Annotated in this window: 54 protein-coding genes (1 of these 54 running past the window's edge); 14 read left to right on the top strand and 40 right to left on the bottom strand. The window is 52.5% G+C overall.

Features of this window, described 5'->3' with window-relative positions; genetic code table 11:
• Positions 1-393: 393 nt before the first annotated feature.
• Genes hemG through E6C74_RS19445 form a run of 3 tightly spaced genes read right to left on the bottom strand, consistent with a single transcriptional unit; the run spans position 394 to position 3,042 of the window.
• Positions 394-918, bottom strand: a complete 525-nt coding sequence (hemG, locus tag E6C74_RS19435) for a menaquinone-dependent protoporphyrinogen IX dehydrogenase (protein WP_136487703.1) — start codon at positions 916-918, stop codon at positions 394-396.
• 10 nt (positions 919-928) lie between these two features.
• Entirely contained in the window at positions 929-2,386 is a 1,458-nt protein-coding gene (locus E6C74_RS19440) for a TrkH family potassium uptake protein (protein WP_136487704.1), read from the bottom strand.
• Positions 2,387-2,418: 32 nt separating this feature from the next.
• Complete coding sequence (locus E6C74_RS19445) at positions 2,419-3,042, bottom strand: YigZ family protein (protein WP_136487705.1); 624 nt, start codon at positions 3,040-3,042, stop codon at positions 2,419-2,421.
• Between the two features lie 227 nt (positions 3,043-3,269).
• Here E6C74_RS19445 and fadB point away from each other — a divergent pair, with 227 nt between their 5' ends.
• Both fadB and fadA read left to right on the top strand, forming a co-directional pair.
• The gene (gene fadB / locus E6C74_RS19450; protein WP_136487706.1) at positions 3,270-5,438 is read left to right on the top strand and encodes a fatty acid oxidation complex subunit alpha FadB; all 2,169 of its coding nucleotides are present in this window, start codon (positions 3,270-3,272) and stop codon (positions 5,436-5,438) included.
• Positions 5,439-5,467: 29 nt separating this feature from the next.
• On the top strand, positions 5,468-6,631 hold the full coding sequence (fadA, locus tag E6C74_RS19455; protein WP_136487707.1) for an acetyl-CoA C-acyltransferase FadA: 1,164 nt from the start codon (positions 5,468-5,470) through the stop codon (positions 6,629-6,631).
• Positions 6,632-6,765: 134 nt separating this feature from the next.
• Here fadA and punR read toward each other — a convergent pair whose 3' ends face one another.
• Positions 6,766-7,671: a DNA-binding transcriptional activator PunR gene (gene punR / locus E6C74_RS19460; RefSeq protein ID WP_136487708.1), complete on the bottom strand. Its 906-nt coding sequence runs from the start codon at positions 7,669-7,671 to the stop codon at positions 6,766-6,768.
• 154 nt (positions 7,672-7,825) lie between these two features.
• On the opposite strand from punR, the gene punC reads away from it, so the two are divergent.
• Positions 7,826-9,028, top strand: coding sequence for a purine nucleoside transporter PunC (gene punC / locus E6C74_RS19465; protein WP_136487709.1), 1,203 nt, complete (start codon positions 7,826-7,828; stop codon positions 9,026-9,028).
• Positions 9,029-9,109: 81 nt separating this feature from the next.
• Here punC and glmU read toward each other — a convergent pair whose 3' ends face one another.
• The 23 genes from glmU to E6C74_RS19580 form a co-directional block, all read right to left on the bottom strand.
• Entirely contained in the window at positions 9,110-10,471 is a 1,362-nt protein-coding gene (gene glmU / locus E6C74_RS19470) for a bifunctional UDP-N-acetylglucosamine diphosphorylase/glucosamine-1-phosphate N-acetyltransferase GlmU (protein WP_136487710.1), read from the bottom strand.
• Positions 10,472-10,619: 148 nt separating this feature from the next.
• Positions 10,620-11,042: a F0F1 ATP synthase subunit epsilon gene (locus E6C74_RS19475; protein WP_136487711.1), complete on the bottom strand. Its 423-nt coding sequence runs from the start codon at positions 11,040-11,042 to the stop codon at positions 10,620-10,622.
• 18 nt (positions 11,043-11,060) lie between these two features.
• Complete coding sequence (gene atpD / locus E6C74_RS19480; RefSeq protein WP_136487712.1) at positions 11,061-12,464, bottom strand: F0F1 ATP synthase subunit beta; 1,404 nt, start codon at positions 12,462-12,464, stop codon at positions 11,061-11,063.
• A gap of 34 nt (positions 12,465-12,498) precedes the next feature.
• A complete protein-coding gene (atpG, locus tag E6C74_RS19485) occupies positions 12,499-13,365 on the bottom strand; it encodes a F0F1 ATP synthase subunit gamma (RefSeq protein WP_136487713.1) in 867 nt (288 codons plus the stop codon).
• Positions 13,366-13,408: 43 nt separating this feature from the next.
• Complete coding sequence (gene atpA, locus E6C74_RS19490) at positions 13,409-14,950, bottom strand: F0F1 ATP synthase subunit alpha (protein ID WP_136487714.1); 1,542 nt, start codon at positions 14,948-14,950, stop codon at positions 13,409-13,411.
• A 13-nt stretch (positions 14,951-14,963) separates the two neighbouring features.
• The gene (atpH, locus tag E6C74_RS19495) at positions 14,964-15,497 is read right to left on the bottom strand and encodes a F0F1 ATP synthase subunit delta (protein WP_136487715.1); all 534 of its coding nucleotides are present in this window, start codon (positions 15,495-15,497) and stop codon (positions 14,964-14,966) included.
• A gap of 15 nt (positions 15,498-15,512) precedes the next feature.
• Positions 15,513-15,983 (bottom strand): F0F1 ATP synthase subunit B, encoded by a 471-nt coding sequence (atpF, locus tag E6C74_RS19500; RefSeq protein WP_136487716.1) that lies wholly within the window; start codon positions 15,981-15,983, stop codon positions 15,513-15,515.
• A gap of 78 nt (positions 15,984-16,061) precedes the next feature.
• Positions 16,062-16,316 carry a F0F1 ATP synthase subunit C gene (gene atpE / locus E6C74_RS19505; RefSeq protein ID WP_002540812.1) on the bottom strand — a complete coding sequence of 85 codons (255 nt, stop codon included), beginning with the start codon at positions 16,314-16,316 and terminating at the stop codon, positions 16,062-16,064.
• A 58-nt stretch (positions 16,317-16,374) separates the two neighbouring features.
• On the bottom strand, positions 16,375-17,187 hold the full coding sequence (gene atpB, locus E6C74_RS19510; RefSeq protein WP_136487717.1) for a F0F1 ATP synthase subunit A: 813 nt from the start codon (positions 17,185-17,187) through the stop codon (positions 16,375-16,377).
• Positions 17,188-17,195: 8 nt separating this feature from the next.
• Complete coding sequence (locus tag E6C74_RS19515) at positions 17,196-17,585, bottom strand: F0F1 ATP synthase subunit I (protein ID WP_136487718.1); 390 nt, start codon at positions 17,583-17,585, stop codon at positions 17,196-17,198.
• A gap of 184 nt (positions 17,586-17,769) precedes the next feature.
• Positions 17,770-18,651 (bottom strand): ParB/RepB/Spo0J family partition protein, encoded by an 882-nt coding sequence (locus E6C74_RS19520; protein WP_136487719.1) that lies wholly within the window; start codon positions 18,649-18,651, stop codon positions 17,770-17,772.
• A 23-nt stretch (positions 18,652-18,674) separates the two neighbouring features.
• Entirely contained in the window at positions 18,675-19,448 is a 774-nt protein-coding gene (locus E6C74_RS19525; protein ID WP_136487720.1) for a ParA family protein, read from the bottom strand.
• Between the two features lie 15 nt (positions 19,449-19,463).
• Entirely contained in the window at positions 19,464-20,096 is a 633-nt protein-coding gene (gene rsmG / locus E6C74_RS19530) for a 16S rRNA (guanine(527)-N(7))-methyltransferase RsmG (protein ID WP_136487721.1), read from the bottom strand.
• Positions 20,096-21,991 (bottom strand): tRNA uridine-5-carboxymethylaminomethyl(34) synthesis enzyme MnmG, encoded by a 1,896-nt coding sequence (mnmG, locus tag E6C74_RS19535; protein WP_136487722.1) that lies wholly within the window; start codon positions 21,989-21,991, stop codon positions 20,096-20,098. Before mnmG ends, rsmG begins: the two co-directional genes overlap by 1 nt.
• A 488-nt stretch (positions 21,992-22,479) precedes the next feature.
• On the bottom strand, positions 22,480-22,914 hold the full coding sequence (gene mioC / locus E6C74_RS19540; protein WP_136487723.1) for an FMN-binding protein MioC: 435 nt from the start codon (positions 22,912-22,914) through the stop codon (positions 22,480-22,482).
• A gap of 237 nt (positions 22,915-23,151) precedes the next feature.
• Complete coding sequence (gene mnmE / locus E6C74_RS19545) at positions 23,152-24,513, bottom strand: tRNA uridine-5-carboxymethylaminomethyl(34) synthesis GTPase MnmE (RefSeq protein ID WP_136487724.1); 1,362 nt, start codon at positions 24,511-24,513, stop codon at positions 23,152-23,154.
• Between the two features lie 92 nt (positions 24,514-24,605).
• A complete protein-coding gene (gene yidC / locus E6C74_RS19550; RefSeq protein ID WP_136487725.1) occupies positions 24,606-26,234 on the bottom strand; it encodes a membrane protein insertase YidC in 1,629 nt (542 codons plus the stop codon).
• Between the two features lie 2 nt (positions 26,235-26,236).
• The gene (gene yidD / locus E6C74_RS19555; protein ID WP_136487726.1) at positions 26,237-26,494 is read right to left on the bottom strand and encodes a membrane protein insertion efficiency factor YidD; all 258 of its coding nucleotides are present in this window, start codon (positions 26,492-26,494) and stop codon (positions 26,237-26,239) included.
• On the bottom strand, positions 26,461-26,784 hold the full coding sequence (gene rnpA, locus E6C74_RS19560) for a ribonuclease P protein component (RefSeq protein ID WP_240798226.1): 324 nt from the start codon (positions 26,782-26,784) through the stop codon (positions 26,461-26,463). The genes yidD and rnpA overlap by 34 nt, the downstream gene beginning before the upstream one ends.
• Positions 26,785-26,830: 46 nt before the next feature.
• Positions 26,831-26,965, bottom strand: a complete 135-nt coding sequence (gene rpmH, locus E6C74_RS19565) for a 50S ribosomal protein L34 (RefSeq protein ID WP_136487728.1) — start codon at positions 26,963-26,965, stop codon at positions 26,831-26,833.
• A 250-nt stretch (positions 26,966-27,215) separates the two neighbouring features.
• Entirely contained in the window at positions 27,216-27,953 is a 738-nt protein-coding gene (locus E6C74_RS19570) for an amino acid ABC transporter ATP-binding protein (RefSeq protein ID WP_136487729.1), read from the bottom strand.
• Complete coding sequence (locus E6C74_RS19575) at positions 27,950-28,621, bottom strand: amino acid ABC transporter permease (RefSeq protein WP_136487730.1); 672 nt, start codon at positions 28,619-28,621, stop codon at positions 27,950-27,952. The genes E6C74_RS19570 and E6C74_RS19575 overlap by 4 nt, the downstream gene beginning before the upstream one ends.
• Positions 28,622-28,694: 73 nt before the next feature.
• Positions 28,695-29,441, bottom strand: a complete 747-nt coding sequence (locus E6C74_RS19580) for an amino acid ABC transporter substrate-binding protein (RefSeq protein WP_136487731.1) — start codon at positions 29,439-29,441, stop codon at positions 28,695-28,697.
• Between the two features lie 310 nt (positions 29,442-29,751).
• Between E6C74_RS19580 and dnaA the strand changes: the two genes are divergently transcribed.
• From dnaA to E6C74_RS19605, 5 genes are all read left to right on the top strand, one after another.
• Positions 29,752-31,158, top strand: a complete 1,407-nt coding sequence (gene dnaA, locus E6C74_RS19585) for a chromosomal replication initiator protein DnaA (RefSeq protein WP_136487732.1) — start codon at positions 29,752-29,754, stop codon at positions 31,156-31,158.
• A gap of 62 nt (positions 31,159-31,220) precedes the next feature.
• Positions 31,221-32,321 (top strand): DNA polymerase III subunit beta, encoded by a 1,101-nt coding sequence (gene dnaN, locus E6C74_RS19590; protein ID WP_136487733.1) that lies wholly within the window; start codon positions 31,221-31,223, stop codon positions 32,319-32,321.
• 19 nt (positions 32,322-32,340) lie between these two features.
• Positions 32,341-33,420 (top strand): DNA replication/repair protein RecF, encoded by a 1,080-nt coding sequence (gene recF, locus E6C74_RS19595; RefSeq protein ID WP_136487734.1) that lies wholly within the window; start codon positions 32,341-32,343, stop codon positions 33,418-33,420.
• A gap of 18 nt (positions 33,421-33,438) precedes the next feature.
• Complete coding sequence (gene gyrB, locus E6C74_RS19600; protein ID WP_136487735.1) at positions 33,439-35,853, top strand: DNA topoisomerase (ATP-hydrolyzing) subunit B; 2,415 nt, start codon at positions 33,439-33,441, stop codon at positions 35,851-35,853.
• Positions 35,854-36,273: 420 nt separating this feature from the next.
• Positions 36,274-36,711, top strand: a complete 438-nt coding sequence (locus E6C74_RS19605) for an Hsp20 family protein (RefSeq protein ID WP_136487736.1) — start codon at positions 36,274-36,276, stop codon at positions 36,709-36,711.
• A 91-nt stretch (positions 36,712-36,802) separates the two neighbouring features.
• Here the strand turns inward: E6C74_RS19605 and E6C74_RS19610 are convergent, their stop codons facing one another.
• The 3 genes from E6C74_RS19610 to glyQ all read right to left on the bottom strand — a co-directional run bounded on the left by E6C74_RS19610 (position 36,803) and on the right by glyQ (position 41,237).
• Positions 36,803-38,053 (bottom strand): valine--pyruvate transaminase, encoded by a 1,251-nt coding sequence (locus tag E6C74_RS19610; protein WP_136487737.1) that lies wholly within the window; start codon positions 38,051-38,053, stop codon positions 36,803-36,805.
• A 185-nt stretch (positions 38,054-38,238) separates the two neighbouring features.
• Positions 38,239-40,305 (bottom strand): glycine--tRNA ligase subunit beta, encoded by a 2,067-nt coding sequence (gene glyS / locus E6C74_RS19615; protein WP_136487738.1) that lies wholly within the window; start codon positions 40,303-40,305, stop codon positions 38,239-38,241.
• A 14-nt stretch (positions 40,306-40,319) separates the two neighbouring features.
• Positions 40,320-41,237 carry a glycine--tRNA ligase subunit alpha gene (gene glyQ / locus E6C74_RS19620; protein ID WP_136487739.1) on the bottom strand — a complete coding sequence of 306 codons (918 nt, stop codon included), beginning with the start codon at positions 41,235-41,237 and terminating at the stop codon, positions 40,320-40,322.
• A 415-nt stretch (positions 41,238-41,652) separates the two neighbouring features.
• On the opposite strand from glyQ, the gene E6C74_RS19625 reads away from it, so the two are divergent.
• Positions 41,653-42,207 carry a TMEM165/GDT1 family protein gene (locus tag E6C74_RS19625; RefSeq protein WP_136487740.1) on the top strand — a complete coding sequence of 185 codons (555 nt, stop codon included), beginning with the start codon at positions 41,653-41,655 and terminating at the stop codon, positions 42,205-42,207.
• A gap of 97 nt (positions 42,208-42,304) precedes the next feature.
• Entirely contained in the window at positions 42,305-42,565 is a 261-nt protein-coding gene (locus E6C74_RS19630) for a hypothetical protein (protein ID WP_136487741.1), read from the top strand.
• A 129-nt stretch (positions 42,566-42,694) separates the two neighbouring features.
• Here the strand turns inward: E6C74_RS19630 and tusA are convergent, their stop codons facing one another.
• Positions 42,695-42,943, bottom strand: coding sequence for a sulfurtransferase TusA (gene tusA, locus E6C74_RS19635; RefSeq protein WP_136487742.1), 249 nt, complete (start codon positions 42,941-42,943; stop codon positions 42,695-42,697).
• A 137-nt stretch (positions 42,944-43,080) separates the two neighbouring features.
• Here tusA and E6C74_RS19640 point away from each other — a divergent pair, with 137 nt between their 5' ends.
• Positions 43,081-43,266, top strand: a complete 186-nt coding sequence (locus E6C74_RS19640) for a hypothetical protein (protein WP_136487743.1) — start codon at positions 43,081-43,083, stop codon at positions 43,264-43,266.
• A 133-nt stretch (positions 43,267-43,399) separates the two neighbouring features.
• Positions 43,400-44,353 carry a LysR family transcriptional regulator gene (locus E6C74_RS19645; RefSeq protein WP_136487744.1) on the top strand — a complete coding sequence of 318 codons (954 nt, stop codon included), beginning with the start codon at positions 43,400-43,402 and terminating at the stop codon, positions 44,351-44,353.
• A 20-nt stretch (positions 44,354-44,373) separates the two neighbouring features.
• On the opposite strand, the gene E6C74_RS19650 is transcribed toward E6C74_RS19645, so the two are convergent.
• The 5 genes from E6C74_RS19650 to ilvG all read right to left on the bottom strand — a co-directional run bounded on the left by E6C74_RS19650 (position 44,374) and on the right by ilvG (position 50,909).
• Positions 44,374-45,354, bottom strand: coding sequence for an MDR family oxidoreductase (locus E6C74_RS19650; RefSeq protein ID WP_136487745.1), 981 nt, complete (start codon positions 45,352-45,354; stop codon positions 44,374-44,376).
• Between the two features lie 221 nt (positions 45,355-45,575).
• On the bottom strand, positions 45,576-47,108 hold the full coding sequence (gene ilvA, locus E6C74_RS19655) for a threonine ammonia-lyase, biosynthetic (protein WP_136487746.1): 1,533 nt from the start codon (positions 47,106-47,108) through the stop codon (positions 45,576-45,578).
• A 3-nt stretch (positions 47,109-47,111) separates the two neighbouring features.
• The gene (ilvD, locus tag E6C74_RS19660) at positions 47,112-48,953 is read right to left on the bottom strand and encodes a dihydroxy-acid dehydratase (protein ID WP_136487747.1); all 1,842 of its coding nucleotides are present in this window, start codon (positions 48,951-48,953) and stop codon (positions 47,112-47,114) included.
• Between the two features lie 12 nt (positions 48,954-48,965).
• The gene (ilvM, locus tag E6C74_RS19665; RefSeq protein WP_136487748.1) at positions 48,966-49,250 is read right to left on the bottom strand and encodes an acetolactate synthase 2 small subunit; all 285 of its coding nucleotides are present in this window, start codon (positions 49,248-49,250) and stop codon (positions 48,966-48,968) included.
• Positions 49,251-49,262: 12 nt separating this feature from the next.
• Entirely contained in the window at positions 49,263-50,909 is a 1,647-nt protein-coding gene (gene ilvG / locus E6C74_RS19670) for an acetolactate synthase 2 catalytic subunit (protein WP_136487749.1), read from the bottom strand.
• A gap of 485 nt (positions 50,910-51,394) precedes the next feature.
• On the opposite strand from ilvG, the gene E6C74_RS19675 reads away from it, so the two are divergent.
• Positions 51,395-52,918, top strand: coding sequence for a YifB family Mg chelatase-like AAA ATPase (locus E6C74_RS19675; RefSeq protein ID WP_136487750.1), 1,524 nt, complete (start codon positions 51,395-51,397; stop codon positions 52,916-52,918).
• A gap of 113 nt (positions 52,919-53,031) precedes the next feature.
• A complete protein-coding gene (locus E6C74_RS19680; protein WP_136487751.1) occupies positions 53,032-53,970 on the top strand; it encodes an acyltransferase in 939 nt (312 codons plus the stop codon).
• 164 nt (positions 53,971-54,134) lie between these two features.
• Here the strand turns inward: E6C74_RS19680 and E6C74_RS19685 are convergent, their stop codons facing one another.
• The 4 genes from E6C74_RS19685 to E6C74_RS19700 all read right to left on the bottom strand — a co-directional run.
• Positions 54,135-54,734, bottom strand: coding sequence for a thiol:disulfide interchange protein DsbA/DsbL (locus tag E6C74_RS19685; protein WP_136487752.1), 600 nt, complete (start codon positions 54,732-54,734; stop codon positions 54,135-54,137).
• Between the two features lie 32 nt (positions 54,735-54,766).
• The gene (locus tag E6C74_RS19690) at positions 54,767-55,753 is read right to left on the bottom strand and encodes a serine/threonine protein kinase (RefSeq protein ID WP_136487753.1); all 987 of its coding nucleotides are present in this window, start codon (positions 55,751-55,753) and stop codon (positions 54,767-54,769) included.
• Between the two features lie 59 nt (positions 55,754-55,812).
• Positions 55,813-57,237: a cytochrome c oxidase accessory protein CcoG gene (gene ccoG / locus E6C74_RS19695; protein WP_136487754.1), complete on the bottom strand. Its 1,425-nt coding sequence runs from the start codon at positions 57,235-57,237 to the stop codon at positions 55,813-55,815.
• 249 nt (positions 57,238-57,486) lie between these two features.
• Positions 57,487-57,671, bottom strand: partial view of a YihD family protein gene (locus tag E6C74_RS19700; protein WP_168797067.1) — the 3' portion only. 82 nt of this gene lie beyond the right edge of the window; 185 of the gene's 267 nt are visible here — the last part of the coding sequence; the start codon falls outside the window, past its right edge — the gene reads right to left on this strand; the stop codon is at positions 57,487-57,489.

Consider the following 57,671-nt stretch of genomic DNA (forward strand, 5'->3'; position numbering starts at 1 on the left):
GATTGCTCATTCAAATTGGTCACTCAGTTCATTGATACCTAAGTTGATTCTTTAGAATCATCTTCGATTATCATCAACGAGTGCCCACACAGATTGATAGGTTTATATTGTTAAAGAGCGTTGCTTATTGAGGTCTTCCTCTCAAAGCGGACGGCCATTTTAGCGAGTTAAGTTTTAGTGTCAACCACTTTTTTTCAAAACTTTTTCATCAATTTTGATGATGCTTGGTAACCGTCTAAACCCGGAAGCGCTTCTTGCGAACTGTTCCCGTGTCAGTGAGGCGGCATTATAGGGAGCAACCAGAATTTGGCAATAGTTTTTTTGCCATTTTTTATTACTTTCTTGCCGTTCGTATAAAAAGACGTCAATAAGCCGCAAATCTACCCGTTTGGTTTACATGTTTTTAAACTTTTTCGCGAATTGAGTCACTTTTTCCCAATTGGTGTACTCGACTTCTTTACTGGTATCCGTTTCGCCACCGGTCATCGTCATTATCAGACGAATCATCATTTTATCGAACCAGCGGTAGCGAGGGTAATAGAGAGCACCGGCAAACACCCCAATCACATCGGGCTGCCAAGGGGACTTCTTAAGGAAGGTCTGAACATAGACACTACCTTGCGGGGTATCTTTACCCTGGTCTTCTTTACGGGCGGTCAGATTAACACAGAAGAAAGCGGCATCAGCGCGTTGTAATGGTGTCAGATTGCGTTCGATGAACTGATACAGTTCCTTATTAAAACGGCCATAACGAATTGAGGCTCCGATCAGCACTTTGTCGTACGCGGCCCAGTCCACTTCCCCGGTTGTGTGCAGGTCTGCAATCTCGCATTCTATTGGTGCAAGCTGAGTAGCAATTCGCTCGATGATTTTTTTCGTCTGCCCTTCACGGCTGGAATAAAGCAACAGTGCTTTCACGATTCTATCCTTAGCTGCGCCAGAAAGTCGGCGTCAGCAGTATCAATAAGGTAAATATTTCTAAGCGGCCGAATAGCATCGACACAATCAGGATCCACTTGGCGGTATCGTTCACATTGGCAAAGTGGACTGAGACTTCTCCCAGCCCAGGCCCTAGGTTATTCAGTGTGGCCGCCACCGCAGCAAAAGCGCTCAGTTCATCCATACCGGTTGCTATCAAAGCCAGCATACACACCACAAACACCAGCGCGTAAGCCGAGAAGAACCCCCACACCGCATCGACAACCCGTTGTGGCAGTGCACTGTCTCCGATTTTAATATGATAGATGGCGCGCGGATGGACCAGACGTTTCATTTCCCGGGCCCCTTGCAGAGTAAGCAGAAAAACCCGGATGACCTTCATCCCCCCACCGGTCGAACCGGCACAACCACCGATAAAAGAGGAAAACAGTAACAGGACTGGTAAGAACAGCGGCCAATCAGCAAAGCCTGTGGTGGTAAATCCGGCGGTCGTTGATATCGACACGGTCTGAAACAGTGCCTGATCAAAAGCGTCGTACAGAGAGTCCGTTGAGTGATGTTTCAACAGCATGAGGAAACAAACCGCAAACAGGATAAACTGAATCACAATAAAGGCGCGGAATTCGGGATCGCGCCAATAATACTTAGGATGCACCCCGCCGGTTGAAAATGCCGCATAGTGCAGAGTGAAGTTACAGGCAGAAATAAGCAGGAACACCACAGTGATCATGTTGATGGCGTAACTGTCGAAGTAACCGATGCTGGCGTCATGGGTAGAGAAGCCACCGATAGCGATGGTAGAGAAGCTATGACAAATGGCGTCAAACAGCGTCATCCCGGCCAGCCAGAATGAACCCGCACAGGCAATGGTTAGGCTGAGATAAATGTACCACAGCGCTTTGGCCGTTTCGGCAATGCGTGGCGTCACCTTATTATCTTTCACCGGGCCGGGAATCTCAGCCCGGTAAAGCTGCATACCACCGATGCCAAGTACCGGCAGAATAGCCACCGCCAAGACAATGATCCCCATTCCGCCGAACCATTGCAGAAACTGGCGATAGAACAGAATGGCTTTGGGCAGACTGTCGAGTCCGACGATCACTGTCGCACCGGTGGTAGTCAAAGCAGAAAACGATTCAAAGAAGGCGTCCGTGACCGAAACATTGGGCGTATCAGCCAGCAGGAAAGGCAGTGAACCGGCACTGCCGATAACGGTCCAGAACAGAACCACGATCAGAAAGCCGTCACGGGATTTTAATTCATGCCGATAGCGCCGGTTAGGCCACCAGAATAGGCCTCCGCACAGCAGCAGCACAAAAAATGTCGAGACAAAAGGCACCCCGGCACCATCACGATAGATCAACGCCACCAGCGCCGGCGCCAGCATGGAGACACTAAACAGAGCGAGCAGCAGCCCGACGATTCGAATTATTGAACGAAATTGCATTAACAGACTTACGAAGCAGCGCTTCTGACTTCCTATTCGTTATCCATACGAGTAACAAGAATTTTAGCCCCACTCTTGTTAATAAGGCTTTGGGTGAACGCATCTACGTTGAGGAATTCCAGCTCCACCACCAATTGAACACTTTCATTATATTGTGACTGCACTTCGACCGCCTCGAACTGACTCATCACTGACTGCGCCAGAGCCACTAATCCGTAGTCTAACGTCAGGCGTAACTTTGTGGTGATTTTTTTCTCAATTGTTTGAAGCAACTTAAGTGCCTGTTGCACTCCACCGCCATAGGCTTTGACCAAGCCACCGGTACCAAGGCGAATACCACCATAATAGCGCGTCACCACCGCCGTCAATTCACCCACGCCGCAACCGGACAACTGGGCCAAAATAGGCTTCCCCGCGGTACCGGATGGTTCACCATCATCACTGAATCCCCACAACATGGAATCTTGTGGTCGTCCGGCCACGAAGGCCCAACAGTTATGACGGGCATCGCTATGCTGAGCTTTAATCTGTTCAACAAAGGTTTTAGCCGCCTCAATCCCCGGCGTATGCGCCAGATAGGTAATAAAGTGGCTTTTCTTGATTTCCTCTTCAGACTGCACCGGAGCGGCGGGAATGAAATAGGGCTGAACGTTCATAACTCTCACTCTGTGATGAAAAGGCCGGCCAGTGTAACACGAGCTCAGTAAAAATGACCTAGGATTGGTATGAGCGCACAATGTTAAACAGTTGTTTAAAAAATGTATTGAAATTAACCAATCCCGGGTTCACACTAAAATTACTGGTCTAACCAGAACAAAATAACAACTGAGTACCCAGAACACTCTCACACACAATCACCGATTGTATGTCACGGAGATAGACAATGATTTACCAAGCCAACACCCTACAGGTAAAGGAATTACAGGACGGTATTGCCGAGCTTACCTTCTGCGCGCCGCAATCCGTTAATAAACTTGACCTTGCTACCCTGCAATCGTTAGATGAAGCGTTAGATGTACTGCATGCCACCGCTGGTCTAAAAGGCCTAATTCTCAACTCGGACAAAGACGCTTTTATTGTCGGGGCCGACATCACCGAATTTCTCGGCCTGTTTGCCAAACCGGAAGCCGAGCTCGACCAGTGGCTGCAATTTGCCAACCGCATTTTCAATAAACTGGAAGATCTGCCCGTACCGACGCTGTCAGCCCTGACCGGCTTCACGCTCGGTGGTGGATGTGAGTGTGTACTTGCTACCGACTTTCGCATTGGTGACAAAACCACCAGCATCGGGCTACCAGAAACCAAACTGGGTATCATGCCCGGTTTTGGCGGCACAGTGCGCCTGCCGCGCTTGATCGGTGCCGACAGCGCGATGGAAATCATTACGCAGGGTAAAGCGTGCCGGGCAGAAGAGGCTCTCAAACTGGGTCTGCTGGATGCGATTGTCGACCGTGATCAGCTCATCAGCTCAGCTCTGGCTACCCTGACTCAGGCCATCCACGAGAAACTGGACTGGCAGGCTCGCCGGGCACAAAAGATGGCGCCACTCAGTTTAAGTAAAACCGAAGCCATGATGAGCTTTACCTGCGCCAAGGGCATGGTCGCTCAGGTTGCCGGCCCGCATTATCCGGCCCCGATGGCCGCCGTCACCAGCATAGAACAGGCAGCAGCTTGTCAGCGTGATGAAGCACTGGCGATTGAACGCCAGCATTTTATCCAGTTAGCCAAATCCCCGCAGGCTGCCGCGCTGGTCGGTATCTTCCTCAACGACCAGTACATTAAAGGCCTGGCTAAACAATCCGCCAAAGCGGCAACCCGACAGACCGAGCGCGCGGCGGTGCTGGGGGCCGGCATCATGGGTGGCGGCATCGCATATCAGTCGGCGACCAAAGGCGTACCGGTCGTGATGAAAGACATTGCCCAGCACTCACTGGATCTGGGTATGACCGAAGCGTCCAAGCTACTCAATAAACAGCTGGAACGCGGTAAGATTGACGGTTTCAAGATGGCCGAGATTCTGGCCTCCATCACCCCCAGCCTGCATTACGCCGGCATAGAACAGGCCGATGTCGTGGTCGAAGCTGTGGTGGAAAATCCTAAGGTCAAAGCCGCGGTTCTGAGCGAAGTGGAGCAGCAGGTCGACAATGCAACCATCATCACCTCCAATACCTCGACCATTCCAATTAACCTGCTGGCCAAATCGCTGCAGCGCCCGGAGAATTTCTGTGGCATGCATTTCTTTAACCCGGTCCATCGCATGCCACTGGTTGAGATCATTCGCGGCAAGCATACCTCAGATGACACCATCAACCGGGTCGTCGCATACGCCGCTAAAATGGGCAAATCCCCCATCGTGGTTAACGACTGCCCAGGGTTCTTCGTCAACCGGGTACTCTTCCCTTATTTTGCTGCTTTCAGCCTGCTGCTGCGTGACGGCGCCGACTTCACCCAAATTGATAAAGTGATGGAGCGCCAGTTTGGCTGGCCAATGGGCCCGGCTTACCTGCTGGACGTTGTGGGTATCGATACCGCTCATCATGCCCAGGCCGTGATGGCGGAAGGCTTCCCGCAACGCATGGGCAAAACCGGTCGTGATGCCATTGATGCGCTGTACGAAGCGGAAAAGTTTGGCCAGAAGAATGGCAGCGGCTTCTATCAATACAGCCTGGATAAAAAAGGCAAACCGAAAAAATCATTCTCGCTCGAGATCATGCCGTTGCTGGAAACCGTGTGCGGCGAACGCAGCGAACCCGCAGCACAGACCATCATTGAACGCATGATGATTCCGATGATCAACGAAGTGGTGCTGTGCCTGCAGGAAGGCATTGTCGCCTCAGCCGCAGAAGCGGATATGGCGCTGGTCTATGGCCTTGGTTTCCCGCCTTTCCGCGGCGGTGTATTCCGTTATCTGGACAGCCTGGGGCTGGACACCTATATCGCTATGGCGGAGCAGTACCAAGAGCTGGGTGCGCTGTATCAGGTGCCGCAATTGTTGCTGGACAAAGCAGCCCGTGCTGAGAGCTTTTATCCGGCTCCCTCTGCCCGTTCGTGATTACGTCGATTTGCACAAGGAATAACAGAATGAAAAATGTAGTGATTGTAGATTGCCTGCGCACACCGATGGGACGCTCCAAAGGCGGCGCCTTCCGCCACCAGCGCGCAGAAGATTTATCCGCCCACCTGATGAAAGGCCTGCTGGCACGTAACCCTTCGGTTAATGCACACGCTATCGAAGACATTTACTGGGGCTGTGTGCAACAGACACTGGAGCAGGGTTTTAATATTGCTCGTAATGCCGCTCTGCTGGCCGGGTTACCGATTGAAGTCGGCGCCGTCACGGTGAACCGTCTGTGTGGTTCTTCGATGCAGGCGCTGCACGATGCCAGCCGTGCGATCATGGTCGGCGATGCTGATATTTGCCTGGTCGGCGGCGTGGAGCACATGGGCCATGTACCGATGACTCATGGCGTTGATTTTCATCCCGGCTTATCGAAACAGGTCGCTAAAGCGGCCGGTATGATGGGCCTGACGGCAGAGATGCTGGGTAAACTGCACGGTATCAGCCGTGAGCAACAGGATGCCTTTGCTGCCCGCTCCCACCAGCGCGCGCACGCAGCCACACTGGAAGGTCGCTTTACCAATGAGATTCTGCCTACCGAAGGGCATGCACCAGATGGCACCCTATTCATGCTCGACAGTGATGAAGTGATTCGTGCGGAAACCACGACCGCCAGTCTGGCGGAGTTACGCCCGGTGTTTGACCCAGCCAATGGCACAGTCACGGCTGGCACTTCTTCGGCGTTATCAGATGGCGCCTCGGCGATGCTGATCATGAGTGAGGACAAAGCGATAGAGCTGGGACTGACTATCCGAGCCCGGGTCAAGTCAATGGCTGTCGCCGGCTGCGATCCATCCATCATGGGCTACGGCCCGGTACCGGCGACCAAAAAAGCGCTGCAGCGGGCCGGACTGACTATCGATGACATTGATTTAGTCGAGCTCAACGAAGCGTTTGCCGCCCAGGCTCTGCCATGCGCCAAAGATCTCGGCTTGCTGGATAAAATGGAGAGCAAGGTCAACCTCAATGGTGGCGCGATCGCTCTCGGCCATCCGCTGGGTTGCTCCGGTACCCGTATTTCAACCACACTGATTAATCTGATGGAAGCCAACCATGCCAAATATGGTCTGGCAACCATGTGTATCGGTCTTGGCCAGGGCATAGCCACCATTTTTGAACGCCCGTAGTCGCTACTGGTACTGAAATTGGAATACGTGCGCGGCCAAACCCGGTCGCGTGCTAGCTGGCATGATGATTCCAGTCCCGCTCGCCAAGAGCGGGACTGGGTTTTCTGGCCTGGCTTAGTGTGTCCTGACCTGGCTTAATACGCCTGAAGCCAGTCGCAGTAAAGCTGCTCACTACTGCCGAGGTAATCGACCATCCAGCCAATCAGTTTATGGTTGTCCTCTTTACGCCACACCAGACAGCACTGGCTGAGTGGCTTGTGATCCGTCAAATCACGCTCCACCAGCTCACCGCTGGCGAGCAGGCCCTGCGCCATATGTCGCGGCATATAGCCGACTCCAAGCCCGTTTTTAAGACATTCGATCGCACTGTGCCAGTTGGGCAGCAGCAAACGGCGCTGCTGCGGATAATGGCTGGTATGCCGTTTCGGCAACACACTGGACGTATCATCGAGGCAAATCGCAGCAAACTGACTGACAAAGGCCTCACTCAGCTCCGGCTCACGGGCACAAGGATGGTCTCTGGCAACGACAAAAGCCCAGTCAAGCACGCCCATATCACGCACTTCAAAGTCGCCCCCGACCGGCACAGCAGAAGTGGCGCCGATCACCACATCCGCCCGGCCCTGAGCGATCGCTTCCCAGGATCCATTAAACACTTCCATGTTGATTTGCAGCTCAGCAAATTCAAAGCGGCGATAAAACTCTTCGATCATAGCTTTAAGTGGATCCAACTTAACCACGTTATCCAGCGTGACCTTCAGTGTGGCCTGCCAGCCACGCGCCGCGCGCCGGGTTTGTGCCTTGACCTCTTCCATCTGACGCAGTAACAGCCGCGCCTCGGCCATAAACAGTTCCCCAGCCGGTGTCAGTTCCACCTTGCGGGGCAGGCGCCGAAACAAGACCACTCCCAGTTCGCTCTCGACCTGACGCACCCCGTAGCTGATCGCCGAGGGGACTTTATGCAGTTGCTCGGCGGCCGCAGTGAAGCTCCCCAGCCTGGCCACCGTATCGAGCATCTCCAGTGAAGACTTTGCAAACATCACGCCCTACCTTTCAAAAAATTTGACTGATAACTAATAAATTTCGCGTTTCATTTTATCTTAAAGCAAAAATAGAATGGCAGCTTCGATAAATCCTGCATAACAACTCAACAGACAGGATAAATTTCAGTTAATTTTTTTGATGGGAATAAGAATGAAAGTATCGTCATGGCAGCTGTTCTATCTGGCTGCACTTTCTATGCTCGGCTTCGTTGCCACTGACATGTATCTGCCCGCCTTTAAGCTGATGGAGCAGGACTTTGCCACCGGACCAGAACAGATTGCGCTGTCACTGACGGTCTTCCTGGTCGGCATGGCATCAGGTCAGCTGCTGTGGGGCCTGGCCAGCGATAAGTTTGGTCATCGTAATACCCTCATCAGCGGCCTGCTGCTGTTTGCTCTGGCGTCTGCCGGTCTGGCCTGGAGCGATCAGGTGTGGCAGCTGCTCAGCCTGCGCTTTATGCAGGCGATTGGTGTCTGTGCACCAGCGGTGATCTGGCAGGCCATGGTGATCCAGCGCTACCCGAGCAAAACCAGCCAACAAATCTTTGCCACCATTATGCCGCTGGTGGCGCTCTCTCCGGCGCTGGCCCCGCAGCTGGGTGTGGTGCTGACCGATCACTTTGGCTGGAACAGTATCTTTATTGTCCTGGCCTCGATAGGTCTGGTACTGGCGGTAAGTACGGGCTTACAAACCAACACCGCGCCCGAAGCAAAGACCACCTCAGTCGGGCAAGATATCAAAGCGCTACTGCGCAGCCGGACTTATACCGGTCACGTTTTGATGTTTGCCACCGCGTCCGCAGCGTTTTTTGCCTACCTGACCGGGATGCCGGAAATCATGGCCCAACTTGGCTATGATGCGCGCGATATCGGCCTGAGCTTTATTCCGCAAACCATCGCCTTTATGACCGGTGGCTATCTGGGTAAATGGTGTGTACGCCAATACGGTGATGAGCGGGTTCTGAAACAACTGCTGGCACTGTTTACTGTGGCCACGCTGCTAGTATTTATTGCTTCGCAGTGGCTACTGACCTCTATCTGGCCAATCTTGGCACCGTTCTGCCTGATTGCGGTCGCCAATGGCGCTCTGTACCCGATTGTGGTCAACCGCGCCCTGGCAAGTGCCAAACAGAGCCCGGCAACGGCAGCAGGACTGCAAAACAGCCTGCAGATTTGTGTCTCCAGCCTGGCCAGTGCTCTGGTGGCTGCGCTGGCCAGCCAGGCCCAACTGGTTACTGGCGTAGCTATTCTGGTCTGTATGCTCGGTCTGTGGAGCGGCTACTGGCTGGCTAACCGCGCCAAGCATGATGAGTTCACAGCGGCGGACCATGCCCGTGTCGCCGAAGAGAAGTAATCGTCTTTAACTCTCTGCTGATGGCGACCACAAAAAAGCCTGCATTATCATGCAGGCTTTTTTATATCAATCAGCGATGAATTATTTTTTCTTCACCGGACGCTGCCAGCCAGAAATTTTCTTCTCTTTAGCGCGAGTAATCACTAACTCACCAGCGGCCACATCACGGGTTAATGTGGTGCCCGCGCCAATTGTCGCTCCGTCGGCAATCACGACCGGTGCCACCAGCTGGCTGTCAGAGCCGACAAATACATCATTCCCGATCAGGGTTTTGTGCTTGTTAGCACCGTCGTAGTTACAAGTAATAGTACCGGCACCAATATTGGTGCGCTGGCCAATTTCCGCATCGCCCAGGTAGGTCAGATGGTTGGCTTTTGATCCCTGACCCAGACGGGCATTTTTCATTTCAACGAAATTACCAACATGAGCATCGTTGTGCATTTCCGCGCCCGGACGCAGACGGGCGAACGGGCCAACGGTACAGTCTTCACCGACCGTGGCACCTTCAATCACGCTGTATGGGCGAATCACAGTGTTATCGTCGATTTCACAATCTTTCAGAATCGCACCGGCACCAATCACAACGTTGTTGCCGATCGACACATTACCTTCGATGATCACATTCACGTCGATTTCGACGTCGCGCCCGCACTGGATAGTACCACGCAGATCAAAACGGGCCGGGTCACGCAGCATCACGCCCTGCTCCAGCAATGCCTGAGCCTGAGCGGACTGGAAAGCACGCTCAAGACGCGCCAGTTGAATGCGATCATTAACCCCTTCCACTTCCGTTGCGCTGGCGGCGTGCACCGCCTCAATGATACGGCCATCCGCGTGCGCCGCCGCGATCACGTCAGTCAGGTAGTATTCACCCTGAGCATTATTGTTGTTAAGGCCAGACAGCCAACGTTTGAGATCGCGGCCGGTTGCCACCATCACACCGGTATTAATTTCGCGGATCAGCTTCTGCTCTTCAGAGGCATCTTTCTGCTCCACAATGGCCACCACCTGACCGTCCCGGCGCACAATACGTCCATAACCGGTCGGGTTGTCCAGCTCAACCGTCAGCAGACCAATCCCACCTTCCGGCTGGGCATCGAGCAGACGCTCCAGGGTCTGTGGCGAAATCAGCGGCACGTCACCGTACAACACCAGGATTTTTTCATCATCGGCAAACTGAGCCGATGCCTGATCAACCGCATGACCGGTCCCCAGCTGCTGGGCCTGCAAAACCCAGTTGACCGACTCCTGAGCCAGTGTCTGCTGCATTTTGTCGCCGCCATGGCCGTACACCAGATGAATATTCTGGGTTCCCAGTGAATGACACGTATCAATCACATGTTTCACCATTGGCTTACCGGCCAGAGTATGCAGCACTTTCGGCAGCTCCGAGTGCATGCGTGTTCCCTTACCAGCGGCAAGGATCACTGCGCTAAATTTCATGTTGTACCTGTCTGACGTTTTAATAAAAAGAACTGACCGCATTTTAGCGGCTTACTATAGGCGTGTTAAATGATTGGGTTAAATTTCTGATAAAAAATAAGCAAAAAGGCGACCCTGAGGCCGCCTTTTGTCATCACATCGCTAAAGATTAACGACGTTTTTTCGTCAACTCGATCACTCGAAGCTGAGCAATGGCTTTAGCCAGTTCACTGGCCGCTTGTGCGAAGTTCATATCGCCGTGCTGATTCTGGATATTCTCCTCAGCGCGACGCTTAGCTTCTGCTGCCTTCGCTGCGTCTAGGTCTTCACCACGAATTGCAGTATCAGCCAGCACAGTCGCTGTGCCAGGCTGAACTTCAACAATACCACCAGAAACATAAATAATTTCTTCGTGGCCGTGCTGTTTCACAATACGCACCATACCAGGCTTAATAGCGGTCAGCAGCGGTGTGTGGCCATGGAAAATACCTAGCTCACCTTCGCTACCGGTCACCTGAAATGTTTCCACTAGGCCAGAGAAGATTTTCTTCTCAGCACTGACTACATCCAGATGAAAGGTTATTGCTGCCATATCGCCTCCTAGTTAGCCTTATAGCTTCTTCGCATTCTCTAGAGCTTCGTCGATTGCACCGCAGTACATGAACGCTTGCTCTGGAACGTCGTCGTAGTCACCAGCTAACAGGCCTTTAAAGCCACGCAGAGTTTCTTTCAGTGGTACGTAGGTACCCGGGTCGCCTGTGAAGACTTCCGCTACGTGGTAAGGCTGAGTCAGGAAACGCTCAATCTTACGTGCACGAGATACCACGCGCTTGTCTTCTTCAGACAGCTCGTCCATACCCAGAATCGCAATGATGTCTTTCAGCTCTTTGTAGCGCTGCAGAGTCTGCTGAACGCCACGCGCAATGTCGTAGTGCTCCTGACCAACAACCAGTGGATCCAGCTGACGTGAAGTCGAATCCAGTGGGTCGATCGCAGGGTACAGACCCATAGATGCGATGTTACGGTTAAGTACAACGGTTGCATCCAAGTGCGCGAAAGTCGTCGCTGGTGACGGGTCGGTCAAGTCATCCGCAGGTACGTATACCGCCTGTACAGACGTGATAGAACCTTGCTTGGTTGACGTGATACGCTCCTGCAGAACACCCATCTCTTCAGCAAGTGTTGGCTGGTAACCTACCGCTGATGGCATACGACCCAGCAGAGCCGATACTTCAGTACCCGCAAGGGTATAACGGTAAATGTTATCGATGAACAGCAGTACGTCACGACCTTCGTCACGGAAGCGCTCAGCCATAGTCAGACCAGTCAGAGCAACACGCAGACGGTTACCCGGTGGCTCGTTCATCTGGCCGTAAACCATTGCTACTTTTGATTCTTCCGGCTTCTCGATGTTTACAACACCCGCTTCCTGCATCTCGAAGTAGAAGTCGTTACCCTCACGAGTACGCTCACCTACACCGGCAAATACAGACAGACCTGAGTGTTGCAGTGCGATGTTGTTGATAAGTTCCATCATGTTAACGGTCTTACCTACACCAGCACCACCAAACAGACCGATCTTACCACCTTTAGCAAATGGACAGATCAGGTCGATAACTTTAACCCCTGTTTCCAGGAGTGCAGTCTCGTTTGATTGCTCTTCGTAGCTTGGTGCTGCACGGTGGATTGAGTAAGACTCTTCCGCACCGATCTCACCACGCTCATCAATCGCATCACCCAGAACGTTCATGATACGACCTAGGGTTTTAGTACCTACTGGTACTGAAATTGGAGCACCGGTATTTACTACTTCTACTCCACGACGTAAACCATCAGAGCTACCCATTACGATACAACGAACTACGCCACCGCCTAGCTGTTGCTGAACTTCAAGAACCAGACGTTCTTTGGAGTCCGTTACGTTTAGAGCGTCGTATACCTGAGGTACATCGCTCTGCGGGAACTCTACGTCGACTACCGCACCGATGATCTGTACGATCTTACCTGTAGCCATCGTTAATCCTCTAAACTGTTTGTTTTACCTAAGCTTAAACCGCTGCCGCACCACTTACGATTTCCGACAGTTCCTGTGTAATCGCCGCCTGACGGGCTTTGTTGTACACCAGTTCCAGTTCGTCAATCAGGTTGCTCGCGTTGTCCGTCGCAGCTTTCATCGCAATCATTCGAGCCGCTTGCTCACAAGCAAGGTTCTCAACCACACCCTGATAAACCTGAGACTCTACGTAGCGCAGCAGTAGCGCATCCAGCAGAGGTTTTGGTTCAGGCTCGTAGATGTAGTCCCATGAATGCTCACGCTTGACTTCTTCGCTTTCCGATTTAGGCAAAGGTAGTAATTGATCGATCTTTGGTTGTTGTACCATGGTGTTTACAAATTCGTTGAACACCACGTACAGACGATCCAATTCGCCGTTATCATATTTCTTCAGCATCACACCGACCGAGCCGATCAGATCTTCCAGTACCGGGGTATCCCCCAGACCAGACACCTGAGCCGCTACGCGCGCGCCGCTGTTTTTGAAGAAAGCGGTTGCTTTTGAACCGACAATCGCCAGTTCAACTTCAACACCTTTCTCCTGCCAGGTTTGCATATCTGTGATGGCTTTCTTGAACAAGTTAACGTTCAAACCACCACACAAACCACGGTCTGTAGAAACAATGATGTAACCAACACGTTTCGCTTCACGCTCTTCCAGATACGGATGACGGTATTCCAGATTTGCATGAGCGACATGACCGATCACTTTACGCATAGTTGTTGCGTATGGACGGGAAGCTTCCATCGCTTCTTGCGAGCGACGCATTTTTGAAGCTGCCACCATTTCCATCGCTTTCGTAATTTTCTGAGTGCTTTTTACACTACCGATTTTATTACGTATCTCTTTTGCGCCGGCCATCGTTACTCTCCATTAGTTGGTGGCAAAGAATGCCACCGACCTATTACCAAGTTTGGGTTGCTACGAAATCATCAACCAGCTTCTTCAGCTGAGCTTCGATTTCATCGTTATATGCACCCGTCTGGTCGATTTGCGCTGCAAGTTCAGCGTATTGCGCGCGAGCAAACGATAGTAGGGCTGCCTCGAAATCCAGAACTTTTGACAGTTCTACATCATTCAGGTAACCACGCTCAGCTGCGTAGATAGTCAGAGCCTGATCAAAAACAGACATTGGAGCGTACTGTTTCTGTTTCATCAGTTCAGTTACTTTCTGACCATGGTTCAGCTGACGTTTAGTCGCATCGTCAAGATCCGATGAGAACTGTGCGAATGCCGCCAGCTCACGGTATGCAGCCAGAGCGGTACGGATACCACCAGACAGCTTCTTAACGATTTTCGTTTGCGCCGCACCACCTACACGCGAAACTGAAATACCTGGGTCAACCGCCGGGCGAACACCCGCGTTGAACAGTTCAGTTTGCAGGAAGATCTGACCATCGGTGATAGAGATAACGTTGGTCGGTACGAATGCAGATACGTCACCAGCTTGAGTTTCGATGATAGGCAGAGCAGTCAAAGAACCGGTCTTACCTTTCACTTCACCGTTAGTGAAACGTTCTACGTACTCAGCACTGACACGAGCAGCACGCTCTAGCAGACGTGAGTGGAGGTAGAATACGTCACCAGGGAAAGCTTCACGGCCCGGTGGACGACGTAGCAGTAGAGAGATCTGACGGTAAGCTACCGCTTGTTTAGATAGATCATCATAAACAATCAGTGCGTCTTCGCCGCGATCGCGGAAGTATTCACCCATTGCACAACCCGCGTAAGGCGCCAGGTATTGCAGTGCAGCAGATTCAGAAGCAGACGCGACAACCACGATAGTGTTTTGCAGTGCGCCGTGCTCTTCCAGTTTACGTACCACGTTGGCGATAGTCGATGCTTTCTGACCGATCGCTACGTAGATAGAGTAAATACCTGAATTTTTTTGGTTGATGATCGCATCGATCGCCATCGCTGTTTTACCAGTCTGGCGGTCACCGATAACCAGCTCACGCTGACCACGGCCGATTGGAATCATCGAGTCCACTGATTTGTAACCAGTTTGAACTGGCTGGTCAACAGATTGACGGTCGATTACACCAGGTGCAATCACTTCTACTGGAGAAGTCAGTTTCGCATCAATCGGACCTTTACCGTCGATTGGTTCACCCAGAGTGTTAACCACACGACCCAGCAGTTCAGGACCTACCGGTACTTCAAGAATACGACCAGTACCAGTTACTTTATCGCCTTCCTTCAGGTTGGCGTACGGGCCCATTACTACCGCACCTACCGAGTCACGCTCAAGGTTAAGTGCTAGTGCGAAAAGGCCACCCGGTAATTCAATCATTTCACCCTGCATCACGTCCGCTAGGCCGTGAATTCGGATAATACCATCGCTTACCGAAACGATAGTACCTTCGTTGCGAGCTTCACTAACAACGTTGAAAGATTCAATACGCTGTTTAATTAGATCGCTAATTTCCGTGGAATTAAGTTGCATGCTCCAATCCCCATCAAGACTGCATGGCATCGCCCAGGCGTTTTAAACGACCACGCGCTGAGTTATCGATGACCAGGTCTCCGGCTCGAATTACAACCCCACCAAGTAGGGTCTCATCTACACTGCAATTCAGCTGAACTTTGCGTTCAAGACGCTGCTCAAGTTTGCTGCTAATGTCTGCTTTTTGTTGCTCAGTAAGCTCAGTCGCTGAAATCACTTCAACGTTGATCTCTTTCTCATATTCCTGTTTCAGGATATGGAATTGAGCGCAAACATCCGGAAGGGCCTGTAAACGGCCGTTCTCTGCCATCACCCGTAACAGGTTCTGGCCATGTGCATCAAACTGTTCACCACAAATTGCGACAAAGATTTCTGCCAGTTTATCGGCAGAGGTAGAGCTGGTTAACAGCTCTTTAATCTGGTCGTTATTCGCGACTTCAGCAGCGAAACCCAGCATCTCACCCCATTGGGCCAGTTGCTGTTTGTCCGCCGCAAATTCAAATGCTGCTTTAGCATAGGGGCGTGCAATTGTAGTCATATCAGACATTCGGCGCCCCCAGACTTAAAGTTTTGCAGTAATGTTGTCGAGAATGTCTTTGTGCGCATCTTTATCGATAGAACGCTCAAGGATCTTCTCAGCACCAGCAATCGCCAGAGTTGCAACTTGTTTGCGCAGCTCATCGCGGGCGCGGTTACGTTCAGCTTCGATTTCGGCGTCAGCTTGAGCAAGGATTTTCTGGCGTTCTGCCTGAGCTTCCTCGCGTGCTTCTTCCAAAATCATGGCTTTACGTTTATTCGCTGCCTCAATGACCTCAGTTGCTGTGCGCTTCGCTTCTTTCATTTGATCAGAAGCGTTGGCTTGTGCTAGGTCCAAATCTTTCTTTGCACGCTCAGCAGCTTGCAAACCGTCAGCAATTTTCTTCTGACGCTCTTCAATTGCGTTCATGATTGGCGGCCACACATACTTCATGCAGAACCACACAAACAGTGCGAATGAAATTGCTTGACCTAGCAGAGTTGCGTTCATATTCACAACAGCTACCCCTCTATATGGACTTAGTGTTAATCAATGACAAACCACGTGACGCGGTTTGTCTCTGGCAAAAAGTGATTAACCTAGTTGACCAACAAATGGGTTCGCAAAAGTGAATAGCAGTGCGATTACGATACCGATCATTGGAACCGCATCCAGCAGACCTGCAATGATGAACATTTTAACTTGCAGCATAGGAGCCATTTCTGGTTGACGTGCAGCGCCTTCCAGGAATTTACCGCCCAGAAGTGCGAAACCAATCGCAGTACCAAGAGAAGCAAGACCGACGATGATACCTACGGCGATTGCAGAAAAGCTCAGTAAAGTTTCCATTACTATCTCCAATTATTGTTGTTGGCTTATGAGCCCAAATAAAAGCTAAATATTTTTATTAATGATCACTGTCTTCGTGTGCCATTGACAGATATACGATTGTCAACATCATGAACACGAAAGACTGAATCAGAATTACCAGAATATGGAAAATAGCCCACGGTAGTGAACCCATCCATTGTAGCCACCATGGTAGCATTGCTGCGATAAGAATGAATACAACCTCACCCGCGAACATGTTACCGAATAGACGCATACCTAGTGACAGTGGTTTAGCAAGCAGCGATACCACTTCAATAAGCAGGTTAAACGGAATCATAACTGGGTGATTGAATGGATGTAACGCCAATTCTTTCGCAAACCCTCCCAGGCCTTTTACTTTGATGCTGTAGTAAATCATCAGAGCAAATACGCCCAGGGCCATAGCCATGGTGATGTTCACATCAGCAGAAGGAACCACCTTAAGATAAGGGATACCTAGCCAATGTTCTGCTGGATAAGGTAAGAAATCAATTGGCACTAAGTCCATGATATTCATTAGCAATACCCAACAAAAGATAGTCAGTGCCAGCGGTGCTATTAGCGGATTGCGTCCATGGAAGGTGTCTTTGACGTTGGTATCGACAAATTCAACCACTATTTCAACAAAACACTGTAGCTTGCCTGGTACACCTACTGTTGCTTTCTTCGCCACAGAACGGAACACACACAGGAAGATCAGTCCGGTAAACAAAGAAAAAAACAGGCTATCGATATGTACGTTCCAGAAACTTGTTTCCTCCGCGACCATACCTAGCTTGTATAACGATAGGTTGGAAAGGTGGTGTTCAATGTATCCGGACGATGTTAGCGCTTCACCTGGCGCAGCCATAACTCATCCTATTTTTTGTTGTTAATGAAAAGCACTGGTGCAAAGATATTAATACCCAGAACCAGCAAATAGGTTAGTTTTAGGGGAACAAGTTCCACCTGCATATACATGTAGGCTGCAGAGAACAGTGCGATAGTGATGAGGATTTTGAGTGCTTCACCCGTGTAGAAAGAGGCCGTGATGCGTTTTGCAGCCCGAGCTCCACTAAACATAAAAGCACACAGCGCAAACACTGCATTGGCGATGACAAATATGCCCCCGCCAATTAGCGCTGAAATTCCCCATTCAGCATTTACGGCAATCGCCATCCCTGCTGCCACAACTATAGCCGCGCCAAACTGGATCATTAACAATCGCTTTGCAAGCTCTCGTCCTGGCCTAGCTAACGCAGCTACCATGTATTCGTACCTCTAGTAATATCCAACGCTTTTTTATTAAGGGCCGGAAATTGGCGAAAATTATACGGTGACGGCAACTGATTGCAATTACAACGCTGCAAAAAGTTACAATTTTGTTCACACATCGACATATTTCGCTTAAGAAAACTTATTTTGCACAATTGATTTAAATCAATTATCTCACTTAGCCCTGTAGCTTGGCAATCAATTGCTCGAATTTATGAGGTTCATCAAGATTTATCGTTATCTTCGACTTACCATTCTTCGAGCGGCTAATTGACACTTTCGCGCCGAGTTTTTCACTTAGATTTTGTGACATTTGTTGTATTTCTTCGTCTTCCACGACATTTTTTGCATCAGAAGTCTCAGAAAGGCACTTTTTCACCAGTTGTTCTGTCTGGCGTACGGTGAGTTGCTTTTTAGCGACCCGCTCTGCCACTTCGGCCTGCTGTTCACCTTCCAGCATCAACAGCGCACGGGCATGACCCATTTCCAGCTGCTTGGTTTCAACCAGGCGCTTCACGCTGTCGTCGAGCTGGTTGAGACGCAGCAGGTTACTCACGGTCGCGCGCGACTTACCGATCACATCCGCCACCTGCTGGTGGGTCAGTTTGAATTCGTCCTGCAGTCGCTCCAGCGCCTGGGCTTCTTCGATCACATTCAGATCTTCACGTTGGATGTTTTCGATCAGGGCCATCGCGATCGCGGCACGATCCTCGACCGCTTTGATCAAACACGGCACCTGTTTCAACCCGGCCTGACGTGCGGCGCGCCAGCGACGTTCGCCGGCAATAATTTCATACCCGCCCATGGTCAGCGGACGCACAACAATCGGCTGGATAATACCCTGGGACTGAATCGAAGCCGCCAGTTCTTCCAGCGCTTCTGCTGACATATCTTTACGGGGTTGGTAAATGCCCGGTTTGAGGCTGGTGATCGCGAGATCAGTCAACTGACCGTCGCTGGACAGGGCCTGACTGTGCGTGGCCAGCTGTTGTTTTTCACGCGCTACAGAGCTGGTTGACAAAAGTGCATCCAGCCCTTTTCCTAAACCACGTTTAGACATGTAAACGAATCCTTTAGTTGGAGTTATGCAGGTACTTCTTCACGACGCAGCATCTCGCCAGCTAACGCTAAATACGCTTTGGCTCCGGCAGAATACTTGTCGTAGTACATGGCAGGCTTGCCATGACTAGGCGCCTCGGCGAGGCGTACATTACGAGGGATAACGGTGCGGTACACTTTGTTGCCAAAGTGCTTTTTCAACTGATCAGAGACTTCATTCGCGAGGCGGTTACGAGGATCATACATGGTCCTGAGCAGACCTTCGATCTTAAGATTCTCGTTCACCACTGCCGCCAGCTTACTGATCGTATCCATCAAAGCCGTTAAACCTTCCAGGGCAAAGTACTCACATTGCATCGGTACCAGTACCGAATCGGCCGCAGCCATCGCATTGATTGTAAGAAGGTTTAAAGCCGGTGGACAATCGATAAAGATGAAATCATAGTTATCACGAACTGACGCGATAGCATTCTTGAGACGAACTTCACGGGCAAACACTTCCATCAGTTTGATTTCCGCGGCGGTCACATCACCATTAGCGGCAATCAAATCATAATGTCCCGTGGTTGTGCGGCACACCACTTCTTCAAATGGCGCATCTTCAACCAACAACTCGTACGCGGTTGCATCAACCTGGTATTTGTCGATGCCGCTCGCCATGGTGGCGTTACCCTGCGGGTCAAGATCGATCACCAGCACTTTACGCTTGGTGGCCGCCATTGACGCTGCCAAATTAATACAAGTTGTTGTTTTTCCTACGCCACCTTTCTGGTTGGCGATCGCTACGATTTTACCCACGGTAATGCCTCGCTGTTATCCCTTGCGAGATAAGATTACAAGATGACGCTCACCTTCCAACTCAGGAACTTTCAAAGCTTTGATGTCGGTCACAGAACACCATTCAGGTAACTGAGCGAGTTCGTCTTGGGGCAGCAGGCCTTTCAATGCCAGAAATACGCCGCTGTCTGCACAAGGCAGGTGATGACACCACTCTACCATATCTGTGATAGAAGCAAACGCACGACTTAGCACACCGTCAAATCCGCCTTGTGGATCGAACTCTTCCACCCGGCTCTGCACCGCAGTGACGTTGCAGATTTTCAGCTCGTGAATCACCTGTTTGATAAAGCGAATCCGCTTACCCAGGCTATCGAGCAGGACAAACGATTTGTCCGGATTCATGATCGCCAGCGGAATCCCCGGCAGGCCAGGGCCGGTGCCGACATCGATAAAGCGCTCGCCGCTCAGATGCGGGCTGACCACCATGCTGTCGAGGATATGCTTGACCAGCATCTCCAGCGGCTCACGCACTGAAGTCAGATTGTAGGCTTTATTCCATTTGTTGAGCATTTCGACGTAGCCGACCAGCTGTTGACGCTGTTGCTCAGAAACCTCCAGGGTCGTCTGAGCAATCAGCGCATCCAGTTTGATGCGCAATGGGTTCATCAGGCGGCTTCCCCTTTCTTCAACAGGCCATGTTTTTTCAGATGCACCAGCAGAATCGAGATCGCGGCCGGAGTAACACCGGAAATGCGTGATGCAATACCGATGCTTTCCGGTTTAGCGTTGTTCAGTTTCAACACCACTTCATTCGACAGGCCTTTAACGTCCTGGTAATCCAGATCCACCGGCAGCTTGGTGTGCTCATGGCGCAGCGATTTTTCAATCTCTTCCTGCTGACGCTGGATGTAACCTTCGTATTTAACCTGAATTTCCACCTGTTCCGCCGCTTCGCGATCCTCCAGGGCCGGCGCAAACGCTGGCAGAGAAGTGACCAGTTCGTAGGTCATCTCCGGACGACGCAGCAGATCTTCACCGCTCGCTTCGCGCGACATCGGGGTTTTCAGCAGCGCGTTGAGTGCTTCAACACCGTCCGATTTCGGATTCATCCAGGTCTCTTTCAGTCGCTGGCGCTCGGTTTCCATATTGTCGATTTTATGGTTAAAGCGAGCCCAGCGCTCATCACTGACCAGACCCAGTTCACGGGCTTTTTCGGTCAGGCGCAGGTCGGCATTGTCTTCGCGCAGCAGCAGACGGTACTCAGCACGTGAGGTAAACATACGGTACGGTTCCTGAGTGCCCATGGTGGACAGATCATCAATCAACACGCCCATGTATGCCTGGTCACGACGAGGGCTCCAGCCCTCTTTGTCCTGGCTGTACAAGCTAGCGTTAAGACCGGCCATCAGCCCCTGTGCCGCGGCTTCTTCATAGCCTGTGGTGCCGTTGATTTGACCGGCAAAGAACAGGCCTTGGATAAATTTGGTTTCATAGGTCTGTTTCAGGTCACGCGGATCGAAGAAATCGTATTCAATCGCATAGCCCGGACGCACGATATGGGCGTTTTCAAACCCTTTCATCGAACGAACAATCTGCAGCTGCACATCAAATGGCAGGCTGGTGGAAATACCGTTCGGATACAGTTCTGTTGATGTCAGGCCTTCCGGCTCAATGAAGATCTGATGGCTGTTCTTATCCGCAAAACGCATCACCTTGTCTTCAATCGACGGACAGTAACGCGGGCCAATCCCTTCAATCACACCGGCATACATCGGGCTGCGATCCAGGTTGGCACGGATCACATCATGAGTTTTCTCATTGGTATGAGTGATGTAACACGGAATTTGATGCGGATGTTGTTCACGGTTACCCATGAAAGAAAACACCGGCGTCGGATTATCACCGTGCTGCGTTTCCAGCACAGAAAAATCCACGCTGTTGGCATCGATACGTGGGGGGGTTCCGGTTTTGAGACGATCAACCCGGAACGGCAGTTCACGCAGGCGCTGAGCCAGAGCGATCGATGGAGGATCCCCGGCACGGCCACCAGAAAAGTTTTCCATCCCGATGTGGATCTTACCACCCAGGAAAGTTCCTACAGTCAGCACCACGGCTTTGGCGTGGAATTTAAGACCCATTTGAGTCACCACACCACGCACTTGATCGTTTTCGACGATCAAATCATCGGCGGCTTGCTGGAACAACGTCAGATTGGGCGTATTTTCCAGCGCGTTGCGTACGTACGCTTTGTATAACGCACGGTCAGCCTGAGCGCGGGTGGCACGTACTGCCGGCCCTTTAGACGCATTCAGGGTGCGAAATTGAATACCTGCGTGATCGATAGCTTGTGCCATCAGACCACCCATTGCATCCACTTCTTTAACTAAGTGGCCTTTACCAATACCACCAATGGCCGGGTTACAGGACATCTGGCCCAGGGTATCGATATTGTGCGTGAGAAGTAATGTGCGTTGGCCTGTACGAGCGGCTGCGAGTGCGGCTTCCGTTCCTGCATGACCGCCACCAACCACAATGACGTCAAATGTTTCGTGATAAAGCATGAACGACCTCAGGTATTCAATGAGACTACGGGAAAAATAAAAGGAGGCGTATTCTACCTTCTTTCCACTGGCTAGAAAATCGCTTTTGTGCTTTTTTACGCAAAGGACTTTCAAGTAAATAATATATAAAGATCTATATAGAGATCTTTTATTGGATCTATTATTAGGATCGACGATCTCTGTGGATAACCAGGAAATGATCAACAAGATCATGGATCTTTTCTGGATCGCAACTTGTGATCATCAACTGATCAGTACGAGGATTAGCTGGGATCAAAATGGGTAGTTATACACAGGGCCTCGCAGTGATCAAACTTGTTCTATGGATAACTATAGGTTGATCACCGGATAAGTTCAGACTTATGCACAGGCCAAGTGGTCAATAAACGTTCAATTGTTCGGGGTTTTTATCCCGACGGAACATGGCCGATTGGAAATGAGTAGGGCCAAATACGGTGGCAGCGGCCGTAACAGCCGCTCGCCAGAGGTTAAAAACGCTCAATCACGTCATTCAGCCACTCTTCGGCGGCATCTTCCGGTACCGGATGCTTCTGCACATCAATCAGCAGGCAGTCTGTCAGCGGGGTGGCGCCGATATCTTCCAACAGGTCATACGCGTGTTGTCCTGCCGCGCAGAACGTATCGTAGCTGGAATCACCGATGGCGATCACGGCGAACTGGAGATCCCGGGTATTGGGCGGGGTATTTTGCAGCGCCATGATGAAAGGCTGGATGTTATCCGGATACTCACCGGCACCATGGGTGGACGTAATGATCAGCCAGATACCTTGCGCCGGAATGTCGTTCAGATCGGGTTGATTGTGAATGGTGGTCTCTTTGCCCTGTTGTTCAAGCAGATCGCTGAGGTGATCGCCAACATATTCCGCGCTGCCTAAAGTACTGCCTGTGATGATATGAATCATAAGAACCCCGGTATGTGGTCATAAGATGGAAACATGGTAATTCAGGCTAGCAGAATACTAGGGTAAGTTGTGGATAGTAAAGGGCAAGATCATGTTTTGTCCATGAATAGAAAAGGATCCTTGCGGTGGGCAGAGTTATCCACAATGCATAACGGCCGGGGTGGGGGCGATGTGGGATCCACAAAAAAAACGGGCCTGACGCGTTAACGTCAGGCCCGCTGTGGGTATGTCGCCGCTTTACTTGCCGATACAGAACGACGAAAAGATGCGGCCAAGCAGATCATCGGAGCTGAATTCGCCGGTGATCTCATTGAGATGCTGCTGGGCGATGCGCAGTTCTTCGGCCAGGATTTCTCCTGCCATGTAGCCTTCAAGCTGCTGCTGACCGATGTCGAGGTGCTCAGCGGCGCGTTCCAGCGCATCCAGATGGCGGCGACGGGCCATAAAGCCACCTTCCTGATTGCCGGAGAAGCCCATGCACTCTTTGAGGTGGGTACGCAACGCATCGACGCCCTGACCTGTCTTGGCAGACAAGCGGATCAGGGTCGGCTGACTGACGTGGCAGATCCCCAGCGCTTCACTGGTTTGATCGACCTTGTTACGGATGACGGTCATGCCCATATGATCCGGCAGACGGTCGACAAAATCGGGCCAGATATCTTTCGGGTCGGTGGCATCGGTGGTGGTGCCATCGACCATAAACAGCACCCGGTCAGCCTGTTTAATTTCTTCCCAGGCGCGTTCAATACCGATTTTCTCGACCGCATCGGACGCTTCACGCAGACCGGCGGTATCGATGATGTGCAGCGGCATGCCATCAATATGGATGTGTTCACGCAGCACGTCCCGGGTGGTCCCGGCGATATCGGTCACAATCGCGGATTCTTTACCGGACAGCGCGTTGAGCAGGCTGGATTTACCGGCATTAGGGCGACCGGCAATCACCACCTTCATCCCTTCACGCATGATGGCGCCCTGGTTGGCTTCCTGACGCACTGCGCTGAGGTTGTCGATGATGGCCTGCAGATCGGCGGAGACTTTGCCGTCGGCGAGAAAGTCGATCTCTTCCTCAGGAAAATCAATCGCGGCTTCAACGTAGATACGCAGATGAATCAGAGACTCGACCAGGGTATTAATCCGCTTCGAAAACTGGCCCTGTAGCGATTGCAGCGCGGATTTAGCCGCTTCTTCCGAGCTGGCATCAATCAGGTCAGCAATGGCTTCGGCCTGGGTTAAGTCCAGCTTGTCATTGAGGAAAGCACGTTCGGAAAACTCACCCGGACGAGCCGGGCGGATGCCCGGCAGCGTCAGGATGCGTTTAATCAGCATGTCCATCACTACCGGACCGCCGTGACCCTGCAGCTCAAGCACATCTTCACCGGTAAACGAGTTCGGGTTGGGGAAGAACAGCGCGATGCCCTGATCGAGCTCTAAGCCATTGGCATCTTTAAATGGCAGATACTCCGCATAACGCGGTTTAAGGGGGCGTCCGGTCACCGCCAGTGCGACGTCCGCCGCTTTCGGGCCGGATACCCGGATAATGCCGACGCCGCCACGACCTGGTGCCGTAGCCTGCGCGACGATAGTTTCGGTAGTCATAACCTTACCTGTTACAGAATCGGATGAGTGTTATTGTAATCAGCGAGCAACAAAAAGGCGACCATCCGGTCGCCTTTGCTTATCCTGAGTGCTTACTTGGTTTTGCTGTGTAAGCCTTTTTTCTCCAGACCTTTGTAAATCAGATTCTGTTGAATCAGAGTCACAATGTTCGATACCAGCCAGTACAGAACCAAACCTGAAGGGAAGAACAGGAAGAAGAAGGTAAACATCACCGGCATAAAGGTCATGATCTTCTGCTGCATTGGATCGGTAATCGTGCTCGGGCTCATCTTCTGGATGAAGAACATGCTGACACCCATCAACAGTGGCAGGATGTAGTACGGGTCTTGTGCCGACAGATCGTGAATCCAGCCGAAGAACGGCGAATGACGCAGTTCGACCGATTCCATCAGTGCCCAGTACAGTGCAATGAAGATAGGCATCTGCAGGAAGATAGGCAGACAGCCGCCCAGCGGGTTCACTTTCTCTTTCTTGTACAGTGCCATCATCTCCTGGCTCATGCGCTGACGGTCATCACCGATACGCTCACGCATTTCCTGCAGTTTTGGTTGCAGCATGCGCATCTTCGCCATTGAGGTGTACTGTGCTTTAGTCAGCGGGTACATGGCACCACGCACGATAAAGGTCAGACAGATGATCGCCAGACCCCAGTTGCTGACCAGACCCTGAATGGTCGACAGCAGCCAGTGCAGAGGCTTGGCGATGAACCATAACCAGCCGTAGTCTACAACCAGATCCAGGTTTGGTGCGGTAGCCGCCATCTGGTCTTGCAGCTTAGGACCAACCCACAGCGTAGCTTTGAACTCTTGGTGCTGGCCGTTAGCAATGGTTTGATTCGGGATACGGATACCGATGTCGCCCAGATTGCCGATCACGCGTGAGTACAGGTTCGTCCCCGCTGCGTCACGTGGAATCCACGCGGTCGCAAAGTAGTGCTGGATCATCGCTGCCCAACCCTGGCCGTTTGGCAGGTTGATAGCCAGGTTGCGATCCTGCATGTCATCGAAGCTGTATTTCTGGTAACGGGTATTTTCACTTGAGTAAGCGCCGCCACGGTAAGTTGGCATTGCCAGGCTGCCGCCTGAATCAAGCAGGTTCTGACGCAGGTGTGCGTACATCCCCATGGTTGCGTTGTCGCCAGAGTTGTTGGCGACATCGTAAGTCACGTCGATTGCATAATCACCGCGTTTGAAAATAAAGGTTTTGGTGTACTCGATACCGTTTGACTGGTAAGTCATCGGAATACGCAGTTCATCCTGACCATCGGCCAGAGCAAAGCTGTCGCCGTCAACAGTGTAAGTCGGGCGGCTGTTGCTGCTCAGGTCAATACCTTGCGGGCCAATCAGGCCACTCTGGGCGATGAATTGGTGACCTTGGGTGTTTTTCAGCAGAACAAAAGCCTTGTCAGAGTTCAGCTCTTCAGCGTATTTGTTCAGTTTTGCCAGAACGACATCACCACCAACCGTGTCAATAGACAGAGTCAGTACATCCGTGGTGACTGTAATCACTTTTGCCGCAGCATTGGTTGGTGATGGTACCGGATCGAACTCATCGGCCAAAGAAGGTGCCGGAGCACTGCTGCTGGTTTGCGCCTGTTCAACCGCTTCAGGTGCCGGGTTCTTTGCTACTTGCCACTGTTGGAAAAGTAAAAAAGAAACCAGCGCCAAAGCGATCAGCAGGATATTACGTTGAGAATCCATCGTTATTTATCTCTGTCTTGTTTTTGGACTGGTGGAACGGGGTCAAATCCCCCTTCGTTCAAAGGGTGGCATTTTAATAGACGTTTGCCGGATAACCAACACCCTTTTACAAATCCGTGAGCTCTCAGCGCTTCTAACGCATAATTGGAGCAAGAGGGTGTAAATCGGCAGCGAGGGCCGATGAGTGGACTAATGAACCACTGGTATAGTTTGACTAAACCAATGGCTAACCACGAGAAGGGCGAGATAGGCGCTGCCATAACTTTTCGAACAAAGTAAACATTTCTTCATTGCTCAAATCTTGCGCGCTTTTTTTGGCAATCACAACAAAATCTTTGTTGGGTAACTGATGCTGATTGAGGCGGAAGCTTTCGCGGGCGAGACGTTTAAAGCGATTTCGACCAACGGCCGTTTTGATTTGCTTTTTTGGTACCGCTAACCCTAAACGAGGATGAGAAAGGTTATTATTGCGTGCAATGATAGTGAAATGAGGGGAGCCTGCTCGGTGAGCTTGCTGGAAGACGGTTTGGTAATGCTCGGGAGTTAACAAACGTAACTCCCGATTAAATGCGTACGTACTCAAAATAAGCTTACGATTATTTTGACAGGCGCTTACGGCCTTTTGCACGACGTGCATTGATTACTTTACGACCGTTCGCTGTCGCCATACGTGCACGGAAACCGTGAGTACGTTTGCGCTTTAGAACTGTAGGTTGAAAAGTGCGTTTCATTGTTAGTACCTTACTGATCAGTAGTTTCTAGGTTCATAAAACCCGGCGTGGGCAATATATCTTCTCTTTATATAAAGAAAGGACATTCCGACGCCTCTCAACAAAGAGGCGGAATTGTAATCACAGTCACAAAAGGTGTCAATGATTCGGTTTGCCGAAAGCGTAAAGCAAGTCCGAATTCGGTTTACTCTGCGCTTCATACTTTCCGGTCGGGCGATTATACGGAGTCTCGCTGAAATCTCAAGGATCCTTAGTCGATCCCGACCTGATTGAGGAACTTTTTCAGGCGCGGATCCTGTGGATGATTAAAAATATCCTGTGGAGAACCCTGCTCAACGATATTACCCTCGGCCATGAAGATCACCCGGTCCGCGACTTCTTTGGCAAATTGCATTTCATGGGTCACCACCAGCATGGTCTGGTGCTGGGTGGCGAGCTTTTTCATCAGGTTCAGTACTTCACCGACCCACTCCGGATCCAGCGCTGAGGTCGGTTCATCAAACAGCAGCAGTTCCGGCTGCAGCGCCATGGCGCGGCCGATACCGACCCGCTGCTGCTGGCCGCCGGACAGGGCGGCCGGATAGCTGTCGCCTTTGTCACCCAGACCTATGTCTTCCAGAATTTGCTGGGCACGGCCAAGCGCCTGATCTTTTTTCCAGCCGCGCACCGTGATAAGGCCTTCAGCAATGTTCTGGCGCGCAGTCTGGTGGGCAAACAGGGCGTAGTTCTGAAATACGAAGCCGGTTTTGCGGCGCAGGGCCAGCACTTCCGCCTTGCTGTGGTTCTGGCTGTCGACGCTGACATCATCGATGGTGATGGTGCCGCGATCGGCCTGCTCAAGGAAGTTGACGCAGCGCAGCAGGGTCGATTTACCGGTACCGCTGGAGCCGATAATGACGATGATTTCGCCTTGTTCGATCGAGATATCAATCCCTTTCAGGACTTCACTCTGGCCAAAGCGTTTGTGAATATTGCTCAGTTTGATCATCGTGCATACGCCTTATTGAGTTTGTTTTCGGCCCAGGTCTGAATGCGGGTCAGAATCACGACCACACCCCAGTAGATCAGTGCTACGGCCAGGAAGGCTTCAAAGAAGCGGAAACTGGACGAGGCTTCCATTTGTGCCTTGGCCATGATTTCGGCCACACCAAAGGTAAACGCCAGTGAAGTCGATTTGATCATGTCGATAAAGTAGTTCATCAGCGAAGGCAGGGCGACGCGACTGGCCTGAGGCAGAATGATACGGCGCATCGCCTGACCGGTGGTCATACCGACTGACAGACTGGCTTCCATCTGGGTTCGGTCAATACCTATGATGGCGGCGCGAATGGTTTCAGCCATATAGGCCGCAAAGTGCAGAGTGAGGCCAATCACCGCGGCGCTGAACGCGTCAATGCCGACCAGGATCGGAAAAATCTGTGGCAGACCATAATAAAGCAGGAACATTTGTACCAGCAGTGGTGTTCCGCGGAAGAAACTGATGTACAGCTGACAGAGCGGTTCCAGTACCGGGATCTTGAACACGCGAATATTGGCCAGCAGCACCGACAGAATCAGCGCGAAAATCATGCCCAGTGCGGCCATTTCCATCGTGGTGCTGAGATACTTGAGCAGTATCGGCATCAGCCCCAGCATGTATTGAAAATCAAAGCCCATTTACTTCCCCTCAAAGACAGCAAAAGGCGGAATCCTGCGATTCCACCTTTTTAGATTGGTCGGTTGATGACGATTATTGAGTAATATCGGTACCAAACCATTTTTCTGAAATCTGGCTCAGTGTACCGTCTGCGCGCATCGCAGCAAGTGCCTGGTTCACTTCAGCTTGCAGTTTTTGGCCTTTTTCGTTGTTAACAAACGGCCAGGCGTTCTCGATGGTTTCAAATGGTGAACCGGCCAGTTGCAGTGGCAGCCCTGTTTTATCAATCACTTCCAGTACTGAAAGGCGGTCCATGACAAATGCATCGGCACGGCCCATCGCGACGTCACGCTCAAAACCGGTGTCATAGGTTTTAATGTTGATTTTGCCGTCGGTATCGTATTTGCGCAGCAGTTGTTCAAAGTTAGAGCCCAGATTAACCGCCACGGTTTTGCCGGCCAGATCTTTAATGCCCTGAATGCTGTCGTTACCCTTGCGTACTGCAATTTGAGCACCATCAATCACGTACGGGTCAGAGAACAGGTATTTGGCCTGGCGCTCTTTGGTGATGGTGATCTGGTTTGAGATGGTATCGATACGACCGGTTTCCAGCAGACCAAACAGGCCGGAGAAGTTCGAAGTCACATATTCGACATGATAATCGTTACGTTGACCGATTTCGTTCCAGACATCGACTTCAAAACCTTGCAGTTGATCCTGCTTAACGAAAGTAAACGGGAAGTAACGGCCTGACATGCCGACTTTGATGTCCGTTGCTGCCTGTACGGTGGCGGCAGAAAGCGCCAGTGCGGCCACTGCCAGTTTAATCCAGTTTTTCATCTTGTGACTCCTCATTATTTTAGTGTCTCATTTTACTGTTGAATTTCTCAATAGAAGAAATAACTAGTGGTTATTAGCCATAACTATATTATGCCGCTATTTTGGGGATAACTTGGATGAATTTTCCAGCATGTGGATCATTATGTGGGTAAATATAGGACTAATTGCCAGGATCCGGCAGATTGGCTCGAAAACATTGTGAATAACTTGGATCTTATTCACTGGATCGTGGATCAATCGCTGGCGATCTGAGTTATCAACAGGTAGAATTGCCAGTCTTTACCGATCATTGATTTAGAGTGAGGGAATTGTGTCATCTTCGCTATGGTTGCAGTGTCTGCAACAGCTACAAGAAGAGCTGCCAGCCGCAGAATACAGCATGTGGGTCCGTCCGTTACAAGCGGAGCTCAATGACAATACTCTCACTTTGTTTGCGCCTAACCGCTTCGTACTCGACTGGGTACGCGACAAGTACATCAACAACATCAACCGACTGCTGAAAGAGCATTGCGGTCAGGATGTACCAAGCCTGCGTTTTGAAGTCGGCAGCCGCCGGGTGCAAGCACCCAAACCGGCACCGGTCCGTACTGCGGCCGACGTGGCGGCCGAATCTTCAGCTCCTGCTCAACTGGCGCGTCGTCAGCCGATCAATAAAACCTGGGATGATGATGCTGCGGCAGCGGCCGACATCATGCACCGCTCTAACGTGAACCCGAAACACAAGTTCAATAACTTCGTGGAAGGTAAGTCGAACCAGCTTGGTCTGGCGGCGGCACGTCAGGTGTCGGACAATCCGGGCGCGGCGTATAACCCGCTGTTTCTGTACGGTGGTACCGGCCTGGGTAAAACTCACCTGCTGCATGCGGTCGGCAATGCTATCGTGGATAACAACCCGAACGCTAAAGTGGTGTACATGCACTCTGAGCGTTTCGTGCAGGACATGGTGAAAGCGCTGCAGAATAACGCGATTGAAGAGTTCAAACGCTACTACCGCAGTGTCGATGCACTGCTGATCGATGATATTCAGTTTTTTGCCAACAAAGAGCGTTCGCAGGAAGAGTTCTTCCACACCTTTAACGCGCTGCTGGAAGGCAACCAGCAAATTATCCTCACTTCTGACCGTTATCCGAAAGAGATTAACGGGGTGGAAGATCGCCTCAAATCGCGTTTTGGCTGGGGTCTGACGGTGGCCATTGAGCCGCCGGAGCTGGAAACCCGGGTCGCGATTCTGATGAAAAAGGCGGAAGATCACCAGATTCATCTGCCCGACGAAGTGGCGTTCTTTATCGCTAAGCGTCTGCGCTCCAACGTGCGTGAGCTGGAAGGCGCACTCAACCGGGTGATCGCCAACGCCAACTTTACCGGCCGTCCGATCACGATTGATTTCGTGCGCGAAGCGCTGCGCGATCTGCTCGCACTGCAGGAAAAACTGGTCACCATCGACAATATTCAAAAGACCGTTGCCGAGTACTACAAGATTAAAGTCGCGGATCTGCTGTCAAAACGCCGCTCGCGTTCGGTTGCCCGTCCGCGTCAACTGGCCATGGCGTTATCGAAAGAACTCACCAACCACAGCCTGCCGGAAATCGGCGATGCGTTTGGTGGCCGTGACCACACCACGGTGTTACACGCCTGTCGTAAAATCGAACAGCTGCGTGAAGAGAGCCACGATATTAAGGAAGATTACTCCAACCTGATTCGTACGCTTTCTTCCTGATTCGCGCTATGCTTAGCGCTGATTTTTCGCGTCGTATATCCAATATCGTTTAAGAGCACACTATGAAATTTACGATTGAACGTAGTCACTTCATTAAACCACTGCAACAAGTGTCGGGAACCATTGGCGGCCGGGCCACGTTGCCGATTTTGGGTAACCTGTTGCTAAAAGTGGCAGACAATCAGTTGTCGATGACCGCGACCGATCTGGAAGCGGAGCTGATCAGCCGCGTGACGCTGGAAGGGGACTTTGAAGCGGGCAGTATTACTGTACCGGCGCGTAAGTTTCTCGACATTTGTCGCGGCTTGCCGGATGCGGCGGTGATCACAGTGCTGCTGGAAGGTGACCGGGTTCAGGTTCGCTCCGGCCGCAGCCGCTTCTCGCTGGCAACCTTACCGGCCAATGATTTCCCTAATATCGAAGACTGGCAGAGCGAGGTCGAGCTGACTTTAAGCCAGGGCGATCTGCGCAGCCTGATTGAGAAAACCCAGTTTTCGATGGCTAACCAGGATGTGCGTTACTACCTCAATGGTATGCTGTTTGAAATCGACGGCAGTACCCTGCGCAGCGTAGCGACGGATGGCCACCGTATGGCGGTCTCCCAGACCCCGCTGGCGGGCGATTTTGCCCACAAGCAGATCATCGTACCGCGCAAAGGTGTTCTGGAGCTGGTCAAGCTGCTGGATGCGCCGGAACAGCCTGTGACGATTCAGATTGGTGCGGCTAACCTGCGTGCAGAAGTGAACAATTTTATCTTTACTTCAAAGCTGGTTGACGGCCGTTTCCCTGATTATCGCCGCGTATTGCCGCAAAGTACCAACAAAACGCTGACCGCCGGCTGTGATGAGCTGCGTCAGGCATTTTCCCGTGCGGCGATTCTTTCCAATGAAAAATTCCGTGGCGTACGGGTTAACCTGGCCGACAGCGAAATGCGCATTACCGCCAATAACCCGGAGCAGGAAGAAGCGGAAGAGATGCTGGATGTCGGCTTTGAAGGCGATGCAATTGAAATCGGCTTCAACGTCAGCTATGTACTGGACGTGCTCAATACGCTGCGCTGTGACAATGTGCGGGTGTCGATGTCGGATGCTAACGCCAGTGCGCTGATTGAAAACGTCGATGACGACAGCGCCATGTATGTGGTAATGCCAATTCGCCTCTAGTGCTCGGCTCACATACATCATGCCTCTTACTCGTTTGATTGTTCAGCAGTTTCGCAATATTAAAGCCTGTGATATCGATTTATCATCAGGCTTTAACTTTCTTATTGGCCCCAACGGCAGTGGTAAAACCAGTGTACTGGAAGCGATTTATCTACTCGGTCACGGCCGCTCTTTTAAAAGCTCACTGACTGGCCGGGTTATTCAGAATGACTGCCCGGAACTGTTTGTGCACGGGCGTTTTTTGACCTCGGATCAATTTGAGCTACCCATTGGCATTAATAAGCAGCGTGATGGCTCGACAGAGGTTAAAATAGGCGGTCAGTCTGGGCAGAAGCTCGCCCAGTTGGCGCAGGTTCTGCCGCTGCAACTCATTCATCCGGAGGGGTTTGATTTGCTGACGGACGGGCCGAAAAATCGCCGTGCCTTTATCGACTGGGGCGTCTTCCACAGCGAAAAAGGTTTCTTTGATGCCTGGGGGCGTTTCAAGCGGCTCAATAAACAGCGCAATGCACTGCTGAAAACCGCGACCCGCTACCGTGAACTCAGTTACTGGGATCAGGAGTTGGCCCGGTTGGCACACAATATTGACCAGTGGCGTGCAGCGTACATCGAGCAGATGAAAGGCGTGGCCGAAGAGCTGTGCCGCACCTTTCTGCCCGAATTTGACATCAGCCTCAAGTATTACCGGGGCTGGGACAAAGACACTCCGTATCACCAGATACTGGAGAAGAACTTTGAACGTGACCAGTCTCTGGGCTACACGTTCAGTGGTCCGAACAAAGCCGATTTAAAAATCAAGGTGAACGGGACGCCGGTAGAGGATGTTCTGTCACGCGGTCAGCTGAAACTCATGGTCTGCGCCCTGCGTGTTGCACAAGGGCAGCATCTGACCGAACTGACCGGGAAGCAATGCATCTATTTGATTGATGATTTTGCTTCCGAACTCGATAGCCAACGTCGTAAGCGCCTTGCTGACTGCTTAAAAGCGACGGGGGCACAAGTTTTTGTAAGTTCTATTACTGAAAGCCAGGTTGCCGACATGATCGAGTCAAATAGCAAGATGTTTCATGTGGAACATGGCACAATAGGGCAAGGATAAATAGTGAGAGAGTAACTCATGTCGAATAATTACGATTCATCGAGTATTAAAGTACTGAAGGGTCTCGACGCGGTACGTAAGCGTCCGGGGATGTACATCGGCGACACTGATGATGGCACCGGTCTGCACCACATGGTATTTGAGGTGGTGGATAACTCGATTGATGAAGCGTTAGCGGGTTACTGTAAAGATATCATCGTGACGATTCACGAAGATAACTCAGTATCGGTCAGCGATGATGGTCGTGGTATTCCAACCGAACTTCACGAGGAAGAGAATGTTTCCGCGGCAGAAGTGATCATGACAGTACTGCACGCCGGCGGTAAGTTTGACGATAACTCCTACAAAGTATCCGGTGGTTTGCACGGGGTAGGTGTGTCGGTGGTGAACGCGCTGTCTGAGAAGGTGGAGCTGACCATTCACCGTGGCGGCCATATCCATACCCAAACCTATCACCACGGTGTACCGCAAAATCCACTGACCGTGGTAGGCGACACTGATCTGAGCGGTACCAAAGTCCGTTTCTGGCCAAGTGCGGAAACCTTTACCAACATTGAATTCCACTACGATATTCTGGCTAAGCGTCTACGCGAGCTCTCTTTCCTGAACTCCGGCGTGTCTATCAAGCTGGTGGATGAGCGTGACAGCAAGCAGGACCACTTCATGTATGAAGGCGGTATCCAGGCGTTTGTCAGCCACCTTAACCGCAACAAAACCCCGATTCATGAGAAAGTATTCCACTTTGTGCAGGAGCGTGAAGACGGGATCAGTGTGGAAGTGGCGATGCAGTGGAATGACAGCTTCCAGGAAAGCATTTTCTGTTTCACCAACAACATTCCACAGCGCGATGGTGGTACCCACCTGGCCGGTTTCCGTGCGGCGCTGACCCGTACCCTGAATACCTACATGGATAAAGAGGGTTACAGCAAGAAAGCCAAGACGGCGACCTCGGGGGATGATGCGCGTGAAGGCCTGACGGCTGTGGTTTCGGTTAAAGTTCCGGATCCGAAATTCTCCAGCCAGACCAAAGATAAACTGGTTTCGTCGGAAGTGAAATCGGCGGTGGAATCGGCGATGGGCGAGAAGCTGAACGATTTCCTGGCCGAGCACCCGAATGAAGCGAAAACCGTATGTAGCAAGATCATCGATGCGGCCCGTGCCCGTGAAGCGGCGCGTAAAGCACGTGAGATGACACGCCGTAAAGGTGCGCTGGATCTGGCCGGTCTGCCGGGTAAACTTGCCGATTGCCAGGAGAAAGATCCTGCGCTGTCTGAACTCTACATAGTGGAGGGTGACTCTGCGGGCGGTTCCGCCAAGCAGGGCCGTAACCGTAAGAACCAGGCGATTCTGCCGCTGAAGGGTAAAATCCTTAACGTTGAGAAAGCACGCTTCGACAAAATGCTCTCTTCTCAGGAAGTGGCAACGCTGATCACCGCGCTCGGCTGTGGTATCGGCCGTGATGAGTACAATCCGGATAAACTGCGTTACCACAACATCATCATCATGACCGATGCGGACGTTGATGGTTCACACATCCGTACTCTGCTGCTGACCTTCTTCTACCGTCAGATGCCGGAGCTGATTGAGCGTGGTTACATCTACATTGCTCAGCCACCACTATTTAAAGTGAAAAAAGGCAAACAAGAGCAGTACATCAAAGATGAAGAAGCGATGAACCAGTACCAGATTGCTCTGGCGCTGGATAACGCTGCGCTGCATGTTAACCCTGAAGCACCGGCCATGGCGGGGGCGTCACTGGAAAAACTGGTGCAGGATTACCACGCCGGTATCAAGCTGGTGGAGCGCATGAGCCGCCGTTACCCGTATGCACTGATTCATGAGTTTATCTACACCCCGCGCCTGACCGCGCAGCAGTGTCAGAACCAGGCTGAGGTTCAGACCTGGACTGAGCAACTGGTGACTCAGCTCAATGACAAAGAGTCTGGCGCTAACCAGTACAGCTTTGTGGTCGAGCACAATGAAACCACAGGTGCGTACTCACCAAAAGTGAAAGTGCGTACCCATGGTGTGACTCATGATTATCTGCTGAGTGTTGATCTGCTGAACTCGAAAGAGTACGCCAAACTGGCGGATCTGTCAGAAGCGATGAATGGTCTGATTGAAGAGGGCGCTTACATTCAACGTGGTGAGCGGACTCAACCGGTGAGCAGCTTTGTTGAAGCGCTCGACTGGCTGATTAAAGAGTCACAGCGTGGTCTGAGCCGTCAGCGCTATAAAGGTCTGGGCGAGATGAACCCTGATCAGCTGTGGGAAACCACCATGGATCCGGAAACGCGCCGCATGATGCAGGTGACGATTGAGGATGCCGTCGGTGCTGATGAACTGTTTACCACACTGATGGGTGATCAGGTTGAACCGCGTCGCGCGTTCATTGAAAACAACGCCCTGAAAGTGGCGAACCTGGATGTCTAGTTGCCAGCTTGGTTAACCGATACAGCAAGAGTTAACCACCCAAGCATAAGAAAGCAGCGCCTTGAGCGCTGCTTTTTTTTGCCGTGTTTTCCGCCAATTCGGCGCGCTGATATTCCCCAGGCTGCTACGCAAAAAACATTGCGGCATTTTTGATGAGCGGCAAACGGTTTGCGCAGAGGAAGGCGAGTAGGTGCGGCAGACAATGCAAAAAATTTTAATCTGCGCGCTTGAAAGTGAATTTTGCGTCCTTATATCTGTGTTGTAGGGAGATGCCAGACGGGTCTCCCGCAGCCACCCACCTTTTCGCTCTTGAGAGGAAAAGGCCGGCTGCTCAACCCAACCGGGCATGCTCAGGTCATATGAGTGAGTGATGCCACTTAACACACTGTTAAGACTATTGCTTAAGAAAGAGGATAGGATATGAGAACTGTTGATTTTACTCCGCTGTACCGTAATGCGATTGGTTTTGATCGCCTGCTGAACATGATGGAAGCAGGCGGCGCCAAAAACACCCAGGGCGGTTACCCTCCGTACAACATCGAGCAGCAGCAAGAGAATAAATACCGTATCACCATGGCGGTAGCCGGTTTCGCCGAGCAGGATCTGGATATTACCCAGCACGAAAATACTCTGATTGTGCGTGGTGAGCGGGCACCAGAAGAGAACAAAAACTATATCTACCAGGGCATTGCGGAACGCGACTTTGAGCGTAAGTTCCAACTGGCGGATTATGTCAAAGTGGTGGGTGCGCAGATGGAAAAAGGTCTGCTGCACATTGATCTGGAGCGGGAAATTCCGCAGGCGATGCAGCCACGTAAAATCGCCATCAACGGCCAGCAACTGATTGGCGACGAGTAACCGCGAGCGCTGATACTCAGCGTGTGGTTGTGACAGGCAAATAACACGATGGCCCGCAGATGCGGGCCTTTTGCTGTCTGGCGCAGGGCTATCAGCCTTGCTGGTAGGCTTTCGCCACTTCTTCAGCGATGATGGCAATGCCTTGTTGCATCGCTTCATCACTTTGCACATAGTTCATGCGCAGGCACTGGTGCGCATGATCCCAGTCTTCTTTCTGGCCGATAAAGAAATACTCTCCCGGTACAATCAGCACACCGCGTGCTTTGAGACGGCGGTACAGCTCCATGGTGGTGATCGGCAGTTCATCAAACCACAGCCACAGGAAAATCGCACCTTCCGGTTTATGAATACGGAAGCGCGGATCCGGCATGGCCTGTTGCAACAGTTCAACCGCACGTTGTGATTTCTGGCGGTAGAACGGCTTGATGATGTCCTGACTGACGCGCAGCAGATCGCCTTTTTCGATCATACGGTGCGCCAGAGCCGGGCCGACACTGCCTGGTGCCAGGCTGATGATGCCATTCATGTTGGCCAGGGCTTTAGTCACTTCCTCGCTGGCAATAATGATCCCGCAGCGTACACCCGGCAGGCCGAGTTTCGACAGGCTCATGCACAGAATGGTGTTGTCGTTCCAGAATGGCTGCACATCTTCAAAAATGATATTCGGGAACGGCAGACCGTAAGCATTATCAATAATCAGCGGAATGTTATTGGCGCGAGCCAGCTGATCCAGTTTATGCACTTCTTCATCGGTCAGGACATTGCCGGTCGGGTTAGTCGGGCGCGAGGCACAGATAGCGGCGACCGACTCATCCACCTGCAGCTGTTCGAAGTCAACGTGATATTTGAACAGCCCGTTATCAAGCAGCTCGATTTCCGGATGGTAGGACACGAAGATATCTTCATCGATCCCCGCATCGCCATAACCGATGTATTCCGGTGCCAGCGGCAGCAGAATCTTCTTATGGCTGCCATCTTGCTGTTTCCCGGCCAACAGGTTGAACAGGTAGAAAAAACCGCTCTGACTGCCGTTGGTCAGGCTGATGTTTTGCTCGCTGATATCCCAGCCGTAGGTGTCACGCAGCAGTTTAGCCAGCGCCTTAATAAAGACGTCTTTGCCCTGCGGGCCGTCATAGTTGGTCATCGCGGCAATCAGCGAGCCGTCTTCGAGCATGTCCTGGCTGGCGAGTTTGAAGTAATCGAGCATGGCCGGAATGGCCGCCGGGTTACCGCCACCCAGCATGATCGCGCCTGGCGTGCGCAGACCATCGTTTAAATCGTCCATTAACTGGGTAATACCGGAGTACCGGTTAAATTTTTCGCCAAAAGTTGAAAACTGCATTGCTCGACTACCTGATGAGTTGTGTTTGTATATTTTAGTTTAGCGGGAAGAATATCCGCCATTTCGCTTGATTCTTGAACATACCGCAATGCTTTTGGCAGGCAAAGTACTATTTTGTTTTAGATCAAAAAACAAGGCCAACTCCGGGAAGTTGGCCTTGTTAACAGGGGATAGTAACGCTGAACTTATTTCTGCAGCAGTGAGATGTCCGCCACTTGCAGGAACAGGTTACGCAGGTTATTAAGCAGGGTGAGGCGGTTTTTCTTCAGCGCTTCATCGTCTGCCATCACCATGACGTTATCAAAGAACGCATCGACCGGCTCACGCAGTTCAGCCAGCTGGCTCAGCGCTTGCTGGTAGTTACCGGTCGCAAACGCCGGCTCCAGCGCTTCGGTCATGATTTCAACACTTTCCGCCAGCGTCTTCTCAGCGTCTTCCTGCAGCAGAGCCAGGTCAATCTCTTGCGCCAGTTCACCGTCGAACTTAGCCAGAATATTACCTACCCGTTTGTTGGCTGCCGCCAGTGATTCTGCGGCTTCCAGAGCACGGAAGTGCGAGACGGCTTTCACGCGCTGGTCGAAATCAGCCGGTTTGGTCGGGTTACGCGCCAGCACCGCCTGGATGATGTCGACACTAAAGCCTTCGTCTTGGTACCAGGCACGGAAGCGGCCGAGCATGAATTCAATCACATCCTGCTCAACGTTGGCGTTGGTCAGGCGGTCAGCGAACAGAGATTTCGCTTTTGCTACCAGGTCAACCAGATCCAGGTTGTAGCCGTATTCAACGATGATACGCAGTACACCCAGTGAAGCGCGACGCAAAGCGAACGGGTCGCTGCCTTTTGGTGCCTGACCGATACCGAAGATACCGACAATGGTATCCAGCTTGTCAGCCATGGCCAGCGCAGAGGAGACACCGTTGCCTGGCAGATCATCACCGGCGAAACGCGGCATGTACTGCTCATTCAGCGCTACGGCTACTTCTTCGGCTTCGCCGTCGTGACGTGCGTAGTGCATACCCATGACACCCTGGGTGTCGGTGAACTCGAACACCATCGAGGTCATCAGGTCACATTTCGCCAGCAGGCCGGCACGTTTAGATTTTTCCACATCGGCGCCAATCTGGTCAGCAATGTAGCCAGCCAGTTCGGTGATGCGATCGGTTTTGTCTTTAATGGTCCCGAGCTGCTTCTGGAAAATGGCTTGCTCCAGTTGTGGCAGACGGTCAATCAGCGGACGCTTCCGGTCAGTGTTGAAGAAGAACTCGGCATCGGCCAGACGCGGACGAACCACTTTCTCGTTACCTTCAATCACGAAACGTGGTTGTTTCGATTCGATGTTGGAGACGAAGATGAAGTTCGGCAGCAGCTGGCGATTTTCGTCGTAAACCGGGAAGTACTTCTGGTCACCCTTCATGGTGTATACCAGGGCTTCAGCCGGAACTTTCAGGAATTCCTGCTCGAATTTTGCCGTCAGTACTACCGGCCATTCGACCAGTGATGCCACTTCTTCGACCAGATCATCTTCCAGATCGGCGACACCGCCAACGGCCGCGGCCGCTTTTTGTGCGTCGGCCAGGATGATCGCTTTACGTTCATCGTAATCGGCCATCACTTTACCGCGCTCTTTGAGGATCTGCGGGTACTGATCAGCTGAGTCGATAGTGAATTCGGCTTCGCCCATGAAACGGTGACCGCGGATAGTGCGTGCCGATTGCACGCCGAGGATTTCACCTTCGATCAGGTCGCTGCCAAACAGCATGGTCAGGGTTTTGACCGGACGGATAAACTGGGTTTCTTTGTCGGCCCAGCGCATCGGCTTGGCAATCGGCAGATTGTTGAGTGCTTTGTCAGCCAGCTCAGCCAGGATTTCACTGGTGCTCTGACCGATGACTTCCTGTTTGAACAGCAGCCATTCACCTTTGTCGGTGGTCAGACGCTCAGCCTGTTCAACCGTGATACCACAACCGCGTGCCCAGCCCTGAGCGGCTTTAGTCGGGTTGCCGTCAGCATCGAATGCCGCACTGACTGCCGGACCACGTTTTTCAACCACTTTGTCGGCCTGACGCTCGGCCAGGTCGGCCACTTTCAGGGCCAGACGGCGTGGTGCTGCATACCATTTTACACCCTGGTGGGCGATATCAGCTGTTTGCAGCTCGGCTTCGAAGTTGGCTGCAAACGCTTCAGCCAGAGTACGCAGTTGCGTTGGTGGCAGCTCTTCGGTACCCAGCTCAATTAAAAATTCTTTTGCCATGTGACGTCTTCCCCTTACTTCTGGTCGGATGGTTTGCACATCGGGAAGCCCAGAGCTTCACGTGAGGCGTAGTATGCCTCGGCTACCGATTTGGTCAGGTTACGGATACGCAGAATGTAACGCTGACGCTCGGTGACCGAAATGGCTTTACGCGCATCGAGCAGGTTGAAAGCGTGGCCCGCTTTCAGAATGCGCTCGTAAGCCGGCAGAGGAAGTGGTTTTTCCAGCGCGATCAGGTGCTGACACTCTTTTTCACACTGATCAAAGAAACCAAACAGGAAGTCGACGTCGGCGTGTTCAAAGTTGTAGGTCGACTGTTCTACTTCGTTCTGGTGGAAGATGTCGCCGTAAGTCACTTTACCCAGCGGACCGTCAGTCCAGACCAGGTCATACACAGAATCGACGCCCTGAATGTACATCGCCAGACGTTCAATACCGTACGTGATTTCGCCGGTGACCGGTTTACATTCCAGGCCGCCCACTTGCTGGAAGTACGTAAACTGGGTGACTTCCATGCCGTTTAACCAGACTTCCCAGCCCAGACCCCAGGCACCCAGAGTCGGGTTTTCCCAGTTGTCTTCCACAAAGCGGATATCGTGGACACGCGGGTCCAGTCCCAGCACTTCCAGTGAGCCCAGGTACAGTTCCTGCAGATTATCCGGAGAAGGTTTGATCACTACCTGGAATTGGTAGTAGTGCTGCAGGCGGTTCGGGTTCTCACCGTAGCGGCCGTCAGTCGGACGGCGGGATGGTTGAACGTACGCTGTTGCCATCGGCTCAGGACCGATAGCACGCAAGCAAGTCATTGGGTGAGAAGTACCTGCCCCCACTTCCATATCCAGTGGTTGAACGATGGTACAGCCTTGTTGGGCCCAATAATCCTGCAGCGCGAGGATCATACCCTGAAAGGTTTTGATGTCGTATTTTTGCATAGTCAGGTTCGCGCGATTCTTTTGTCTGAAGTGATAAAAAATAACAATCAAGTATACCGAGTTCTGCCCCGACAAAGTAGAGGAAATCTTGCTTAATTAATCGGCAAAAATCTCTTTTAATGGAGTTTTTGTCGTTTAAGCTGCTTAAATTTCCCACTTGTCGCTTTTTTGCCACCCAAGGCTTGTACTCTGCGTCTGGGCTGGATAGAATCCGGTTCGTCTTTGGGGAGTAGCTTATCGAACCTGCAGCCACGCAGTTCGGTTCGTCCGTCAACATAATTGGTGCCAAATCACCATGGCGTTCGAGACACGGCACACGCTGTGTTTAGCAAGACCTTAGACAAACAACACGAACCGGGGTGGGGCGTGGCGTTTGTCTATGGTTTTATAATAATCCCGCCCCATTGAGCAAGTCGTGAGCGTTTTAGCTATTTCAATTACTACCGTTGCGCTGGCAGAAATCGGGGATAAAACCCAGCTGCTATCTCTGTTACTGGCCAGCCGGTACCGTAAACCTATTCCTATTATTGCCGCTATTTTTGCTGCTACCATCGCCAACCATGCGTTAGCTGCCTGGCTCGGTGTTGTCGTAGCGGATTACCTGGCGCCGGAAGTTCTTAAATGGGTGCTGGTGGCCAGCTTCCTGGCGATGGCGGGTTGGGTGCTGATCCCGGATAAACTCGATGATGATGAAGAGATCTCCAATCGTGGTCCCTTTGTTGCCAGCTTTATTGCTTTCTTTGTGGCGGAAATCGGTGACAAAACTCAAATTGCGACCTCGATTCTCGGCGCGCAGTATGCTGATGCGCTGACCTGGGTGGTGCTGGGGACGACGATTGGTATGCTGCTGGCTAACGTGCCTGTGGTGCTGATCGGTAAATTGTCGGCGGATAAAATGCCGCTTGGCCTGATCCGTAAAGTGACAGCGGCGCTGTTCCTAGTGCTGGCGCTGGCTGCGGCCTTTTTCTGATTCCGAGTGAGCTGATTCAGAGCGTGACAGAGGCCAAACTTGTCGGCCGCAGAGCATGCTAGGGTAAGGATAACCATCACCGCAAGAGGGAAGGTTTATGCTGACACGTTATATGGGAATGAGCGCCAAGAGTCAGAGTTATCTGTTTAGCTTTGGTCTGGCACTGACGTTACTGGGGATGTCGTTAACCGATATGTGGCTACCCATGGTGGTGGGGGCCATTATCATGACAGGTTTAACCGTCGAGTCCTGGATTCGCGTCGCGCACATCATTCCGCTGCATGAAGAGATGCGTGCCATGCAGCAACAGCTATATAGGCTGCAGGCCGAAATCCGCACACTGGAACAACAAGATTAAACAAAAGGCTGCCTCAGGCAGCCTTTTTTGATCGTTAACCCGTATCCAGCCATCATTGTGGATGATGAGGGATTCCCGCGCTGCTGGTTTAAACCAGCAGCGGAGCTTTAAATCAGGCCGGAGCAGCCGTCACGCCAGGCCTTTCTTTATCAGGAACTGGTAGGGCAGTTCATCGGTCTTGGCTGCCAGCAACTGGTGGTCCATAAAACGGCAGAAACTCGGGATATCGCGCGTGGTAGACGGGTCGTCTGCTTTAATCAGCAGTACGTCGCCGTCTTGCATGGTGCGCATTGTCTTCCTGACCATCATCACTGGCTCGGGGCAGCGTAATCCTTGCGCTTCTAACGTTAACGTGGCTAATTCAGGATTAAATGTCATGGTCAAACCTAATTGATGTCACAAATCAGACTCAGATGATACTGGTGAGGAAAAAATATTCAATAACCACTTGGCAAAGTGATCTTTTTGTTTTAATTTAGTTAACAAGTTGGTAACAAAATTCGAAGGGGTGCAAGATGTTAACAGCACTAGACAGACTGACCATCTATTCGGTTCTGTGTTTTATTTCGTTCTGCGCCCTCGTTATGCGGTCTCCGGTTGAGACCTCATTAATGCCATTATTTGGTGTAAGTGCTTCGCTTTTTGGAATCTGGCTCGAGATGCGCCGCTGGCAAGGCACATCGGAAGAGCAGGAAAACTAACACACTTGTCAAACTACGCTCAGATACATTCCGACACTATCCCCAGTTTTCTTGGGCTTCCCCGCTGAAAGGCGGGATTTTTTTTGTTTATTAGTTACACTCTGCTTTATTGCTTTTCAACCCGGGATTATGCGTGGAACTTGAAGATATTTACCGTCGTGATTTGAATCTGTTAGTGGCGCTGCGGGTTCTGGTGGAAGAGTGCAGTGTCAGCAAGGCGGCTGAGCGCCTCAGCCTGAGTCAGTCGGCGATGAGCCGGGTGTTGGGGCGGCTGCGTAGTCTACTCGACGATCCCCTGTTTACCCGTCATGGTCAGCATCTGATCCCAACTGAAAAGGCTCTGATTATCAATCAGGCACTGGGAGATCCGCTGGAGTCGCTGCGTCAGTTGCTGTCGCCGCTTGAGTTTGACCCCGCATCTTGCACTCAGACTTTTACCATTGCTACTACCGATTATGCGATGCAGACCATTTTGCCGTTTGCCTTGCCGCGTATTTACCAGCAGGCGCCACAGGTCGCGATAGAGCTGCTGCCGTTGCAGCATGAAAGGCTGCTCGATCAGCTAACTTACGAGGGGGCCGATCTGGCGATTTGCCGTCCGACCCACTCGATTGAACCGCTGCACAGTGAGATTCTCGGCCGGGTCGGAGTGTTGTGCCTGATGTCGCGCCAGCATCCGCTGGCCCGGAAAACTATGACGCTGGCGGATTATCAGGCGGCGCCGCATGCGATGATCGCCATTAGTGACGGGGTAAAAGCACTGCTCGAGCAGGCGCTGCAAGGGTTGCCGCCACGTCGTATGGTGTTGCGCGCTTATCATCTGGAAGCGGCCCTGGCGATTATCGACACCATGCCGCTGATCATCACCGTGCCGGCCGATTTGGCGTATCTGGTCGCCGAACGGCATAATTTGGTGGTGAAACCGCTGCCGTTTGCCTTTACCCCTTTTGATTACTCGATGATCTGGCATCCGCGCTGCCACCATTCGCCGGCCCAGGAGTGGCTGCGGGCAGTGGTCAAGCAGGAGTGCAGTAAACTGATTGCCACACGGGTGACAGAGATGGGGCTGGAAAGTCCGGAGCCCTGAGCAGGCTCCGGTAGAGAGAATTACAGCTTGATGACCACGCGGCCGGTGATCTGGCCATTGGTGATCTCTTCGGCGAACTGCGGCGCCTGTTCGAGAGTGATTTCATGGCACGCCTGGTCGAAATAGCGGCTTGGCAGCAGATCCACCAGCTGTTGCCAGGCGGCGATACGTTTGTCACGCGGGCACTGCACCGAATCCACCCCTTGTAGACGCACGTTACGCAGGATAAACGGCATTACCGTGGTCGGCAGATCAAAGCCACCCGCCAGGCCGCAGGCGGCGACCGCGCTGTTGTAATCCATCTGCGACAGCACTTTGGCCAGTACCTGGCTGCCGACAGTATCAATCGCACCAGCCCACAACTGTTTCTCCAGCGGACGTGCCGGCTGGGCAAATTCATTGCGGTCAATAATGCGCTTGGCACCCAGCTGTTGCAGCAGCGGGCTGTTTTGCTCGCTGCGTCCGGTCACTGCGGCAACCTGATAACCAAGTGCGGACAGCAGCGTGACCGCCACAGAACCCACGCCGCCGCTGGCACCGGTCACCAGCACTTCGCCGGCGTCGGGTTGCACGCCAGCGTCAATCAGGGCCTGCACACACAACATGGCAGTCAGGCCTGCGGTGCCGACCATCATCGCTTGGCGGGCTTCCAGACCTGCAGGCAGCGGCACCAGCCAGTCGGCTTTGAGGCGCGCTTTTTGCGCCATGCCGCCCCAGTGATTTTCACCCACACCCCAACCGGTCAGTACCACGGCATCGCCGGGTTGATAGCGCTCATCAGCAGATTCCAGCACAGTCCCAGCCAGATCGATGCCCGGTACCATGGGGAACTCACGAATGATTTTGCCTTTGCCAGTGATGGCCAGGCCATCTTTATAGTTCAATGAAGAGTAATCGACCGCGATCAGCACTTCGCCTGGTGGTAGCTGCGCTTCATCGATTTGTTCGATAGTGGCGATGGTACGTTTGTCTTCCTGGTTGAGAATCAAAGCTTGAAACATGGAGCTCTCCACTGGTGGATAAAAGATACCGCTAAGTGTAGACCTGATAGGTTGATGAATTAAATGAAACTTTAGCATTATATCTATGCATCAAAAGCATAATAATAGTGTGGTTATATCTGAGGGGGATGTGCGGGAGGTTTCTGTCCTGGGAGAATAAAGAGTGGAGCATGGTAAAAAAACAGCCACCGCGGGCGGTGGCTGCAGGCAGGGTGACATCGCTATTTGGCGAGGAAGAAACGATAGGCCGGGTTATCGGTCTCGTCTTTATATTGATAGCCCAGTTCGACCAGGTGCGCCGAGAAGCGGCTCAGATCGTCAGCATCGAGTTCAAAACCACACAGTACACGGCCGTAATCGGCCCCGTGGTTACGGTAGTTGAACAGGCTGATGTTCCAGTGGGTACCGAGGGTGCTGAGGAATTTAAGCAGCGCGCCCGGGTATTCCGGAAACTCAAAACTGTACAAGCGCTCTTTGAGTGGCTTGGACGGACGTCCGCCAATCATGTAGCGAATGTGCAGCTTGGCCATTTCATCATCGGACAAGTCCTGAACCGGATAGCCGGACTGGCGTAGTTCGCTGATGATGGTTTTCAGCTCTTCCGGACCGCCGAGCAGGCGGATACCGACAAATACGTTAGCCAGTTCGTCATCGCTGTAGCGATAGTTGAACTCGGTCACCGCCCGGCCGCCGATGATCTGGCAGAACTCAAAGAACGCGCCTTTGCGCTCCGGAATCGTGACTGCCAGCAAGCCTTCGCGTTTTTCGCCCAGTTCACAGCGTTCTGACACATAACGCAGGCCGTGGAAGTTGGTGTTAGCACCAGACAGCACGGTGGCCAGCTTCTGATCTTTGAGCTCATACTGCTCGGCGTATTTTTTCAGACCAGCCAGCGCCAGTGCGCCCGAAGGTTCAGCAATCGCACGGGTGTCTTCGAAAATATCTTTCACTGCGGCACAGATTTCATCGCTTGATACGGTAATGTGGCCATCCAGATACTGCTGACACAGACGGAAGGTTTCATCGCCGATCCGTTTTACTGCAACACCGTCAGCAAACATGCTGACCTGATCCAGCACCACAGGCTCTCCGGCATCCAGCGCAGCTTTCAGGCAGGCCGAATCTTCCGGTTCAACCGCAATCACTTTTACTTCCGGCATCAGCTGTTTGACCAGCACTGCGACACCAGCCGCCAGACCGCCGCCGCCTACCGGGACAAAAATGTAGTTGAGGTGGCCGTTCTGCTGCAGCATTTCCATGCCGATGGTGCCTTGCCCGGCGATCACCAGCGGGTGATCGAACGGTGGCACGAAGGTGTAGCCGAATTCGGCCGACAGGCGCTCCGCTTCCGCTTTGGCTTCGTCGAAGTTACTGCCGTGCAGGACCACGTTACCACCGAAGCCGCGTACGGCCGCCACTTTGATATCGGGTGTGGTGCGCGGCATCACGATCGTGGCTGGTACGCCCAGTTTGGTGCCGGACAGAGCCATGCCCTGGGCATGGTTACCGGCGGAGGCAGCGATCACCCCGGCGTTTCTCTGCTCTTCGGTCAGGTTGGCCAGCATGTTGTAGGCACCACGCAGCTTAAACGAGTGCACCGGCTGACGGTCTTCACGTTTAATTTGTACCTGGTTGCCGATACGCGCTGACAAACGCGGCATATCCTGCAACGGCGTGACGGTGGCCACTTCGTAGACCGGAGCACGCAATACCTGGCGCAGATAATCTGCGCCGGTTTGTTGGGTGAGCGTCATAAGCTAGCCTCCTAGCTTAGATTTATCTCGCACCGCACCTTTGTCAGCACTGGTTGCCATGCTGGCATAAGCTTTGAGTGCAAATGAAACTTCACGCTGGCGGTCAACCGGCTGCCAGCCGATTTGATCCTGCTGCTTGCGACGCTGTTCCAGTTCCTGATCTGAGATCAGCAGTGAAATCGAGCGGTTCGGAATGTCGATCGCGATACGATCGCCCTGTTTCACCAGGCCAATGGCACCTCCGTTGGCGGCTTCCGGTGAAGCGTGACCAATCGACAGGCCAGAGGTACCGCCGGAGAAGCGGCCATCAGTCAGCAGCGCACACTCTTTACCCAGCCCCATGGATTTGAGGTAAGTGGTCGGGTAGAGCATTTCCTGCATGCCCGGGCCGCCTTTTGGTCCTTCGTAGCGGATCACCACCACGTCACCGGATTTCACTTTACCGCCCAGGATGCCTTCAACCGCATCTTCCTGGCTTTCGAATACCACCGCCGGGCCTTCGAATTTCAGGATACTTTCATCTACACCGGCGGTTTTAACAATACAACCGTCCAGGGCGATGTTGCCCTTCAGCACCGCCAGACCGCCATCCTGACTAAAGGCGTGTTCTTTGGTGCGGATACAACCTTGCTCACGGTCGTCATCCAGCGTGTCCCAGCGGCAGTCCTGTGAGAATGCCTGCGTGGTACGGATCCCGGCCGGGCCAGCGCGGAAGAAGGTTTTGATCTCTTCAGCGTCGGTCTGAATCACATCGTACTGCGCCAGCTGCTCAGCCAGCGACAGGCCAAGTACAGTGCGGGTGTCATCGTGCAGCAGGCCGGCACGTTGCAGCTCGCCCAGAATGCCCATTACGCCACCGGCGCGGTGCACATCTTCCATATGGTATTTCTGCGTCGACGGCGCCACTTTACACAGGTGCGGAACCAGGCGTGACATGCGGTCGATATCCGTCATGTCGAAGTCCACTTCACCTTCTTGTGCTGCGGCCAGCAGGTGCAGTACCGTGTTGGTTGAACCGCCCATGGCGATATCCAGTGCCATCGCGTTCTCAAACGCATCTTTGGTGGCGATATTACGCGGCAGGGCAGTTTCGTCATCCTGCTGGTAGTAACGCTTGGTCAGCTCGACGATGCGGCGACCAGCGCTCAAAAACAGCTCTTGACGGTCGGCGTGGGTGGCCAGCAGTGAACCGTTACCCGGCTGGGACAGGCCCAGCGCTTCGGTCAGGCAGTTCATCGAGTTGGCGGTAAACATACCGGAACATGAACCACAGGTCGGACACGCTGAACGTTCAATCTGTTCGCTCTGCTCATCGGATACTTTCGGGTCGGCGCCCTGAATCATGGCATCGACCAGGTCGAGCTTGATGATTTGATCAGACAGCTTGGTTTTACCCGCTTCCATCGGACCACCGGACACGAAAATGGTCGGAATGTTGAGGCGCATCGACGCCATCAGCATGCCCGGAGTGATTTTGTCACAGTTGGAGATACACACCATGGCATCGGCACAGTGCGCGTTGACCATGTATTCCACCGAGTCGGCAATCAGTTCACGTGATGGCAGTGAGTACAGCATGCCGCCGTGACCCATCGCAATGCCGTCATCGACCGCAATGGTGTTGAACTCTTTGGCGATACCGCCAGCCGCTTCGATTTCACGTGCCACCATCTGACCCAGGTCTTTCAGGTGAACGTGGCCGGGGACGAACTGGGTGAACGAGTTCACCACGGCGATGATCGGCTTGCCGAAATCTTCATCTTTAACGCCAGTGGCGCGCCACAGTGCACGGGCACCTGCCATGTTGCGACCGTGAGTGGTGGTCGCCGAACGATACTTAGGCATATTGTCTCTTCCTTAAGCGCAAATTTTTTGCTGTAAATTGTTGTTTGGGAGTTCGTTGCTTTTGATCGGCGTAACGTCGACGCTGCGAATGTCCCATAATTTTTCAATCTGGTTGGTCAGGGTGGTGATTGGTCGATCACTGTCGACGATGATCTCCACGCTGGCAATTCTGCTTTCATGGTTCTGAGTGGCGGCAACCTGACGAATGATGAACCCGCGGTGACGCACGACACGCAGTACACGCTCCAGCAGGACCGGTTTGTCGTCTGCTTTAATGTCGAGTAGATATCTTTGCATAGTGAGCGTCTCCTAGGTGTTCTCTAACATGTCATTGTTGGACGCGCCCGGCGGTACCAACGGCCAGACGTTTTCTTCTTCGTCGATGGCAACATGCAGCAGGTAAGCGGTTTTACTGGCCAGCATTTCTTGCAGTGCCGGTTCCACTTCTTGTTTACGGGTGATGGTTTTACCAGGGATATCAAAAGCTTTAGCCAGCATGATGAAATCCGGGTTGTCATCGAGAATGGTTTCGCTGTGGCGGCCGTCAAAGAACAGTGACTGCCACTGACGTACCATGCCCAGACGCTGGTTATTGAGCAGTACCATCTTGACCGGGATCTGGCGGCGTTTCAGCGTACCCAGCTCCTGGATGTTCATCATAAATGAACCGTCACCGGTCACCAGAACGGATTGGTCGTCAGGACGGGCTACTGCCGCGCCCATCGCGGCCGGCAGACCGAAGCCCATGGTGCCAAGGCCCGAGGAAGAGATAAAGTTTTGTGGCTGACGCGGCTGAATATGCTGCGCAGCCCACATCTGGTGCTGGCCGACGTCGGTTGAGACCATCGTGCTGTCCGGCATCATGTCAGACAACTGCTTAAGCAGCAGCGGAGCGAAAATCGGCTCGCCCGGGTGGTCGTAACGCCACTTAAACCCACTGCGCAGACTTTCACTGTGGTGAACCCAGGGTGAAATGTCGTGGCTCAGCTCCAGCTGTGGCAGGATGACATTGATGTCACCACGCAGCGCGGCGTGCGCCTGACGCAGTTTGTTGAATTCAGCCGCATCGATGTCGATGTGAATCACTTTAGCGTGCGGGGCGAACGTATCCAGTTTACCGGTCACGCGGTCATCAAAACGGGCGCCGACCACGATCAGCAGATCGCTTTCCTGAACCACCAGGTTAGCGGCTTTAGTGCCGTGCATGCCCAGCATACCGAGGTAGTGCGGGTCGTGACGTTCGATGGTGCCAAGGCCCTTCAGGGTGCTGACCGAAGGCATCGGGTTTAAGCGCAGGAATTCGCGTACCGTTTCCGTGGCGTGCGCCAGTTGTACGCCGCCGCCGACATACAGCACCGGACGCTTGCTCTGTGCCAGCAGTGCCTGAGCTTCGCTCAGCTGGTCTGCGGTGACTTGTGGCATGGCTGGTGGAGTAAAGGCAGGCAGGACGGTGGTCGGCGCCTGAGCCAGTTGCACATCCTTAGCGATATCAACGATGACCGGGCCAGGGCGGCCGGTTTTGGCCACTTCGAACGCTTCAGCCAGCGTTGGTGCCAGTTCATTAATATCGGTAACGAGGTAACTGTGTTTGGTACAGGACAGAGACATACCGATCACATCCATTTCCTGGAAGGCGTCGGTGCCGATGTGGGAACTGGCAACCTGACCGGTAATAGCAACGAGAGGAACGGAATCAAGGAAAGCATCGGCCAGGCCGGTGACTAAGTTGGTGGCGCCTGGGCCGGAAGTGGCCATACATACTGCCACGTCCTGTGTGGCTCTTGCCATGCCGATAGCGGCCATAGCTGCTCCCTGCTCGTGTCGGCACAGAATGTGCTCAACACCACCATCATACAATGCATCATAGATGGGCATGATGGCGCCGCCGGGGTAACCAAAAACGGTTTTGATTCCCTGCTGTCTTAATGCGGCTACGACTAATTGTGCACCTGTCATCGTAGGCCTCCCTGGCAGCGATCCGACTCGCTGTTTTGTGTTGTTGTGTTGTGCTTGCACGTCATGTGCGGGCTCCCATTCTTCCTATTATACTGAGTAAATTATCATCAGTATGTGCTTTTTTAAGTCTATTCAGTTGCAAAAAAACCCCCGGACTTTTCAGTGCGGGGGTTGTTTGAATCTGGTCTTTATTTTGCGCCCACAAGCCCCCGCGCGGTCATAATCAGGACCACGATAATAAGGCTAATCAGAGAGTTGAAACGGGCGTATAAATTCATCTTACTTATTCTGAATAATTGTCGTACCTGAGTACGAAAGTGTTTGCGTCCTTAGTGGTAACACACATTTCCGTTATCTGACAAGCAAAAACTCATTCTTTTTTCATATTCCGATTTTTGTGCGCCGGGTTATATAACCAGTCAGGCGCGGAGTAAGCAAGCGAATAGCCGGGCTGAATGGTTTTTAATCAATCACTAAGGATAGACATGGGACTTGCGATTATTCACAGCCGGGCCAGTATCGGCGTTCAGGCTCCGGAGGTGACTGTGGAAGTGCACATCAGTAACGGTATGCCGGGTTTTACTCTGGTCGGACTGCCAGAGACCACTGTTAAAGAGTCGCGCGACCGGGTACGCAGTGCGATCATCAATTCCAAATTTGAATTTCCGGCCAAGCGGATTACCGTCAATCTGGCCCCGGCGGACCTGCCTAAAGAGGGCGGCCGTTTTGACCTGCCGATTGCGCTCGGTATTCTCGCGGCCTCAGAGCAGATCCCGGACAGTAAGCTGAATGAGCATGAATTTATCGGTGAACTGGCGCTGTCGGGAGAAATCCGCAGCGTAAAAGGTGTCCTGCCGGCGGCGCTCGCGGCTAATCAGGCCCGGCGTCATTTGGTGGTGCCGCATTATAATGGCGATCAGGCGGCCTTAGTCGGCGCGGATCGCCATCGCTCGGCGCAGACTCTGCTGGAGGTGTGCGCGGATTTGTGCGGTCAGCAGAGCTTGTCACTGTTTCAGAGTGAGGCGACCGAGAGTGTCCCGCAAGCGAATCGCGACCTGCAGGATATAATTGGTCAGCATCAGGGGAAGCGCGCGCTGGAGATAGCGGCAGCCGGTAATCATAATTTACTGTTCCTCGGCCCGCCCGGCACTGGCAAAACCATGCTGGCTTCGCGCTTGTGCGATCTGCTGCCGCAGATGAGCGATGCTGAAGCAATGGAGACGGCCTCGGTGGCGTCGCTGACCCAGCAGGAGATCAATCAGCATAATTGGAAACTGCGGCCGTTTCGCGCCCCGCATCACTCGAGCTCGATGGCAGCGTTGGTCGGCGGCGGCACGATTCCGCGTCCGGGCGAAATCTCGCTGGCGCATAACGGCCTGCTGTTTTTAGATGAAATGCCGGAGTTTGAACGTAAAGTGCTCGACTCGCTGCGTGAGCCGCTCGAGTCGGGCGAAATCATTATTTCCCGCGCGCAGGGTAAGACCCGCTTTCCGGCCCGCTTTCAGCTGGTCGGAGCGCTCAATCCCAGCCCGACCGGTTATTACGAAGGCAATCAGGCCCGTGCCAATCCGCAGATGATCCTGCGTTATCTGAGTCGTCTGTCCGGTCCGCTGCTGGACCGCTTTGATATGTCGATTGAAATTCCGGCGCTGCCCAAAGGTACGCTGGCGCATGGTGGCGATCGCGGTGAAGCGACCGCTATGGTCAAACAGCGCGTGCAGCAGGCGCGTGAAGTGATGCTGGCGCGCAGCGGCAAGGTCAATGCTTTGCTGCAGAGTCGCGAAATCGAGCAATTTTGTCCGCTTAACCAGGCGGATGCGGAATTTCTCGAAAACGCGCTGCATCAGTTAGGGCTGTCGATCCGGGCTTATCACCGTATCATTAAAGTGGCGCGCACCATTGCCGATCTGCAGGGAGAAGCGCACATTCAGCGCGTGCATTTGGCGGAAGCGCTCGGTTACCGCGCTATGGACCGGTTACTGAAACAACTCACTGCGCAATCGGTGTAGATAGTCTGTCAGCACGGCTACTCTGACCATTGGCGCGGATATTTCATTCACTGGGTGAGCGGGTATAATAGCGCGCTGTTTTTTTATTCAAATATCTGACCCCGGTTCCGATTATGCTGGCTTACCCTTTACTGATACTTAATGTGCTGCTGGTGGTGCTGAACACCATGTTTGCGTCTGTGTTGATCTGTGCCATTGCGCTGGTCAAGGTGCTGCTGCCGAGCGTCAGGCTGAAAACGGCGGCGACGTGCATAGCCGATAAAGTGATGTGGCTGTGGGCCAGTTTGAATCTGGTGATTCTGACCGTGTCGAACCGGGTGGAGTGGCAGATTGAAGGCGGAGAGCAACTGCATAAGCAGGGCTGGTATCTGATAATGAGTAATCATCTCAGCTGGACCGATATTGTCGTGTTGTGCAGCGTGTTTAAAGATCGCATCCCGATGCCGAAATTTTTCCTTAAGCAGCAACTGCTGTATGTGCCGTTTATCGGCATGGGTTGCTGGGCGCTGGATATGCCGTTTATGCGCCGCTACTCACGTGAATACCTGATCCGCCATCCGCACAAGCGCGGACAGGATCTGGCCACCACGCGCCGTTCGTGCGAAAAATTCAAACATAACCCGACCACGGTGGTGAACTATGTCGAAGGCACTCGATTTACCAGTGACAAGCAGCAGCGCAGCCGTTCGCCTTATCAGCATTTACTGACGCCGAAATCCGGCGGCATTGCTTATACTCTGGCGGCGATGGGGGAGCAGTTCTCCAATATTATCGATGTGACCCTGGCTTATCCGGACAATAGTGCTAAGCCGTTTCGTGACATGCTGATGGGACGCATGAAGCGTATTGTGGTCCAGATTGAAGTACTGCCGGTCGATGAGCAGGTCCGTGGCGACTACTTTAATGACAAGCGGTACAAGCGTCAGTTTCAGCGTTGGCTGGGTAGTGTATGGCAGGCTAAGGACCAGCGCCTGGCCCAAATTCATGCCGTGCGCGCTGAGCATGACAGCACGCCGCAGGTGCAAGAGCCCAGCGTCTCTGTCGGTAAGTAGGACGACCGGGCCTGAGGGCAGCACCTTCCCATTCTGGGGATGGTCTGGCATTCAGGGTAGTAAGATTAACCTTTAGCAACAGAGTCAAAAAAGGGAGCCGCAGCTCCCTTTTGTGTATCGGGTGTCCCCCGCCCGTGCGGGCCACCATTTATTTTGTCAGCAGGTTATTTCGCCAGCAGGAAGTTGACCAGTTCGATGTACTCATCAACGGTTTTGATGTCCTGAGCCTGAACCAGATAGTGGTTGTTGACTACAACTGACGGTACCCCGCGCAGGCCGCTGGCCTGGAACTGTTTATCAAAACGACGCACCATAGAGTCAACCGCAAAGCCGTTGAACGCTGCATCAAATTTCTCGCCGCTGATGCCTTCATCAGTGAAGATCTGGCGTAGCTCAGCGTCGTCTTTTGGTGGTTTGCGCAGGTTATGGATGCGGTTAAACATGACCGGAATCATTGTGTTTTCCACGCCCAGAGAGACCATGGTCGCGTAAGCTTTGCTCATTGACTGGCCCATGTTGCCACCCATGAAAGAGACATGGTTCTTTTGCAGTTTCACGCCTTCGGGCAGGCCGGCCTGCAATTGTTTTACAATCGGTTCGAACGCATTACAGTGCGGGCAGTAAAATGAGAAATATTCGACTACGCTCGGTTTGCTCGAAGGTTCCAGGTCCAGCACTTTGTAATGCACACCTTCTTTGAACTGTGCAGCATGTGCTGACAGGCTTAACATCAGGGTTGCAACCAGTGCAAACAGCTTTTTCATTCGTGACTCCATGATTCTTATTGAATTGCAATTTACCATTGTGGCATCAGAGAGAGCGCCGGCTCTTCCAATGCGGCGAGTTGTTCTTTAAATGCCAGTACCTGACTCTCCCAGTATTTCGGGTCATTGAACCAGGGGAAGGCCAATGGAAAGGCCGGATCCTGCCAGCGCTTTGCCAACCACGCCATATAGTGCACCATTCGTAGACCACGCAGGGGCTCGATTAGTTTCAACTGACTGTGGTTAAAATCGCAGAACTCCTGGTAGCCTTCAAGCACAATATCCAGTTGCAGCAGTTTTTCCTGCCGCTCGCCACTGAGTAACATCCACAAATCCTGCACCGCCGGACCGTTGCGTGCGTCATCAAGGTCGACAAACATCGGCCCGTCACGCCACAGAATATTACCCGGATGGCAGTCGCCATGCAGACGAATCGAGCGGTAGTCGGGTTGCCAGTGTTGTTCGATACGCGTGATCAGCAAGTCGAGATCATTGAAGAAGCTGGTTTCCAGGTGGGCCGGTATACATTGTGACTGTTGCAGCAGGGTACGCGGTTGATAGAGATATTCGTCCAGGCCGATGGTCGGACGATGGCGGAAGGTCTGGCTGGCGCCGACTTTGTGGATACGGCCGAGAAAACGTCCGACCCACTCCAGCTGTTCTTGGTTATCGACTTCGAACTGGCGACCGCCGACACTGTTGAACAGGGCAAAGTGATAGCCCTGATAGTGGTGCAAGGTCATACCGTTAATCACCAGCGGTGCGGCCAGCGGAATTTCGGCTTCAGCCAGTTGCAGGGCAAAATCGTGTTCTTCCTGAATCTGCTCCACGCTCCAGCGTTGCGGACGGTAAAACTTAACCACAAAGCGGCGTCGTTCTTCATCGGTGAATTGGTAGACCCGGTTTTCGTAACTGTTCAGCGCCAGAAAGCCGGACTCGGCGCGCACGCCGATACTTTCCAGCGCGTACCACATCAGGTCCGGAGTCAGGGCGTCAAAATGGAAGCTTGCTTGTGTCATGGTTATAAAAAGGGCTCATTACTGAGCCCTTTGCCATCTGTTGCGGCGGGAAAATGCAGCTATAACTTTTTGATAAAGCGGCTTTCTACCTGCAGCGTGAATTGTTGACTGTCTTCGGTCAGTATAAACTGAATTGTCGCGACCGGAGAACTGAGATTTTCCGCTTTGATGCCCAGACTCATCGGCAGATTGAGCACTTCACCGGGCTGAACCTGCACCGTCTGCTTGCCGTACCAGGTGACATCATTCAGACCGGACACATCGAGACGATAGGTGTGAGTCTTCTGGGTTTTGTTAATGATTTTAAGGGTATAGGTATTTTCGACTTCACCGGCACTGTTGGTGCGAAACAGCTGATTGCGATCGCGAATTACGCTTAGTCCGGCCGGATCGACACTCGCCACCTGAGCAACAAACAGACCGATCATCAGCAGCATTACCGCACCGTAGCCGAGCAGTTTTGGCCGCATCACCTTGGTATGTTTGCCGGACAGACGGTGTTCTGTGGTGTAGCTGATCAGTCCTTTCGGATAGCCCATGCGTTCCATGGTGGTGTCACAGGCATCGATGCAGGCGCCGCAGTTAATGCATTCATATTGCAGCCCGTCGCGAATATCAATCCCGGTCGGACAAACCTGGACACACAGGTCGCAGTCGATACAGTCACCCAGACCGAGCGCCTTCGGGTCGGCTTTACGCGGCCGCGGGCCGCGCTGCTCACCGCGCTTGGCGTCATAGCCGACAATAAAGGTGTCTTTATCGAACATCGCAGACTGAAAGCGGGCATAAGGGCACATGTGGATACACATGATAGAGCGCATCCAGCCCGCGTTACCGTAAGTGCAGGCGGCAAAAAACAGCACCCAGAATACCGGCCAGAAGCTGGCATTGAGGGTGAAGAAATCGATCACCAGCGCGCGCACCGGAACAAAATAGCCGACAAAGGTAAAACCGGTCAGCAGGGCAATTGCCAGCCAGGCAAAGTGCTTGGCGGTTTTGCGCACAGCGAGATTCGCATTCAGTTTGCCGCTGTCCTGCTTACGCCGTTTGTTGGCGCTGCCTTCCAGTTTTTCCTCAAACCAGATGTACATAAAGGTCCATACGGTTTGCGGACACAGATAGCCACACCACACCCGGCCTAAAAAGGTGGTAATAAAGAACAGGCCAAAGGCGGCGATCATAAACAGCAGGGCGAGCAGGGTGAGATCCTGCGGGTAAAGGGTGGTACCAAAAAAGTTAAACTGCTGATTACCGATATCGAGCAAAATCGCCTGGCGTTCACCGTAAGAGATCCAGGGCACCAGGCCGAATAACAGCAACAAAAACCAGCCGCCGTAACGGCGCAGTTGCTGATAGACGCCTTTGCTTTCACGCACGTAAATGCGGTTACCCGGATTGAAACGGTCTCCTTCCTGACCTTTGTGGGTTTTGGGGTTAAAGACTTTCGGAGTGACGTCTTTGACGTCAATCTTATCCTTACTCATCAAACTATCCTTTTGGGCAGCGGGTGCGATTTCTGTCGTTCGCACTCTGTTTTGACATTGCAGCGGGCTCATCGCTGTTCACCAACACTGATTGCTCGGGCAACCGGGTTGGAGAGGCTCTTTTCTATGTAATCTGGTGATTATAGCGTCAATTCAGCCAGGCTTTTTTTACCGCTATCAATCTTTAACAACAAAACGGATGCAAAAAGAAGAGCGGCCGTGGGCCGCTCCTGGGGATGAGAGGGTCGCTTAGTCGATGATGCCGCGTGCGCGCAATATGGCGGTTTTAAAATCCGGCTCGTAATCCTTCTTGATGCCCGGTATTACTTCGTCTTTGCTGCTGTTGCGCATTTTGAGATGGTAAATCAGCACATCATCGGTCAAATCCTGTAGCTGTCCCTGATAGCCCGCTTCTGCCGCCAGTTTGGCGATAA

Source organism: Vibrio sp. H11 (genome assembly GCF_004804295.1).
In the GTDB taxonomy this organism is placed as follows: Bacteria; Pseudomonadota; Gammaproteobacteria; order Enterobacterales; family Vibrionaceae; genus Vibrio; species Vibrio ostreae.

Bases quoted from the DNA above. Each gene is read 5' to 3' on its own strand.
- ccoG (WP_136487754.1), bottom strand. From the start codon at position 57,237: ATGAGTAAGGATAAGATTGACGTCAAAGACGTCACTCCGAAAGTCTTT.
- atpD (WP_136487712.1), bottom strand. From the start codon at position 12,464: ATGGCTACAGGTAAGATCGTACAGATCATCGGTGCGGTAGTCGACGTA.
- ilvA (WP_136487746.1), bottom strand. From the start codon at position 47,108: ATGACGCTCACCCAACAAACCGGCGCAGATTATCTGCGCCAGGTATTG.
- mioC (WP_136487723.1), bottom strand. From the start codon at position 22,914: ATGATTCATATCATCACAGGCAGTACTTTAGGCAGCGCGGAATATGTT.
- glyS (WP_136487738.1), bottom strand. From the start codon at position 40,305: ATGGCAAAAGAATTTTTAATTGAGCTGGGTACCGAAGAGCTGCCACCA.
- atpB (WP_136487717.1), bottom strand. From the start codon at position 17,187: ATGGCTGCGCCAGGTGAAGCGCTAACATCGTCCGGATACATTGAACAC.
- glmU (WP_136487710.1), bottom strand. From the start codon at position 10,471: ATGAAATTTAGCGCAGTGATCCTTGCCGCTGGTAAGGGAACACGCATG.
- E6C74_RS19520 (WP_136487719.1), bottom strand. From the start codon at position 18,651: ATGTCTAAACGTGGTTTAGGAAAAGGGCTGGATGCACTTTTGTCAACC.
- mnmE (WP_136487724.1), bottom strand. From the start codon at position 24,513: ATGACTACCGAAACTATCGTCGCGCAGGCTACGGCACCAGGTCGTGGC.
- E6C74_RS19475 (WP_136487711.1), bottom strand. From the start codon at position 11,042: ATGGCAGCAATAACCTTTCATCTGGATGTAGTCAGTGCTGAGAAGAAA.
- E6C74_RS19570 (WP_136487729.1), bottom strand. From the start codon at position 27,953: ATGATCAAACTGAGCAATATTCACAAACGCTTTGGCCAGAGTGAAGTC.
- E6C74_RS19680 (WP_136487751.1), top strand. From the start codon at position 53,032: ATGCTGGCTTACCCTTTACTGATACTTAATGTGCTGCTGGTGGTGCTG.
- E6C74_RS19685 (WP_136487752.1), bottom strand. From the start codon at position 54,734: ATGAAAAAGCTGTTTGCACTGGTTGCAACCCTGATGTTAAGCCTGTCA.
- yidC (WP_136487725.1), bottom strand. From the start codon at position 26,234: ATGGATTCTCAACGTAATATCCTGCTGATCGCTTTGGCGCTGGTTTCT.
- gyrB (WP_136487735.1), top strand. From the start codon at position 33,439: ATGTCGAATAATTACGATTCATCGAGTATTAAAGTACTGAAGGGTCTC.
- punC (WP_136487709.1), top strand. From the start codon at position 7,826: ATGAAAGTATCGTCATGGCAGCTGTTCTATCTGGCTGCACTTTCTATG.
- E6C74_RS19445 (WP_136487705.1), bottom strand. From the start codon at position 3,042: ATGAACGTTCAGCCCTATTTCATTCCCGCCGCTCCGGTGCAGTCTGAA.
- E6C74_RS19610 (WP_136487737.1), bottom strand. From the start codon at position 38,053: ATGCAGTTTTCAACTTTTGGCGAAAAATTTAACCGGTACTCCGGTATT.
- recF (WP_136487734.1), top strand. From the start codon at position 32,341: ATGCCTCTTACTCGTTTGATTGTTCAGCAGTTTCGCAATATTAAAGCC.
- ilvD (WP_136487747.1), bottom strand. From the start codon at position 48,953: ATGCCTAAGTATCGTTCGGCGACCACCACTCACGGTCGCAACATGGCA.
- mnmG (WP_136487722.1), bottom strand. From the start codon at position 21,991: ATGCTTTATCACGAAACATTTGACGTCATTGTGGTTGGTGGCGGTCAT.
- E6C74_RS19640 (WP_136487743.1), top strand. From the start codon at position 43,081: ATGTTAACAGCACTAGACAGACTGACCATCTATTCGGTTCTGTGTTTT.
- yidD (WP_136487726.1), bottom strand. From the start codon at position 26,494: ATGGCAGCGCCTATCTCGCCCTTCTCGTGGTTAGCCATTGGTTTAGTC.
- ilvM (WP_136487748.1), bottom strand. From the start codon at position 49,250: ATGCAAAGATATCTACTCGACATTAAAGCAGACGACAAACCGGTCCTG.
- punR (WP_136487708.1), bottom strand. From the start codon at position 7,671: ATGTTTGCAAAGTCTTCACTGGAGATGCTCGATACGGTGGCCAGGCTG.
- fadB (WP_136487706.1), top strand. From the start codon at position 3,270: ATGATTTACCAAGCCAACACCCTACAGGTAAAGGAATTACAGGACGGT.
- tusA (WP_136487742.1), bottom strand. From the start codon at position 42,943: ATGACATTTAATCCTGAATTAGCCACGTTAACGTTAGAAGCGCAAGGA.
- E6C74_RS19580 (WP_136487731.1), bottom strand. From the start codon at position 29,441: ATGAAAAACTGGATTAAACTGGCAGTGGCCGCACTGGCGCTTTCTGCC.
- E6C74_RS19575 (WP_136487730.1), bottom strand. From the start codon at position 28,621: ATGGGCTTTGATTTTCAATACATGCTGGGGCTGATGCCGATACTGCTC.
- atpH (WP_136487715.1), bottom strand. From the start codon at position 15,497: ATGTCTGATATGACTACAATTGCACGCCCCTATGCTAAAGCAGCATTT.
- rsmG (WP_136487721.1), bottom strand. From the start codon at position 20,096: ATGAACCCATTGCGCATCAAACTGGATGCGCTGATTGCTCAGACGACC.
- atpG (WP_136487713.1), bottom strand. From the start codon at position 13,365: ATGGCCGGCGCAAAAGAGATACGTAATAAAATCGGTAGTGTAAAAAGC.
- E6C74_RS19605 (WP_136487736.1), top strand. From the start codon at position 36,274: ATGAGAACTGTTGATTTTACTCCGCTGTACCGTAATGCGATTGGTTTT.
- dnaN (WP_136487733.1), top strand. From the start codon at position 31,221: ATGAAATTTACGATTGAACGTAGTCACTTCATTAAACCACTGCAACAA.
- E6C74_RS19630 (WP_136487741.1), top strand. From the start codon at position 42,305: ATGCTGACACGTTATATGGGAATGAGCGCCAAGAGTCAGAGTTATCTG.
- glyQ (WP_136487739.1), bottom strand. From the start codon at position 41,237: ATGCAAAAATACGACATCAAAACCTTTCAGGGTATGATCCTCGCGCTG.
- atpA (WP_136487714.1), bottom strand. From the start codon at position 14,950: ATGCAACTTAATTCCACGGAAATTAGCGATCTAATTAAACAGCGTATT.
- E6C74_RS19650 (WP_136487745.1), bottom strand. From the start codon at position 45,354: ATGTTTCAAGCTTTGATTCTCAACCAGGAAGACAAACGTACCATCGCC.
- rpmH (WP_136487728.1), bottom strand. From the start codon at position 26,965: ATGAAACGCACTTTTCAACCTACAGTTCTAAAGCGCAAACGTACTCAC.
- E6C74_RS19690 (WP_136487753.1), bottom strand. From the start codon at position 55,753: ATGACACAAGCAAGCTTCCATTTTGACGCCCTGACTCCGGACCTGATG.
- E6C74_RS19675 (WP_136487750.1), top strand. From the start codon at position 51,395: ATGGGACTTGCGATTATTCACAGCCGGGCCAGTATCGGCGTTCAGGCT.
- fadA (WP_136487707.1), top strand. From the start codon at position 5,468: ATGAAAAATGTAGTGATTGTAGATTGCCTGCGCACACCGATGGGACGC.
- atpE (WP_002540812.1), bottom strand. From the start codon at position 16,316: ATGGAAACTTTACTGAGCTTTTCTGCAATCGCCGTAGGTATCATCGTC.
- E6C74_RS19515 (WP_136487718.1), bottom strand. From the start codon at position 17,585: ATGGTAGCTGCGTTAGCTAGGCCAGGACGAGAGCTTGCAAAGCGATTG.
- ilvG (WP_136487749.1), bottom strand. From the start codon at position 50,909: ATGACAGGTGCACAATTAGTCGTAGCCGCATTAAGACAGCAGGGAATC.
- E6C74_RS19440 (WP_136487704.1), bottom strand. From the start codon at position 2,386: ATGCAATTTCGTTCAATAATTCGAATCGTCGGGCTGCTGCTCGCTCTG.